The 57,671-nt window shown below is 47.8% G+C and carries 49 protein-coding genes (1 of these 49 only partly in view); 36 read left to right on the top strand and 13 right to left on the bottom strand.

Translation table 11 applies throughout. From position 1 onward, the window contains the following. On the bottom strand, positions 1–1,066 hold the 5' portion of the coding sequence (locus MKR94_RS10605; RefSeq protein ID WP_241646867.1) for an acyltransferase family protein. 2 nt of this gene lie to the left of the window's left edge; the window shows 1,066 of its 1,068 coding nt (coding positions 1–1,066); it begins with the start codon at positions 1,064–1,066; its stop codon straddles the left edge of the window (only 1 of its three bases is visible, at position 1). Between the two features lie 73 nt (positions 1,067–1,139). On the opposite strand from MKR94_RS10605, the gene MKR94_RS10600 reads away from it, so the two are divergent. The 5 genes from MKR94_RS10600 (at position 1,140) to secF (ending at position 6,022) form a co-directional block, all read left to right on the top strand. Further along, a complete protein-coding gene (locus tag MKR94_RS10600) occupies positions 1,140–1,487 on the top strand; it encodes a hypothetical protein (RefSeq protein ID WP_241646866.1) in 348 nt (115 codons plus the stop codon). A gap of 205 nt (positions 1,488–1,692) precedes the next feature. Further along, a complete protein-coding gene (gene tgt / locus MKR94_RS10595; RefSeq protein WP_099822588.1) occupies positions 1,693–2,817 on the top strand; it encodes a tRNA guanosine(34) transglycosylase Tgt in 1,125 nt (374 codons plus the stop codon). A 23-nt stretch (positions 2,818–2,840) separates the two neighbouring features. Beyond that, positions 2,841–3,173: a preprotein translocase subunit YajC gene (gene yajC / locus MKR94_RS10590; RefSeq protein WP_062811989.1), complete on the top strand. Its 333-nt coding sequence runs from the start codon at positions 2,841–2,843 to the stop codon at positions 3,171–3,173. A gap of 25 nt (positions 3,174–3,198) precedes the next feature. Next, the gene (gene secD / locus MKR94_RS10585; protein ID WP_099822587.1) at positions 3,199–5,046 is read left to right on the top strand and encodes a protein translocase subunit SecD; all 1,848 of its coding nucleotides are present in this window, start codon (positions 3,199–3,201) and stop codon (positions 5,044–5,046) included. A gap of 10 nt (positions 5,047–5,056) precedes the next feature. After that, a complete protein-coding gene (gene secF, locus MKR94_RS10580; protein ID WP_241646865.1) occupies positions 5,057–6,022 on the top strand; it encodes a protein translocase subunit SecF in 966 nt (321 codons plus the stop codon). A 63-nt stretch (positions 6,023–6,085) separates the two neighbouring features. Here secF and leuD read toward each other — a convergent pair whose 3' ends face one another. The 4 genes from leuD to leuA are packed head-to-tail and all read right to left on the bottom strand — an operon-like array spanning position 6,086 to position 10,767. Next, the gene (gene leuD / locus MKR94_RS10575) at positions 6,086–6,691 is read right to left on the bottom strand and encodes a 3-isopropylmalate dehydratase small subunit (protein ID WP_099822585.1); all 606 of its coding nucleotides are present in this window, start codon (positions 6,689–6,691) and stop codon (positions 6,086–6,088) included. Between the two features lie 11 nt (positions 6,692–6,702). Then, the gene (gene leuC, locus MKR94_RS10570) at positions 6,703–8,103 is read right to left on the bottom strand and encodes a 3-isopropylmalate dehydratase large subunit (protein ID WP_241646864.1); all 1,401 of its coding nucleotides are present in this window, start codon (positions 8,101–8,103) and stop codon (positions 6,703–6,705) included. 4 nt (positions 8,104–8,107) lie between these two features. Continuing rightward, positions 8,108–9,199, bottom strand: a complete 1,092-nt coding sequence (gene leuB / locus MKR94_RS10565; protein WP_241646863.1) for a 3-isopropylmalate dehydrogenase — start codon at positions 9,197–9,199, stop codon at positions 8,108–8,110. A gap of 2 nt (positions 9,200–9,201) precedes the next feature. Further along, entirely contained in the window at positions 9,202–10,767 is a 1,566-nt protein-coding gene (gene leuA / locus MKR94_RS10560) for a 2-isopropylmalate synthase (RefSeq protein WP_241646862.1), read from the bottom strand. A 759-nt stretch (positions 10,768–11,526) separates the two neighbouring features. Here leuA and ilvI point away from each other — a divergent pair. The 22 genes from ilvI to mutT all read left to right on the top strand — a co-directional run bounded on the left by ilvI (position 11,527) and on the right by mutT (position 36,672). Continuing rightward, on the top strand, positions 11,527–13,251 hold the full coding sequence (gene ilvI, locus MKR94_RS10555; RefSeq protein ID WP_241646861.1) for an acetolactate synthase 3 large subunit: 1,725 nt from the start codon (positions 11,527–11,529) through the stop codon (positions 13,249–13,251). Then, on the top strand, positions 13,251–13,742 hold the full coding sequence (ilvN, locus tag MKR94_RS10550; protein ID WP_241646860.1) for an acetolactate synthase small subunit: 492 nt from the start codon (positions 13,251–13,253) through the stop codon (positions 13,740–13,742). The genes ilvI and ilvN overlap by 1 nt, the downstream gene beginning before the upstream one ends. Before the next feature lie 130 nt (positions 13,743–13,872). Next, on the top strand, positions 13,873–14,886 hold the full coding sequence (gene cra / locus MKR94_RS10545) for a catabolite repressor/activator (RefSeq protein ID WP_241646859.1): 1,014 nt from the start codon (positions 13,873–13,875) through the stop codon (positions 14,884–14,886). Between the two features lie 313 nt (positions 14,887–15,199). Beyond that, positions 15,200–15,658: a division/cell wall cluster transcriptional repressor MraZ gene (gene mraZ, locus MKR94_RS10540; protein ID WP_241646858.1), complete on the top strand. Its 459-nt coding sequence runs from the start codon at positions 15,200–15,202 to the stop codon at positions 15,656–15,658. Continuing rightward, positions 15,658–16,602, top strand: coding sequence for a 16S rRNA (cytosine(1402)-N(4))-methyltransferase RsmH (gene rsmH, locus MKR94_RS10535; protein ID WP_048911503.1), 945 nt, complete (start codon positions 15,658–15,660; stop codon positions 16,600–16,602). Before mraZ ends, rsmH begins: the two co-directional genes overlap by 1 nt. Continuing rightward, positions 16,599–16,919, top strand: a complete 321-nt coding sequence (gene ftsL, locus MKR94_RS10530) for a cell division protein FtsL (RefSeq protein ID WP_241646857.1) — start codon at positions 16,599–16,601, stop codon at positions 16,917–16,919. Before rsmH ends, ftsL begins: the two co-directional genes overlap by 4 nt. A gap of 13 nt (positions 16,920–16,932) precedes the next feature. Continuing rightward, positions 16,933–18,687 (top strand): peptidoglycan glycosyltransferase FtsI, encoded by a 1,755-nt coding sequence (ftsI, locus tag MKR94_RS10525; RefSeq protein WP_241646856.1) that lies wholly within the window; start codon positions 16,933–16,935, stop codon positions 18,685–18,687. After that, positions 18,674–20,161, top strand: a complete 1,488-nt coding sequence (gene murE, locus MKR94_RS10520; protein WP_241646855.1) for a UDP-N-acetylmuramoyl-L-alanyl-D-glutamate--2,6-diaminopimelate ligase — start codon at positions 18,674–18,676, stop codon at positions 20,159–20,161. The genes ftsI and murE overlap by 14 nt, the downstream gene beginning before the upstream one ends. Beyond that, on the top strand, positions 20,158–21,519 hold the full coding sequence (gene murF, locus MKR94_RS10515) for a UDP-N-acetylmuramoyl-tripeptide--D-alanyl-D-alanine ligase (RefSeq protein ID WP_241646854.1): 1,362 nt from the start codon (positions 20,158–20,160) through the stop codon (positions 21,517–21,519). Before murE ends, murF begins: the two co-directional genes overlap by 4 nt. Then, positions 21,513–22,595: a phospho-N-acetylmuramoyl-pentapeptide-transferase gene (gene mraY / locus MKR94_RS10510; protein WP_048911508.1), complete on the top strand. Its 1,083-nt coding sequence runs from the start codon at positions 21,513–21,515 to the stop codon at positions 22,593–22,595. The genes murF and mraY overlap by 7 nt, the downstream gene beginning before the upstream one ends. 2 nt (positions 22,596–22,597) lie before the next feature. Then, complete coding sequence (murD, locus tag MKR94_RS10505; RefSeq protein ID WP_241646853.1) at positions 22,598–23,914, top strand: UDP-N-acetylmuramoyl-L-alanine--D-glutamate ligase; 1,317 nt, start codon at positions 22,598–22,600, stop codon at positions 23,912–23,914. Then, complete coding sequence (gene ftsW / locus MKR94_RS10500; protein ID WP_241646852.1) at positions 23,914–25,140, top strand: cell division protein FtsW; 1,227 nt, start codon at positions 23,914–23,916, stop codon at positions 25,138–25,140. Before murD ends, ftsW begins: the two co-directional genes overlap by 1 nt. Then, positions 25,137–26,198: an undecaprenyldiphospho-muramoylpentapeptide beta-N-acetylglucosaminyltransferase gene (murG, locus tag MKR94_RS10495; RefSeq protein ID WP_241646851.1), complete on the top strand. Its 1,062-nt coding sequence runs from the start codon at positions 25,137–25,139 to the stop codon at positions 26,196–26,198. Before ftsW ends, murG begins: the two co-directional genes overlap by 4 nt. 50 nt (positions 26,199–26,248) lie before the next feature. Beyond that, entirely contained in the window at positions 26,249–27,700 is a 1,452-nt protein-coding gene (murC, locus tag MKR94_RS10490) for a UDP-N-acetylmuramate--L-alanine ligase (protein WP_241646850.1), read from the top strand. Between the two features lie 481 nt (positions 27,701–28,181). Then, positions 28,182–28,328 carry a hypothetical protein gene (locus tag MKR94_RS10485; protein ID WP_241617629.1) on the top strand — a complete coding sequence of 49 codons (147 nt, stop codon included), beginning with the start codon at positions 28,182–28,184 and terminating at the stop codon, positions 28,326–28,328. Between the two features lie 10 nt (positions 28,329–28,338). Continuing rightward, a complete protein-coding gene (ftsQ, locus tag MKR94_RS10480) occupies positions 28,339–29,181 on the top strand; it encodes a cell division protein FtsQ (protein ID WP_241646849.1) in 843 nt (280 codons plus the stop codon). Further along, positions 29,178–30,434, top strand: coding sequence for a cell division protein FtsA (gene ftsA, locus MKR94_RS10475; RefSeq protein WP_048911514.1), 1,257 nt, complete (start codon positions 29,178–29,180; stop codon positions 30,432–30,434). Before ftsQ ends, ftsA begins: the two co-directional genes overlap by 4 nt. A 72-nt stretch (positions 30,435–30,506) precedes the next feature. Beyond that, positions 30,507–31,661, top strand: a complete 1,155-nt coding sequence (gene ftsZ / locus MKR94_RS10470) for a cell division protein FtsZ (RefSeq protein ID WP_048911515.1) — start codon at positions 30,507–30,509, stop codon at positions 31,659–31,661. Between the two features lie 103 nt (positions 31,662–31,764). Continuing rightward, on the top strand, positions 31,765–32,682 hold the full coding sequence (lpxC, locus tag MKR94_RS10465; RefSeq protein WP_099822573.1) for a UDP-3-O-acyl-N-acetylglucosamine deacetylase: 918 nt from the start codon (positions 31,765–31,767) through the stop codon (positions 32,680–32,682). Between the two features lie 252 nt (positions 32,683–32,934). Then, complete coding sequence (secM, locus tag MKR94_RS10460) at positions 32,935–33,432, top strand: secA translation cis-regulator SecM (protein ID WP_241606245.1); 498 nt, start codon at positions 32,935–32,937, stop codon at positions 33,430–33,432. Between the two features lie 60 nt (positions 33,433–33,492). After that, the gene (secA, locus tag MKR94_RS10455) at positions 33,493–36,198 is read left to right on the top strand and encodes a preprotein translocase subunit SecA (protein WP_241585709.1); all 2,706 of its coding nucleotides are present in this window, start codon (positions 33,493–33,495) and stop codon (positions 36,196–36,198) included. 78 nt (positions 36,199–36,276) lie between these two features. Continuing rightward, complete coding sequence (gene mutT, locus MKR94_RS10450) at positions 36,277–36,672, top strand: 8-oxo-dGTP diphosphatase MutT (protein ID WP_241646848.1); 396 nt, start codon at positions 36,277–36,279, stop codon at positions 36,670–36,672. Between the two features lie 17 nt (positions 36,673–36,689). Here mutT and yacG read toward each other — a convergent pair whose 3' ends face one another. The 6 genes from yacG to ppdD form a co-directional block, all read right to left on the bottom strand. Further along, the gene (gene yacG / locus MKR94_RS10445) at positions 36,690–36,890 is read right to left on the bottom strand and encodes a DNA gyrase inhibitor YacG (RefSeq protein ID WP_099822570.1); all 201 of its coding nucleotides are present in this window, start codon (positions 36,888–36,890) and stop codon (positions 36,690–36,692) included. 8 nt (positions 36,891–36,898) lie between these two features. Continuing rightward, a complete protein-coding gene (gene zapD, locus MKR94_RS10440) occupies positions 36,899–37,642 on the bottom strand; it encodes a cell division protein ZapD (RefSeq protein WP_241646847.1) in 744 nt (247 codons plus the stop codon). Continuing rightward, a complete protein-coding gene (gene coaE / locus MKR94_RS10435) occupies positions 37,639–38,256 on the bottom strand; it encodes a dephospho-CoA kinase (RefSeq protein WP_241646846.1) in 618 nt (205 codons plus the stop codon). Before coaE ends, zapD begins: the two co-directional genes overlap by 4 nt. Before the next feature lie 110 nt (positions 38,257–38,366). Further along, entirely contained in the window at positions 38,367–39,566 is a 1,200-nt protein-coding gene (locus MKR94_RS10430) for a type II secretion system F family protein (RefSeq protein WP_241646845.1), read from the bottom strand. Then, positions 39,553–40,950 carry an ATPase, T2SS/T4P/T4SS family gene (locus tag MKR94_RS10425; protein ID WP_241646844.1) on the bottom strand — a complete coding sequence of 466 codons (1,398 nt, stop codon included), beginning with the start codon at positions 40,948–40,950 and terminating at the stop codon, positions 39,553–39,555. The genes MKR94_RS10430 and MKR94_RS10425 overlap by 14 nt, the downstream gene beginning before the upstream one ends. Next, on the bottom strand, positions 40,947–41,387 hold the full coding sequence (gene ppdD, locus MKR94_RS10420) for a prepilin peptidase-dependent pilin (RefSeq protein WP_241646843.1): 441 nt from the start codon (positions 41,385–41,387) through the stop codon (positions 40,947–40,949). The genes MKR94_RS10425 and ppdD overlap by 4 nt, the downstream gene beginning before the upstream one ends. A 235-nt stretch (positions 41,388–41,622) precedes the next feature. Between ppdD and ampD the strand changes: the two genes are divergently transcribed. Together ampD and ampE are read left to right on the top strand one after the other, a co-directional pair. After that, positions 41,623–42,171: a 1,6-anhydro-N-acetylmuramyl-L-alanine amidase AmpD gene (gene ampD / locus MKR94_RS10415; protein ID WP_479681379.1), complete on the top strand. Its 549-nt coding sequence runs from the start codon at positions 41,623–41,625 to the stop codon at positions 42,169–42,171. Positions 42,172–42,195: 24 nt separating this feature from the next. Then, positions 42,196–43,047: a beta-lactamase regulator AmpE gene (gene ampE, locus MKR94_RS10410; RefSeq protein WP_241646842.1), complete on the top strand. Its 852-nt coding sequence runs from the start codon at positions 42,196–42,198 to the stop codon at positions 43,045–43,047. 29 nt (positions 43,048–43,076) lie between these two features. On the opposite strand, the gene MKR94_RS10405 is transcribed toward ampE, so the two are convergent. After that, complete coding sequence (locus MKR94_RS10405; RefSeq protein WP_241646841.1) at positions 43,077–44,429, bottom strand: amino acid permease; 1,353 nt, start codon at positions 44,427–44,429, stop codon at positions 43,077–43,079. A 467-nt stretch (positions 44,430–44,896) separates the two neighbouring features. On the opposite strand from MKR94_RS10405, the gene pdhR reads away from it, so the two are divergent. The 6 genes from pdhR (at position 44,897) to MKR94_RS10375 (ending at position 55,503) form a co-directional block, all read left to right on the top strand. Then, positions 44,897–45,661 carry a pyruvate dehydrogenase complex transcriptional repressor PdhR gene (gene pdhR / locus MKR94_RS10400; RefSeq protein WP_241646889.1) on the top strand — a complete coding sequence of 255 codons (765 nt, stop codon included), beginning with the start codon at positions 44,897–44,899 and terminating at the stop codon, positions 45,659–45,661. Between the two features lie 103 nt (positions 45,662–45,764). After that, the gene (gene aceE, locus MKR94_RS10395) at positions 45,765–48,428 is read left to right on the top strand and encodes a pyruvate dehydrogenase (acetyl-transferring), homodimeric type (RefSeq protein ID WP_241646840.1); all 2,664 of its coding nucleotides are present in this window, start codon (positions 45,765–45,767) and stop codon (positions 48,426–48,428) included. Positions 48,429–48,441: 13 nt separating this feature from the next. Further along, on the top strand, positions 48,442–50,328 hold the full coding sequence (aceF, locus tag MKR94_RS10390; RefSeq protein WP_241646839.1) for a pyruvate dehydrogenase complex dihydrolipoyllysine-residue acetyltransferase: 1,887 nt from the start codon (positions 48,442–48,444) through the stop codon (positions 50,326–50,328). A 220-nt stretch (positions 50,329–50,548) separates the two neighbouring features. Further along, positions 50,549–51,973 (top strand): dihydrolipoyl dehydrogenase, encoded by a 1,425-nt coding sequence (gene lpdA, locus MKR94_RS10385; protein WP_241646838.1) that lies wholly within the window; start codon positions 50,549–50,551, stop codon positions 51,971–51,973. A gap of 462 nt (positions 51,974–52,435) precedes the next feature. Further along, on the top strand, positions 52,436–55,033 hold the full coding sequence (acnB, locus tag MKR94_RS10380; RefSeq protein ID WP_241646837.1) for a bifunctional aconitate hydratase 2/2-methylisocitrate dehydratase: 2,598 nt from the start codon (positions 52,436–52,438) through the stop codon (positions 55,031–55,033). A 110-nt stretch (positions 55,034–55,143) separates the two neighbouring features. Then, positions 55,144–55,503 carry a YacL family protein gene (locus MKR94_RS10375; protein WP_241646836.1) on the top strand — a complete coding sequence of 120 codons (360 nt, stop codon included), beginning with the start codon at positions 55,144–55,146 and terminating at the stop codon, positions 55,501–55,503. Here MKR94_RS10375 and MKR94_RS10370 read toward each other — a convergent pair. Then, entirely contained in the window at positions 55,497–55,856 is a 360-nt protein-coding gene (locus MKR94_RS10370; RefSeq protein WP_241646835.1) for a YacC family pilotin-like protein, read from the bottom strand. The genes MKR94_RS10375 and MKR94_RS10370 overlap by 7 nt on opposite strands. Positions 55,857–55,996: 140 nt before the next feature. Here MKR94_RS10370 and cueO point away from each other — a divergent pair, with 140 nt between their 5' ends. Beyond that, on the top strand, positions 55,997–57,595 hold the full coding sequence (cueO, locus tag MKR94_RS10365; protein ID WP_241646834.1) for a multicopper oxidase CueO: 1,599 nt from the start codon (positions 55,997–55,999) through the stop codon (positions 57,593–57,595). The last annotated feature ends 76 nt before the right edge of the window (positions 57,596–57,671 follow it).

The raw sequence follows: 57,671 nt of genomic DNA, 5'->3' as shown, positions 1-57,671 counted from the left end.
AACCAACAGACATGTTTGTCAGAATCTCAGATTTTCTGTTTGAAAAGTACTTTATTATTTTAGCTATCCTACTTTCTATGAGTAAGTAAATAGCGTAACCAATCAAAAGAGATAGAGAGATTAGTATTAGGCCGTAGACCTCATGGGGTAGTTTCGAAAGTATAGGGATGTGTTTAGATACTGAATTTATTGCACCCATTATCAATCGATGAAAAAGGTAGGTTGAATAAGAAGATATAGCTAAAGTGTATACTAAGCTTTTCTTAACCTTTAAATTCCTAAGTAAATCAAGAGCAAATATGAAAAACACTGGTAGGAATACTAAATTTATAATCTTATTTTTTGCGTAAATATCAATTAAAAGGGAACACAGGAGTATAGCTGCCTTTAAATTCCTATTGATATTAATACCCTTTGTATAAACCGGTTCCATCAAAATACCGATAAGAAAGAAAATAGTAATATTGTTTGAAAAAAAGTAAATTAAGGTATCATGCTTCATTTCCTTCACAAGCCCAACTAGAACCAGAATTAAAATAGAAGAAAAAATTAAAGCTAGTCCGCGCGTTTTATTTAGCGCTAAGCCTACCGTAAAAATTGTGTAAAACAACATCTCAAAACACAAGGTCCAACCTACACCTAGCACTGGTACCAGGGAATCAGATTCTTTTAAGTAGTAAGATGGTAAGAATAACATCGAGTACAGAACATCTTTCATAGCAATCTGCGTAGAAGAAAACCATGATGGATTAACAAAGAAAGCTATGGCAGTGATTGCCGTAGCCAGGTAATACATTGGAACGACTCGTATCAAGCGTTTTTTTAAAAAATCTAAGCTCATACCTCTTCCAAAGTCGTTACCATGCATACTAAACATAAGTATGCCACTTATCATGAAGAATACCTCAACCCCTATGGTTCCTAGTTGATCTGAGTATTCGGCAAAAAAGCTTAAGTTGGGTGTGGATATTTTACTAGCAAAAGAATGGCTATGGCACAGAACTACAAGGAAACAAGCCAATGCTCTTAGGCATGTTATTCCACTAATATCTTTTTTCTGGTTCAAAGGGATACGCCTCTAGGAATGTTCTGATGAAATTGTAAGATATTTTTGTATAATCGATCAATAAAAGTAATTAATGGAAAAGTTTTGTAAAATGGCCTTCCCATCCCCCGCAATAGACTACGTTGAAGCACGACTTACTCCCAATTCACTTATGAATGTCACTCAATCCTCGATCGTCATTCCAACCGATGAGGGATATGCTGTGGCCGAACCGGGCTATAAAGTGAAAAAAGGCAGAACTGTTTTGCTCGACGTGAACGGCAAGCTGATGTTTGCCGAAGTAGGGGATGGAGTTTTCAAAACTAACGATGGCATTATCGAGGGTGATGCTCTTGATGATGCCAAAGTGTTAGGTGTAGTGACATTTATGGTGAAGGAGATAGCGAGAGGGGAAGGTGAGGATTGCCGGCTTGATGGATAGGGAAATCTTTGTGATTGTGGTAGCATCCTTCGCTTAGATTTTAGGTGTGTCAATTTTGTGTCAAACGAGAGACACAAATCGGCACAAAAATGCAAAAATCTGCAAAGGCGATTTAGAGTAGGCTGGCTAAGTCGCGGGATTAACGGGGTTTTTACTTCGTATTTATTTGCATCTAATCAGACTGTTTCTCTGATGGAGAAGTTTTGTGAAATTTGAATATATTAAGCGCGATGGTCGCGCGCGCCGCGGTCGCTTAGTGTTTGATCGCGGAGTCGTTGAAACACCTGCCTTTATGCCCGTTGGCACCTATGGCACCGTAAAAGGGATGACCCCCGAAGAAGTGAAAGAGACCGGCGCACAAATCTTGCTCGGGAACACTTTCCACCTCTGGTTACGCCCAGGTCAAGAGATCATGAAATTGCATGGCGATTTGCATGATTTTATGCAGTGGCAAGGCCCTATCTTAACCGACTCTGGTGGATTCCAAGTATTCAGCTTGGGAGACATCCGTAAAATTACCGAAAAAGGTGTTCATTTCCGGAATCCTATCAACGGTGATCCCATTTTCCTCGATCCTGAAAAATCGATGGAGATCCAACATGATCTCGGCTCGGACATCGTAATGATTTTCGACGAATGTACGCCTTACCCGGCGGATTGGGATTATGCCAAACGTTCGATGGAGATGTCCTTACGCTGGGCGCAGCGTAGCCGTGACCGCTTTGATGAGCTAGGCAATAAGAATGCGCTATTCGGTATTGTACAGGGTGGTGTTTACGAAGATTTACGTGATATCTCCGTTAAAGGACTGGTAGAGATTGGTTTTGATGGGTACGCTGTCGGCGGCCTGGCAGTTGGGGAACCTAAAGCCGATATGCATCGTATTCTTGAGCATGTCTGCCCGCAGTTACCTGAAGAGAAACCTCGCTATTTAATGGGGGTGGGGAAACCCGAAGATTTAGTGGAAGGCGTCCGTCGTGGCATCGATATGTTCGATTGTGTGATGCCGACACGAAACGCGCGTAACGGGCACTTATTTGTGACCGACGGTGTAGTAAAAATCCGTAATGCTAAGCATAAAAGTGATACCTCACCGTTAGACGCTGAATGTGATTGTTACACCTGTAAGCACTACACTCGTGCCTACCTGTATCATTTAGACCGTTGTAATGAGATCTTAGGCGCGCGGCTCAATACCATCCATAACTTACGCTATTATCAGCGTTTAATGGCAGGATTACGCCAAGCGATTGAAGACGATCGGTTAGAAGAATTCGTTGCTGACTTTTATACGAAGATTGGCAAAGAAGTGCCAGCTTTACCATTTTGATTTTAATTAATGAGGGATAGTTTATGAGCTTTTTCATTTCTGATGCCGCGGCAGCGGCTGGCGCACCAGCACAAAATAGCAGCTTTTCTATGGTCATCATGTTGGTCGTGTTCGGCCTGATCTTTTTCTTTATGATTTTGCGTCCACAGCAAAAACGTGCAAAAGAGCATAAGAAACTGATGGAATCTATCGCGAAAGGGGATGAAGTGATGACCACTTCAGGTTTCGTCGGTCGTGTAACTAAAATCTCTGAAACGGGTTATGTTGCCATCGCGCTGAATGAAACCAATGAAGTCGTTGTCAAGCGTGATTTCGTCGCTGCCGTTCTGCCTAAAGGCACAATGAAAGCATTATAATTGAACTCTTCCTTAGGGAACTGCCGTGCTAAATCGTTATCCTTTATGGAAGTACATCATGCTGATCGTCGTGTTACTGGTCGGCCTGTTGTATGCACTTCCAAACCTCTATGGTGAGGATCCGGCTGTTCAAATCACTGGTGAGCGGGGCGCCGCTGCCAGTGAGCAGACAATGGATCAGATCCAGACAGTACTTAAACAACAACATATCGATACCCGCTCTATCGCATTAGAAAATGGCGCAATCATGGCGCGTTTCGCTAATACCGATATTCAGTTGCGTGCGCGTGAAGCACTGGTTAACGCGTTAGGCAACAATTACGTGGTGGCGTTAAACCTTGCTCCTGCGACCCCGCGTTGGTTAGCCGCACTTTCGGCCGAGCCGATGAAACTTGGTTTAGACCTGCGTGGTGGTGTGCACTTCTTAATGGAAGTGGACATGGACACGGCTTTAGGCAAGCTACAAGAGCAAAATGCTGAAACGCTACGGGGAGACCTGCGTACCGCGAAACTCGGTTATACCTCTGTCGGTAAAATCGATAATTACGGTATTCAGATCCAGTTCCCTAATGCCCAAGCACGTGATGCGGCCGTAAGCTACTTAAGCCCGCGCCATCGTGACCTGGTGATTAGAAGCCGTGGCAGTAACCAACTTACCGCGGCCATGACCGATGCGCGCTTAAGCGAAGCCCGTGAATACGCAGTACAGCAAAACATCACTATTCTCCGTAATCGTGTTAACCAATTAGGCGTTTCTGAGCCACTGGTTCAGCGTCAAGGTTCGGACCGTATTGTGGTCGAATTACCGGGAATTCAAGATACCGCACGGGCTAAAGAGATTCTGGGCGCAACCGCGACACTGGAATTCCGCTTAGTGAATACTACGGTCGATCCCGCTGCGATTGCCGCAGGACGCGTCCCAGGGGATTCCGAAGTGAAGAGCATGCGTGATGGACAACCTGTTGTTCTTTACAAGCGTGTTGTCTTAACCGGCGATCACATTACCGACTCGACCTCGACGATGGATGAGTATAACCAGCCACAAGTTAACATCTCGCTAGATAGTGCGGGGGGTAACACGATGTCTGATTTTACTCGGAATAATATCGGCAAACCTATGGCGACATTGTTTGTTGAATATAAAGACAGCGGTAAAAAAGATGCCAACGGTCGTGCGATTTTAGCGAAACAAGAAGAAGTCATTAACGTGGCGAACATTCAATCTCGTCTTGCTAATAGCTTCCGTATCACTGGCATTAACAATCCAAATGAAGCGCATCAGCTCTCTCTGCTATTACGCGCTGGCGCACTAATCGCGCCGATTCAGATTGTTGAAGAACGCACCATTGGTCCAACCATGGGGCAACAGAATATCCAACAAGGCTTGCATGCATGCTTGTGGGGTGTCGCGGTGTCGATTCTGTTTATGCTGGTGTTCTATAAGAAATTCGGTGTCATTGCGACCACAGCGTTGATTGCAAACTTAATCTTAATCATCGGGATCATGTCTCTGTTGCCGGGTGCGACCTTGACTATGCCGGGTATTGCCGGGATTGTCTTGACCCTAGCCGTAGCGGTTGATGCCAACGTATTGATTAACGAACGGATTAAGGAAGAGCTACGTAACGGGCGGACAGTACAACAGGCGATTCACGAAGGTTATCGTGGCGCGTTCTCCAGTATTGTCGATGCTAACGTGACAACGCTTATTACGGCTATCATTCTCTATGCTGTGGGTACTGGCTCTATTAAAGGGTTTGCGATTACGACAGCGATTGGGGTGGCAACCTCCATGTTTACGGCGATTGTAGGAACACGAGCGATTGTGAACCTGCTTTACGGCGGTAAACGTATCAACAAGCTGTCGATCTAAGGAGCCTGTTGTGGCACAAGAATATAGTATTGAACAACTCAACTATGGCCGTAAGGTGCATGATTTCATGCGCTGGGACAAGTTAGCTTTTACCCTGTCAGCGCTACTGTTGATTGCTTCTGCCATCATTATTGGTGTGCGTGGCTTTAACTGGGGACTGGATTTTACCGGCGGGACGGTGATTGAGATTACGCTAGAAAAACCCGGTGAATTGGATGTAATGCGTTCAGCTTTACAACATGCCGGCTTCAGCGATCCTCAAGTCCAAAATTTCGGTAGCAGCCGTGAAGTGATGGTGCGCTTATCCCCGCATGATGGCAATGCAGGACAAGAGCTGGGAACCAAAGTTGTTAGCGAGATCAACCAAGCGACCCAGCAGACCGCAGTGGTTAAACGTATTGAATTCGTTGGACCGAGCGTTGGTAGCGACCTGGCACAGGCCGGCGCACTCGCACTGCTGGCTGCCTTGATCTGTATCTTGATCTATGTGGGCTTTCGTTTTGAATGGCGTCTTGCACTGGGGGCAGTATTAGCCTTGGCGCACGACGTTGTCATTACGATGGGTGTGTTATCACTGTTCCATATTGAGGTCGATTTAACGATCATCGCGTCCCTGATGTCAGTGATCGGTTACTCGTTAAACGATAGCATCGTTGTTTCTGACCGGATCCGTGAAAACTTCCGTAAGATCCGTCGTGGCTCGCCTTACGATATCGTCAATATTTCTCTGACTCAGACATTGAGCCGGACATTGATGACCTCGGCGACCACCTTGGTGGTGGTGTTGATGCTGTTTATCTTCGGTGGTGAGCTGTTACGTGGCTTCTCACTGACGATGTTAATTGGTGTCGCCATCGGTACTATCTCTTCTATCTACGTCGCGTCAGCATTGGCGTTGAAACTCGGTATGAAGCGCGAACATATGTTAGTGCAGAAAGTCGAGAAAGAAGGGGCAGACCAGCCACGCATTCAATAGAAATCGCGGCAATAAAAAAGGGACATGATAATGTCCCTTTTTTTATGCTAAACGCTAAATGAATTATTGCAGAAAGGCAGGCTGCTTCGCTTCGTAATCCCCTATCGATGCTTCATGCTGCAGCGTAAGGCCAATACTGTCTAAGCCGTTTAACATGCAGTGACGACGGAAACTGTCCAGTTCGAAAGTATAAACTTTATCGCCTGCCTGAATCGTCATCGCTTCTAAATCAACAGTAAAATTAATGCCAGGATGTTGCTCAACAAGTTGGAACAGCTCGTCAATCTGTGCTTCGCTTAATTTGACCAAGAGCAGTTGGTTATTGAAGCTATTGCTATAGAAAATATCAGCGAAAGAGGGCGCTATCACCACACGAAAACCGAAGTCGGTTAAGGCCCACGGTGCATGCTCACGCGACGAGCCACAGCCGAAGTTTTCACGGGTCAGTAAAATACTGGTGCCCTGATACAGAGGCTTATTTAGGACGAAATCTGGATTAGGAATTTTGCCCGCATCATCGATAAAGCGCCAATCATTAAACAGATGCTGACCAAAACCTGTACGGGTAACTTTCTGTAGAAACTGTTTTGGAATGATCGCATCCGTATCGACATTGGCCGCATCTAAAGGCGCAACCAGTCCGGTATGTTGAGTAAATTTAATTGCCATGATGCAGATCCTCAGTTCAAGGTACGGATGTCAGTGAAGCGACCGGTAACGGCGGCTGCGGCCGCCATGGCGGGACTGACTAAGTGAGTCCGTCCACCACGTCCTTGACGCCCTTCAAAGTTACGGTTACTGGTTGATGCACAACGTTCTCCTGCATTCAGGCGGTCGTTGTTCATGGCTAAGCACATTGAACAGCCCGGTAAACGCCATTCAAATCCCGCTTCTAGAAAGATTTTATCTAAGCCTTCTTCTTCAGCCTGTGCTTTAACCGGTCCAGAGCCTGGGACCACCATAGCAACGATACCCGGTGCCACTTTACGCCCTTTGGCAATCGCTGCCGCGGCGCGTAAGTCTTCAATTCGCGAGTTAGTGCAAGAACCGATAAAGACTTTGTCGATTGCGACATCCGTTAAGCGGATACCTCCTTCAAGGCCCATATAGGCTAACGCTTTCTCCGCTGAAGCGCGTTCGACCGGGTCACTGAACTCTTCTGGACGTGGGATAGGCTGATCAACAGCGATAACTTGCCCTGGGTTGGTTCCCCAAGTGACTTGTGGCGCGATATCTGCCGCATCCAAGGTAACGACAGCGTCAAACTCGGCGTTATCATCAGATTTTAAGGTTTTCCAGTAAGCAACGGCTTCATCCCATTGCTCGCCTTTCGGCGCAAACTGACGGCCTTTTAAGTATTCAAAGGTTGTCTCATCCGGCGCGACCAAGCCCGCTTTAGCCCCTAACTCAATGGCCATATTACACAGCGTCATACGACCTTCCATGCTTAGCGCTTCGATCGCTGCACCACAGAATTCGACAACATAACCGGTGCCTCCGGCGCTGCCGGTTTTGCCGATAATGGCGAGTACGATATCTTTCGCTGAGATACCGCCAATGGCAGAACCCGTGACCTCGATCTTCATCGTTTTTGCCCGACCTTGTTTTAAGGTTTGGGTCGCCATCACGTGCTCAACTTCTGATGTACCAATACCGAATGCTAAGGCACCAAAGGCTCCGTGGGTGGCGGTATGCGAGTCACCGCAGACAATGGTCATCCCCGGTAAGGTAATCCCTTGTTCTGGACCGATAACGTGAACGATACCTTGGAAGGGGTGATTTAAGTCGTACAGACTGACTCCAAACTCGGCACAGTTCTTGATCAGCTCTTGCATCTGGATACGTGCCATCTCACCGGACGCGTTAATATCCCGTGTCTCTGTCGAGACGTTATGGTCCATCGTCGCGAAAGTTTTTGATGGCTGACGCAATTGACGGCCGTGGGCGCGTAGCCCGTCAAAGGCTTGTGGTGAGGTCACTTCGTGAACTAAGTGACGGTCAATGTACAGGATAGGCGTCTCTTGTGGCGCCTCGTAAACGACATGTGCATCAAATAACTTCTGGTATAATGTTTTGCTCATTTTATTATTTTTCCTCGGCAATATACCGGGCAATGATATTACCCATCTCATCAGTACTAACTGCTTGACCGTCACCGGCTAAGTCATGAGTACGGTGTCCCGCAGCCAGCGCCTTACTGATTGCGTTTTCGATCGCTTCCGCCGCGTCACCTTGTTGTAAGCTATAACGCAGTAACAAGGCTAGTGATAAAATTTGTGCAATTGGGTTAGCGATATTTTTTCCGGCGATATCGGGAGCCGATCCGCCTGCGGGTTCGTATAGTCCGAATCCTTCTTCATTCAGACTGGCAGAAGGCAGCATGCCCATCGAACCGGTAATCATTGCACACTCATCAGACAGAATATCGCCGAATAAGTTGGAACATAACAGTACGTCGAATTGAGAAGGATCCTTGATCAGCTGCATCGTGGCGTTATCGATATAGATGTGTGATAACTCGACGTCTGGATACTCTTTTGCAATTTCAGTGACCGTTTCACGCCATAAAATCGACGATTGCAGTACGTTCGCTTTATCGACGGAGGTGACTTTATGGCGACGTTTACCCGCTGACTCGAACGCTAAGCGAGCGATACGCTCGATCTCATAGCGGTGATAAATTTCGGTATCGAAAGCGCGCAGCTGATCGCCACTGCCTTCACGGCCTTTCGGTTGACCGAAGTAGATACCACCTGTTAATTCACGGACACATAAAATATCAAATCCCCGTGCGGCAATATCGCTGCGCAGAGGGCAATAAGCCTCTAATCCTTTATACAGGGCTGCAGGGCGCAAGTTACTGAACAGTTTAAAGTGTTTACGTAAAGGAAGCAGGGCGCCACGTTCAGGTTGATCGCTGGGCGGTAAGTGTTCCCATTTAGGCCCTCCGACAGAACCAAACAGAATGGCATCTGCTTGTTCGCAGCCTGCTACCGTGGCAGCAGGAAGCGGAGAACCATGGTTATCGATGGCAATACCGCCGACATCAAAATGCTGAGTGTTGATCTGAAAGCCAAAACGCTGGCTGACCGCAGCCAAGACTTTTTCAGCCTGGGCCATCACTTCTGGACCGATTCCATCACCGGGTAAAACCGCAACATTATACTGAGTCGACATAATTACACTGTTTCCTTAATTTCAGTCTGAGACTTACGCTTTAATTCTTGCTCGACCTGACGTGCACGCCAAATCGTGTTTAATGCATTCACCATCGCCTTCGCGGAAGACTCCACGATATCGGTAGCTAAGCCAATGCCATGGAATTTACGGTCGTTATATTTCACGACGATGTCCACTTGGCCCAGTGCATTCTCCCCTTGGCCTTTGGCGGTTAATTTATAATTGACTAACTCGATCTCTAATCCCGAGATGCGGTTGATTGCTTGGTAAACTGCATCAACAGGACCGTTACCGGTGGCAGCTTCTTCTTTGATTTCAGCGCCTACCGCTAATTTTACTGATGCGGTCGCCGTGATACTTGCCCCAGACTGTACCGTGAAGTCATGCAGTACGAAGTGATCGCTCTCATCGGCTTGATTATTAATGAAAGCTAACGCCTCCAAATCGTAATCGAATACTTGGCCTTTCTTATCGGCTAATTTTAAGAATGCCTCATATAGGGTATCTAAATTGTAATCTTGTTCTTGATAACCCATTTCAGCCATACGGTGTTTTACTGCCGCGCGGCCAGAACGTGAGGTCAGGTTCAATTGAACTTGGTGTAAGCCGATCGATTCTGGCGTTAAGATTTCGTAGTTTTCACGGTTTTTCAACACGCCATCTTGGTGAATCCCTGAGGAGTGAGCAAAGGCGTTGCTACCCACCACGGCTTTATTCGCAGGGATAGGCATATTACAAATCTGGCTAACAATCTGGCTGGTACGGTAAATTTCTTGGTGATTAATGCCGGTATGGACGTTCATCATGGCATGGCGCGTTTTAATCGCCATAATCACTTCTTCTAAAGCACAGTTACCTGCGCGTTCGCCTAAGCCATTTAAGGTCCCTTCAACCTGACGCGCGCCAGCCGTCACGGCGGCCATTGCGTTGCCGACGGCCATACCTAAGTCATCGTGAGTGTGAACAGATAAGATGGCCTTATCGATGTTCGGGACACGTTGGATTAATGAAGAGATGATGTTGGCGTATTCGTGCGGCAGGGTATAGCCGACGGTATCAGGAATATTAATGGTGCGGGCACCGGCATTGATGGCGGCTTCTACGACACGACATAAATCGTCAATTGGGGTACGGCCACCATCTTCACAGGAAAACTCGACATCATCAGTATAGTTGCGTGCACGGCGAATCATGTATTCCGCACGCTCAATTACCTCTGGCAGGGTCGAGCGCAATTTGGTTTCAATGTGCATCGGGGAGGTGGCTAAAAAGGTGTGAATACGAAAAGCATCAGCCACTTTTAAGGATTCGTATGCCGCGTCGATATCTTTTTCGACACAACGGGCTAAGGCGCAAACTCGGCTATTTTTGATGGTACGGGCAATGGTTTGGACCGATTCGAAGTCACCGGGAGAGGAGACAGGGAAACCCACTTCCATTACGTCGATTTTCATCCGCTCTAAAGCCAGCGCGATCTGTAACTTATCTTTAACGCTTAAACTCGCCTGTAATGCTTGCTCACCGTCGCGTAATGTTGTGTCGAAGATAATGACTTGCTGGCTCATAATTTGCTTCCTTAAATTCTTATATTTGATGGCCTTAGCGCATAAAAAAACCCGCGCTGTTCGGCGCGGGTTTTTCAGTTCTTTCAGGCTTTAATCTTTATTCGTTTTCGCCCACAGAACAACCGCGCTGATATTTAGCGAGGAGGAGGAGTTCTGTGAGTGCAGTGAAACGAATCATTATTAAAGCCTATAGAATCTGTGTGTCCTTATATTGGTACGTGAATTGGCGGGGCATGTCAACGAAAAATTAACTAGGTCGCGAATAGGCGAGTCACCGTTAAGCTAGCGGAATATTAATCTTTCATTGGGATTTTTAACTTTATGATTTATATATATTAATCCCATATAAATGATTTTATGATAGATGATTGTTCTGCATTAATGTTCATGTGTGGGGATTTAGTTTGCTGTAATAATCTTATGCGATATAGCTGACTTAACTTAATTGAAGATGTCTCTGCTGAAATATTTTCTTTATTTTTCGCTGACTGGCGTGTATCAAACTCTATCTGATTAATTGTTTAGTTTTTTTATTAGGTCGATAACGAAAATTCTAGAATAATTCTCTATTCATTTCGCGGGTAAATTTTTTTCATTTATTTTCCCTGCCGGGAATTTAAGCGGTATGTTAACGTAAGAAAGCTTCCACTCAGTAAAAAATAAAATGATCGACCCTTCTGGGGAGTGGAGCTGGCAAGCGTAGATTTTCTTATCACTGTGACAGTAATCAGTTGTATGAGTGTGAAGCCGGAGGCAGTAATGCAGATGTTGTCAGGAGCAGAAATGGTCATTCAGTCACTGATTGATCAAGGCGTAAAACAGGTGTTCGGTTATCCCGGTGGAGCGGTACTGGATATTTATGATGCGATCCAAACAGTGGGTGGCGTCGACCATATATTAGTGCGTCATGAGCAAGCTGCAGTGCATATGGCTGACGCCGTGGCGCGTGCAACAGGCGAAGCTGGGGTGGTGCTCGTTACATCTGGCCCTGGCGCAACCAATGCTATTACCGGAATTGCGACGGCCTATATGGACTCGATTCCGATGGTTGTCCTCTCCGGACAAGTCGCGTCCTCCTTAATCGGCAGCGATGCGTTTCAAGAGTGCGACATGATTGGTATTTCGAGACCGATCGTTAAACACAGCTTCCTGGTCAAACGTACCGAAGATATTCCTGAGATGATCAAGAAAGCGTTCTGGTTAGCCTCAACCGGGCGTCCGGGACCGGTAGTCATCGATCTCCCTAAAGATATCCTGAATCCTGCGGTGAAACTCCCCTATCACTGGCCAGAAAGCGTAAGCCTACGCTCTTACAATCCTACGGTGCAAGGGCACAAAGGGCAGATTAAACGTGCGCTAAACACGCTGCTGGCGGCAAAGCAGGCCGTGATTTATGCCGGTGGCGGGGTGATTACCGCTCATGCAGAATCGGCGTTAAAAACGCTGGCCGAAACATTGCAATTACCGGTTACCACGACACTAATGGGATTAGGCTGTTTCCCTGGAACACATCCACAAAGTGTCGGCATGTTGGGAATGCATGGGACCTATGAGGCAAATATGACCATGCACAATGCAGACGTCATCTTTGCGGTAGGTGTGCGTTTCGATGACCGGACGACCAATAATATTGCCAAGTATTGTCCGGATGCCACGGTGATCCATATCGATATCGATCCAGCATCGATTTCGAAAACCGTTAATGCGGATGTTCCTGTTGTCGGCGATGCCCGTCAAGTACTGGAACAGATGGTCGAATTACTCGATAAAACACCGCCTCCTTCTGCCACACTGAGTGCTGAATGGTGGGCGAAGATCGATCAGTGGCGTGCACGTAATTGTCTCGCTTACTCCACGGAAGGCGAAAAAATCAAACCACAAGCGGCTATTCGTACCTTATGGAAGTTAACCAAAGGGCAAGCCTACGTCGCGTCGGATGTGGGTCAACACCAGATGTTTACCGCATTACATTATCCGTTCGACCACTCACGGCGTTGGATCAATTCCGGCGGTCTTGGCACGATGGGCTTTGGCCTACCCGCGGCATTGGGCGTGAAGTTATGCTTACCCGATGAGACGGTCGTTTGTGTGACGGGAGATGGCAGTATTCAGATGAATATCCAGGAGTTGTCTACCGCGTTACAGTATGAATTACCTATTTTAGTCCTGAACCTGAATAACCGTTACTTGGGTATGGTTAAGCAGTGGCAGGATATGATCTACTCCGGGCGTCACTCACACTCTTACATGAAATCTTTACCGAACTTCGTCAAAATTGCCGAAGCATATGGTCATGTAGGGATTGCGATTAACTCTCCGGATGAGCTGGAAGCTAAGCTGCAACAGGCATTGGACTTGGTAGCAAAAGGTCGTTTGGTGTTTGTTGATGTGATGGTGGATGGGAGTGAGCACGTATACCCGATGTTGGTTCGCGGCGCTGGAATGAACGAGATGTGGTTAAGCAAGACGGAAAGGAGCGAATAATGCGCCGGATATTGTCAGTGTTACTTGAAAATGAGTCTGGGGCGTTATCGAGAGTGGTCGGCCTCTTCTCTCAACGCGGCTATAACATCGAAAGCTTAGCCGTGGCACCTACCGAAGATCCAACGCTATCGCGCATTACGATCCAAACCATCGGCGATGAGAAAGTGTTGGAACAGATCGAGAAGCAACTCCATAAACTGGTTGATGTATTACGGGTCAACGAGCTGGGTCAGTCAGCGTTCGTCGAGCGTGAAGTTATGCTGGTCAAAATTATCGCGGAAGAGGCTGCGCGTGAAGAGATCAAACGTTGTGCCGATATTTTTCGTGGCCAAATTGTCGATGTGAGCCCGCGTTTCTATACCGTACAGCTAGTAGGGAGTGCAGAAAAACTGGATGCATTCTTAACGGCGGTACGCGCGGTGACCGAGATTGCAGAAGTGGTCCGTTCGGGCGTTATCGGTATTTCACGCGGTGATAAAACCCTCAATTAATCCTCGTTAAGGGAAAGACTGATAAGGTCTTTCCCTGTCACACCTGTTGCCTGCTACCAACTGGATAAGGTATATAGTCTTAGGGCCTTAATACGAGTTTCCTAAGTAGGTAGTGAAGAGCGAGGGCAGGGTGAAACTAGACGAAATTGCACGATTGGCGGGGGTTTCTAGAACTACCGCGAGTTACGTTATCAATGGTAAGGCTAAACAGCATCGCGTCAGCGATAAGACCGTTGAAAAAGTCATGGCGGTTGTGCGGGAGCATAACTATCATCCCAATGCGGTGGCTGCTGGCCTGCGAGCAGGAAAAACACGTTCTATCGGGCTGGTCATTCCTGATCTTGAAAACACCAGTTATACGCGTATTGCGAAGCATCTTGAACGCCACGCACGTCATCAAGGCTACCAATTGCTTATCGCCTGCTCGGAGGATCAACCGGACAACGAAATGCGCTGTATAGAACATCTTTTACAACGCAAGATCGATGCTCTTATTGTTTCAACATCTCTCCCTGCCCAGCATCCCTTTTATCAACGTTGTGCTGAACGCCAATTACCCGTGATTGCGTTAGACCGACCTTTAGATCAGCGGTTATTTAGTAGCGTGGTTGGCGCAGATCGCGAAGATGCCTTTGCCTTAGCCCAAGCACAACGTCAGCAATCGATTGATAATATTCTTTTCTTTGGCGCGCTCCCTGAGTTATCGGTGAGTTTTTTACGGGAGCAGGGTTTCCGAGAGGCGTGGAGCGAGGACGCTCGCCAACCGCAATTCTTGTACAGTGATAGCTTTGACCGTCAACGTGCAGCACAACAATTTACCGCCTATCTGCAACAACATCGCTTACCCGCCGCGATCTTCACCACATCGTTTGCGTTACTCCAAGGCGTTATGGATGCCTGCCTATCGACACTTGGCGAGCTTCCCTCGACTCTCTCAATCGCTACCTTCGGTGATCATGAGCTTTTAGACTTTCTTGCTTGTCCTGTGCTATCTGCAGGTCAGCGTCATCAAGATATTGCTGAGTGCGTACTAGCATTAGTCTTAAAAACCCTTGAACTGAATGAGGATCGAGAATTAGGGATTACCACCATTTCTCGGCATCTGCATGCTCGGGGAGCATTGGTCCGTACGACGCATTCATAGTGAACCCCAGTACAAGGGTTAAAATTATTGTATAATCATCGGCTGAAGTGGCTGAGATCCTAGTTTTTACAAAGTATCTCTTCAAATATGGATTATTCCGTATCGTTGATATGTCTTGCGCTATAAATCATTGAGTTAGCTGAATCCCTGCCTAGAAATACGATTTTTCACTATAAAAAAAGCCAGAGATAACAGGAAATATTCCGTGGCAACAGTCAAAGCCGCTTGACAAGCTTTTCCTCCGCTCCGTAAACTCGCTTTGTGGGAAAATGTGGGGCAAAGTGGTGTTTTTTTCCAAATATAAGGGCTTATCATGTTCCGTGGGGCCAACCCTGTAAATATAGACAGTAAAGGACGCTTTGCGATGCCCGTGCGCTATCGTGAACAACTCTATGCACTGTCTGAAGGGAACATGGTCTGCACGATTGATATTCATCAACCTTGTTTACTGCTTTATCCCTTACCGGAATGGGAACGGATTGAGCGTAAATTAGCGAATCTCTCTTCGATGAATCCAGCCGAACGACGTATACAGCGATTACTGCTGGGGCATGCGACAGAAGGGCAGCTTGATGCTGCGGGACGGTTGCTATTAACCGCTCCCTTACGCACTCACGCCACATTAACCAAACACATTATGTTGGTCGGCCAATACAATAAATTTGAGCTTTGGGACGAACAGACTTGGTATGACCAAGTCAAGCAAGACATTGAGGCTGAGCAACATGCTCAGGGTGTATTATCTGAGCGTTTGCAGGACTTATCGTTATAATGACGTCTGACAATTTTAAACATACTACCGTACTGCTCGACGATGCCGTCAGCGGGTTAAACATTCAGCCAGAAGGTATCTATATTGATGGTACCTTTGGTCGCGGAGGACACTCCCGACTCATCCTTTCTCAACTGGGTGAAAAGGGGCGTTTGATCGCTATCGATCGTGATCCACAAGCCATCGCGGCAGCCGAGCAAATCGACGACCCACGCTTCTCAATTATTCACGGCCCTTTCTCGCAGTTGGGTGACTACGTAGAGTCTTTAGGGCTGGTGGGAAAAATCGATGGGATTTTGCTCGATCTTGGTGTCTCATCCCCACAACTTGATGACGCTGAACGTGGATTTTCCTTTATGCGTGATGGACCATTGGACATGCGAATGGACCCTTCACAGGGGGAGTCTGCGGCACAATGGTTGATGCGTGCCGCCGAAGAAGATATTGCTTTTGTTATCAAAACCTATGGTGAAGAAAAATTCGGGAAACGTATTGCGCGCGCTATCGTCGAGCGTAATCGCTTAGCACCGATGACGCGGACCAAAGAGTTAGCCGAGGTCATTGCCGCGGCGATGCCGGTTAAAGACAAGCATAAGCACCCTGCGACCCGAAGTTTTCAAGCGATACGTATCTGGATTAATAGCGAGTTAGAAGAGATCGAGCGAGCCTTAGCTTCTTCTATCAAAGCGCTAGCCCCAAAAGGGCGACTGTCGATTATCAGTTTCCACTCTCTTGAAGACCGTTTAGTGAAGCGCTTTATGCGTACCCATAGCCGCGGCGTACAAGTGCCAGCAGGGGTACCCATGACTGAGGCGCAAATACAGGCGCTGGGGGGAAGGGAACTTCGCTCGCTCGGTAAATCGGTACCAGGCCCGGCAGAAGTGGCCGAGAACCCTCGTGCACGTAGCTCGGTTTTACGCATCGCAGAAAGGAGTGAAGCGTGATCAATAATGAGCGTCATAGCTTACCCGCCGTTATCGGCGGGGATCTATTACGGCATGGAAAACTCCCCATTATCCTTCTTATCTCCGTGTTAGTGACTTCCATTATGGTGGTGATTACTACTCAAAAAACACGGCTACTGACGGCACAACGCGAACAGATGGTGTTAGAGAAAGACTCGCTAGATATCGAATGGCGAAATTTGATCCTTGAAGAAAATGCCTTAGGGGATCACAGCCGTGTCGAGCGTTTAGCCGTCGAAAAACTGCATATGCAGCACGTGGACCCTTCTCAGGAACATATAGTGGTTCAACCATAGGGATAGAAAACTGATGGCCGGCGCAAAGAAAACGCTGAAAACAAAAAAGCAAGAAATCAAAGCCAACTTCATTCGTTGGCGTTTTGCATTGTTATGCGGCGGAATTCTGCTGGCGTTGGTCGGCCTACTTTCTCGTGTCGCATGGCTGCAAGTGGTGAAACCTGAGCGCTTGGTGAAAGAGGGCGATATGCGCTCGTTACGCGTGCAATCTGTTCCGAGTTCACGCGGCATGATCAGCGATCGTAATGGCCGACCGCTCGCGGTGAGCGTTCCAGTCAGCGCGATATGGGCCGATCCAAAAGAGGTGAATGCCCACGGTGGTATTGGTTACGATAATCGCTGGAAAGCGTTGGCTGACGCCCTGTCGCTGTCTCTTGATCAACTCTCCTCACGGATAAATGCCAACCCCAAAGGCCGCTTTGTGTATCTTGCCCGACAAGTGAACCCAGCGGTTAGTAGCTATATTCAGAAATTGAAGTTACCGGGGATTAACTTACGTGAGGAGTCCCGCCGCTACTATCCAGCAGGGCAGGTGGCTGCGCATTTGATTGGCTTTACCAATATTGATGGTCAAGGGATCGAAGGCGTCGAAAAAAGCTTTGATAAATGGCTAACGGGAACACCTGGCGCACGTATTGTGCGTAAAGATCGTCAAGGTCGGGTGATTGAAGATATTTCGTCGACCGATAGCCGTGTGGCGCATAACCTGACCCTAAGTATTGATGAGCGGCTACAGGCGCAAGTCTATCGCGAGCTGAATAATGCCGTAGCGTTTAACAAAGCGGAATCAGGAACGGCTGTTCTCGTCGACGTAAACACGGGGGAAGTGCTCGCAATGGCAAACAGCCCAGCCTACAACCCAAATAATCTCAGTAATACCCCGCGTGAAACCATCCGTAACCGTGCGATTACCGATATTTTCGAGCCAGGATCAACTGTAAAACCGATGGTAGTGATGACAGCCCTCAAGCGGGGAGTGGTGCATCCTAGCAGTGTATTAAATACCGTACCCTATCGGATTAATGGCCATGAAATCAAAGATGTCGCTCGTTATAATGAATTAACCTTGACGGGTGTGCTACAGAAGTCGAGTAACGTTGGGGTATCCCGTTTGGCCTTGGCCATGCCATCTTCTGCACTGGTCGAAACCTATTCCCACTTCGGATTAGGGCAGCCGACCAATCTTGGATTAGTGGGCGAAAGTAAAGGTATTTATCCGCATAAACAGCGCTGGTCTGATATCGAACGTGCGACGTTCTCCTTTGGCTATGGATTGATGGTGACGCCGCTACAACTGGCTCGCGTCTATGCCACTATCGGCAGTTATGGTATTGCTCGCCCGCTATCGATCACCAAAGTTTCCCCCCCCGTTGCCGGAACACGTGTCTTTGATGAGGCGACCGTTAAGACGGTGGTTCATATGATGGAAAGTGTGGCACTCCCCGGGGGCGGGGGCGTCAAAGCAGCCATTAAAGGCTATCGGATTGCGATTAAGACTGGTACCGCCAAAAAGGTTGGCCCAGATGGCCATTATGTGAACAAGTATATTGCGTATACCGCCGGGGTTGCTCCAGCCAGCCGCCCTCGATTTGCCTTAGTCGTGGTCATTAACGATCCACAAGGTGGAAAATATTACGGCGGGGCTGTCTCGGCACCGGTATTCGGCGCCATCATGGGCGGGGTATTACGTACAATGAATGTTGAGCCAGATGCCCTGGCAACAGAAAATAAAGAACTGACCAGCGAGGGATCAAGTGACCGATCGTAACCTACAAGAGGTGTTAGCACCTTGGGTACCTAACGCTCCTGCACTAATGCTCAAGGCGATGACGCTTGATAGTCGTAATGTTAAGGCTAGCGATCTTTTTATCGCTGTCGTCGGTCACAATGTGGATGGACGAAAATATATTTCCCAAGCGATTGCTCAAGGCGCTGCAGCGGTGGTCGCCGATGCACAAGATGTTGCGAAAGATGGCGAAATCCGTGAAGTCGAAGGGGTTCTGGTCATCTATCTCGCCCAATTATCGGAACGCTTATCTGCGCTAGCGGGAAGGTTTTATTGTCGACCAGTCGACGCTATGAGAATTGTTGGCGTGACGGGAACGAATGGTAAAACCACAATTACGCAGCTGCTGACACAGTGGGTGACCTTACTGGGTGAATCCAGCGCGGTAATGGGAACTGTCGGAAATGGCCTGTATGGGCAGCTGGTCGAGAGCGAAAATACTACTGGCTCGGCGATCGATATACAGAGAACGCTCGCAGAGTTTTCCGCGCAGCATGTCAGCTTAACCGCGATGGAGATTTCATCTCATGGCTTAGTGCAGCATCGGGTCGCGGCGCTCCCTTTCTCCGCGGCAATCTTCACTAATCTAAGTCGTGATCACCTTGATTACCACGGCGATATGGAAAGCTACGCAGCCGCGAAATTATCGCTCTTTACGGAGCATCAGGTTGGCGTCAGCATTATTAATGCTGATGATGAGATAGGCCAGCAATGGCTAACTCAGCTGACGGATGCGGTTGCCGTGAGTGCGCGTGGACTTAGCCTATCTCAACGCCATGGTCTGTGGCTAACGGCTACGGCAATCACCTATCATGAAGAGGGGGTAGCGATTCAATTCGACTCCGCATGGGGCTCAGGCGAATGTGTCAGCGCGTTAATCGGCGAATTCAATGTCAGTAATGTATTATTAGCCTTGGCTACCCTGTTGGCGTTGGGATATCCCTTAGCGCAATTAGTCGGCACGGCATCTCGACTGTCACCCGTCTGCGGGCGGATGGAAGTCTTTAAACAGCCTGGACATGCTGTTGCCGTGGTGGATTATGCCCATACCCCCGATGCCCTGCAAAAGGCCTTAGAAGCGGCGCGCCGGCACTGCCAAGGCCAACTCTGGTGCATCTTCGGTTGCGGCGGAGACCGAGACCGAGGAAAACGTCCGCTGATGGGGGCGATAGCCGAAGAATTCGCCGACCGGGTCGTGATCACCGATGATAATCCACGCAGCGAAAATCCTGCCGCGATAACTCAAGACATTCTGTCTGGATTAATAGATGCAAGCCATGCACAAGTGATTGCCGGCCGCGCTCAGGCTATCGCCAACGTCTTTCAACAGGCTACAGAACAAGACATCGTATTGATTGCTGGAAAAGGCCATGAAGATTATCAGATTATTGGTCATCAGCGACTTGATTATTCAGACCGTGCGACGGTCGCAACTTTATTAGGAACGATGGCATGATCCCAGTAACGAGTAAACAACTCGCGCTGATCACTGCAGGTGAGCAAGTGGGTAGAGACGTTACGCTGAGTCATATCACTACCGATACGCGTGAGATTGTCGAAGGTAGCTTATTCGTGGCATTAATCGGTGAACGATTTGATGCACACCAGTTTGCGGAGCAAGCCATCAACGCGGGGGCCAGTGCGCTTCTGGTAAGCCGTCGATTAGATATTGCTGCTACGCAAATCGTGGTAGAGGATACACGAATTGCCTTCGGTAAAATCGGTGGCTGGGTACGTGAAAACGTCCCAGCGAGAGTCGTTGGTCTGACCGGCTCATCCGGGAAAACGTCGGTGAAAGAGATGACTGCTGCGATCTTGAAACAGTGTGGCGAAACGCTCTACACCGCAGGAAATCTTAACAATGATTTCGGTGTGCCGATGACCCTTTTACGGCTCACACCGGAGCATCGCTTTGCGGTGATCGAGATGGGGGCAAATCATCAAGGTGAAATTGCCTACACCACGCATTTAGTGAAGCCAGAGGTAGCGCTAGTCAATAACCTAGCCGCCGCACACTTAGAAGGTTTCGGGTCAATAGCAGGTGTAGCGAAAGCCAAAGGTGAAATCTTCCAAGGCTTACCGCCGCAAGGTATTGCGATTCTCAATGCAGAGAGTAATGACCGCGATAATTGGCAACCCGTATTGGCGGATAAACGCGTTCTCACCTTTTCTTCTGCAGAGCAGGGGAGGGATGATTATTACGTCACCGATGTCAACTTCACGGTAGAGGGTACCCGCTTTTGTTTACATACGCCTCAGGGCGCTTGTCAGGTACTTCTGCCGCTCCCTGGGCAGCACAATATTGCTAACGCACTCGCTGCTGCAGCACTGTCGCAATCCGTCGGCGCATCGTTGGACGCAATCAAACAGGGCCTTGCGACATTAACCGCTGTGCCTGGCCGACTCTATCCGATCCAATTATCGCAATCGGTACTGTTACTCGATGACTCCTATAACGCAAACGTGGGATCGATGACTGCAGCAGCGCAGGTGTTGGCCTCGATGCCGGGCTACCGGATCATGATTGCGGGAGATATGGGAGAACTAGGGAGTGATACCGAGTCTTGCCACCGTCAAGTCGGTAAAGCACTGCATGACGCTGGCGTCGATAAAGTGTTGACCGTGGGGCAATATAGCCAGTGGATCGCGCAAGAGAGCCAAGTTGGAGAAATCTTCGCCAGCAAGTTGGCGCTAACAGAGCGGGCGCGTGAATTAATTCAGGAACATCAGGTTGTGACGCTATTAGTGAAAGGATCACGCAGTGCTGCAATGGAAGAAATCGTTATGTCATTACAGGAGAAAGACGCATGTTAGTTTGGCTAGCCGAGCATCTGGCTAAATTTTATTCAGGATTTAACGTCTTCTCGTATTTGACGTTTCGCGCCATTGTCAGTTTATTAACGGCTTTATTTATCTCATTATGGATGGGGCCACGGCTCATTGCTTGGCTGCAGAAATTACAGATCGGCCAAGTCGTTCGCAACGATGGACCTGAGTCACACTTCAGTAAGCGTGGGACGCCGACCATGGGGGGGATAATGATCCTGACCTCCATTACCATTTCGGTACTGTTATGGGCTTACCCTTCTAACCCCTACGTATGGTGTGTGCTAGTGGTACTCATTGGCTACGGCATCGTGGGCTTTGTCGATGATTATCGTAAAGTTGTCCGTAAAGATACCAAAGGCCTGATCGCCCGTTGGAAGTATTTCTGGCAATCCGTGATTGCGCTAGGGGTGGCTTTTGCCCTTTATGCAATTGGCAAAGATACGCCCGCGACACAATTAGTGGTTCCTTTCTTCAAAGATATTATGCCGCAGTTAGGTCTGCTCTATCTATTCCTGACCTACTTTGTGATCGTTGGCACCAGTAATGCCGTCAATCTGACCGATGGACTGGACGGCTTAGCGATTATGCCAACGGTATTTGTCGCAGCCGGATTTGGGCTAGTCGCTTGGGCAACGGGTAACGTGAACTTTGCGGACTATCTGCATATCCCTTATCTGCGCCATGCGGGCGAGTTAGTGATTGTCTGTACGGCGATTGTCGGCGCGGGACTTGGCTTCTTATGGTTCAACACTTACCCAGCGCAAGTGTTTATGGGTGATGTCGGGTCGTTGGCGCTCGGTGGCGCATTAGGCACCATTGCCGTTTTACTGCGTCAAGAGTTCTTACTGGTCATTATGGGCGGTGTATTTGTGGTCGAAACGCTGTCAGTGATTTTACAGGTAGGCTCGTTCAAATTACGTGGGCAGCGTATCTTCCGCATGGCACCTATCCACCACCATTACGAGTTAAAAGGCTGGCCAGAGCCGCGCGTCATTGTGCGTTTCTGGATCATTTCATTAATGTTAGTGTTGATCGGTCTCGCCACCCTGAAGGTACGTTAATTATGGCAGATTACCAAGGTAGAAAGATTGTTATCGTCGGCTTAGGCATTACTGGCCTGTCTTGTGTTGAGTTTTTCTTGGCGCGCGGCGTAGTGCCCAAGGTGATCGATTCGCGTAACAATCCTCCTGGTATCGATAAACTGCCTGAAAAGGTTGAGCGCTGGGTAGGCGACATAAATAAAGAGTGGTTAGTCGAGGCTGATCTCATCGTACTCAGTCCCGGCATAGCGCTATCACATCCCGCTATTAGCGACGCTGCGGCAGAAGGGATCGAGATAGTGGGGGACATCGAATTATTCTGTCGCGAAGCGCAGGCTCCTATCGTGGCGATCACCGGCTCGAATGGAAAAAGCACAGTCACTAGCTTAGTAGGTGAAATGTCCCGTGCGGCAGGATGGCAAACCGCAGTCGGCGGAAATATTGGTCTTCCCGCTCTGTCCTTGTTGAATCCTCAGGTTCAGCTCTATGTCCTTGAGTTATCCAGTTTTCAATTGGAGACCACTCAAAGTCTTAAAGCCAGCGCAGCCACTATTTTAAATGTGACAGAGGACCATATGGATCGTTATCCACTTGGTTTTCAACAATATCGTGCGGCGAAGCTGCGCATTTACGAGCAGGCTAAGCACTGTATCGTCAATGTTGACGATGCGATGACGATGCCGGTCCGTGGTGTCGATCGTCGTTGTATCAGCTTCGGTGTAACTTTTGGCGACTACCACCTTAATCAGCAACAGGGTCAGACTTGGTTGCGTGCCAAGGGCGAGAAAGTCCTCAATAGCGATGAAATGCACCTTACTGGCCAGCATAACCTCACTAACGCGTTAGCCGCGTTAGCGCTGGCGGAAGCCGTTGGCGTACCGCGTGCGAGCTGTTTGAAAGCCTTAACGACCTTTACGGGATTGCCGCATCGCTACCAGTTGGTCCATCGAAATGCGGGTGTTGAGTGGATCAACGACTCTAAAGCGACCAACGTTGGTAGTACCGAAGCGGCTCTTAAGGGCCTCCAGTGCCAAGGCACGTTATGGTTACTCCTTGGGGGAGATGGTAAGTCTGCCGACTTTTCACCTTTGGAGCGGTTAATACAAGGTAACAATATAAAGGTTTACTGTTTTGGCCGAGATGCGGAATTGTTGTACGCGCTACGTCCTGAAGTTTCTGTCCACGTCGACACGCTCGAGGATGCTATGCATGCGATCAGTCAGCAGGTGCAAAAAGGCGATGTTGTGTTACTTTCACCCGCCTGCGCCAGTCTCGATCAATTTAAAAACTATGAACAGCGTGGCGAACGATTTGCGGCGCTAGCGAAGGAGTTGGGCTAATGCATATCCCGGGTCTGAGGCTCTTAGGGCGCGGTGTTGCTGCGCTTTCAGAACGGATACAAGATTGGGTAATGGGATCACGGGAGAGTGATACTTCTTCTGTGGTGCTGTATGACCGGACGTTATTATGGCTAACCTTTGGGTTAGCGATCATCGGTTTTGTGATGGTAACCTCGGCATCTGTTCCGGTCGGGCAGCGGATGAACGATGACCCGTTCTATTTCGCTAAACGCGATGCTTTCTATCTGGGTCTGGGTTTCGCCATTTCACTGATTACTTTACGTTTGCCCATGTCGTTCTGGCAGAAATACAGCAATGTAATGCTGCTCCTTTCTGTTGTCATGTTGTTAGTGGTCTTAGTGGTGGGAAGCTCGGTAAACGGTGCTTCGCGGTGGATTGCATTAGGGCCATTACGTATTCAGCCTGCAGAATTCTCTAAACTCTCGCTCTTTTGTTACCTCGCCAGTTATTTGGTCAGAAAAGTGGACGAAGTACGAAGCAACCTATGGGGCTTTTTAAAACCTATGGGGGTAATGATCATTCTCGCAGTACTGCTCTTGGCACAGCCCGATTTAGGGACGGTAATCGTATTGTTCGTGACAACCTTGGCAATGTTATTTCTGGCTGGCGCTAAGCTGTGGCAATTTTTGGCGATTATCGGCTGTGGATTGTTCTCAGTTGTTTTGCTAATCATGGTTGAGCCATACCGGATGCGACGCGTCACTTCTTTCTGGAACCCTTGGGCCGATCCTTTTGGAAGCGGTTACCAGTTAACGCAATCTCTAATGGCATTTGGCCGCGGTGAGTTTTGGGGACAAGGGCTTGGTAATTCTGTACAAAAATTAGAATATCTACCTGAGGCGCATACCGACTTTATCTTTGCGATCATCGGTGAAGAACTTGGCTATTTTGGTGTGGTTCTCGCGCTATTGATGGTATTCTTTGTGGCATTTCGTGCGATGTCGATAGGACGTAGGGCGCTAGAACTCGATCAGCGTTTCGCTGGCTTTTTAGCCTGTGCAATTGGTGTTTGGTTCAGTTTCCAAGCCTTAGTTAACGTTGGTGCGGCTGCGGGTATGCTACCGACCAAAGGTCTGACCTTACCGCTTATCAGCTACGGTGGATCGAGCTTAATTATTATGTCCACAGCGATAGTCCTGTTGCTACGTATAGATTTTGAAACGCGCTTAGCGAAAGCCCATGCGGTAACCCGAGGTAATCGATGAGTAGTAAAAAACTGATGGTCATGGCGGGCGGAACGGGAGGACATGTTTTCCCAGGCTTAGCAGTAGCCCATCAATTAATGGAAGAAGGGTGGGAAGTCCGTTGGCTCGGCACCGCTGATAGGATGGAAGCTGATTTAGTGCCAAAGCATGGCATTCCGATCGATTTCATCAAAATTAATGGATTACGTGGTAAAGGTGTTAAAGCGCTTTTACAAGCCCCTTGGCGTATCTTCTCAGCCTGGCGTCAAGCGAGAAAAATTATCAAACAGTGGCAGCCTGATATTGTGTTAGGGATGGGCGGCTATGTTTCCGGTCCCGGCGGGTTAGCCGCGTGGAGTTGTGGTGTACCTGTTGTCCTGCACGAACAAAATGGGATAGCGGGCCTTACAAACCAATGGCTGTCTAAAATTGCTCGCAAGGTTATGCAAGCCTTCGCTGGGGCGTTCCCCAATGCGGAAGTGGTGGGTAACCCGGTGCGTAAAGATGTTTTGGCTCTGCCCGCACCGGATCTCCGATTCGAAGAAAGGGAAGGGCCACTCAGAGTGCTAGTGATGGGCGGGAGCCAAGGCGCGCGAATCCTGAATCAGCAACTGCCTGAAGTCGCGCAAGCGCTAGGGGAAAAAGTGACGATTTGGCACCAGACTGGTAAGGGTAACCAAGCAGAGGTTGAACAAGATTATCGTCAGCGCGGCGTCGGTCATCATAACATTACAGAATTTATCGATGATGTGGCTGAGGCCTATGCTTGGGCGGATGTGGTGGTGTGCCGTTCCGGTGCGCTAACGGTCAGCGAAATTGCGTCAGCGGGGGTCGCGGCAATCTTTGTGCCTTTCCCGCATAAAGACCGTCAACAGTATTGGAATGCGTTATCGCTTAAGAAAGCGGGGGCGGCTGTCATTTTAGAACAGCCGCAGTTTACCGCTCAAGCGGTAATAGAGTGCTTGCAACAGTGGGACCGTGAAACGCTACTGGGTTACGCCGAAAACGCACAGAAGACAGCTGTTCCGAACTCAACCCAGCGTGTCGCACAAGCCATTAAAGATATCGTTGCTCATTAATTTAGGGGTGAAGTTTTCATCCCTCGTAAGGTATAGGTAAGAAGTTATTCATGAATACTCAACAATTAGCAAAGTTACGCTCTATCGTGCCGGAAATGAGACGTGTAAAACACATCCATTTCGTGGGTATTGGTGGCGCAGGTATGGGCGGTATTGCTGAAGTGTTGGCCAATGAAGGGTATCAAATTAGTGGTTCTGATTTGGCACCTAACGCGGTAACGAAACACCTGACAGGCCTTGGCGCGACGATCTACTTCAACCATAGCCCTGAAAATATTCAAGGGGTCAGTGTGGTTGTGGTGTCTAGCGCGATTGCTGAAGATAACCCAGAGTTAGTGGCGGCAAGAGATTCCCGTATTCCGGTTATTCGTCGTGCGGAGATGCTTGCGGAATTAATGCGTTTTCGTCATGGGATCGCGATTGCTGGGACACACGGTAAAACGACAACGACCGCTATGGTTTCCAGTATTTACGCTGAGGGAGGATTGGATCCCACGTTTGTAAACGGTGGCTTAGTGAAAGCAGCCGGAACGCATGCGCGTCTAGGAAGTAGTCGCTATTTGATTGCCGAGGCGGATGAGAGCGATGCCTCCTTCTTGCATCTCCAACCGATGGTCGCGATAGTAACGAATATTGAAGCCGACCATATGGATACTTACCAAGGTGACTTCGAAAATTTAAAACAGACCTTTATTAACTTCTTACACAATCTGCCTTTCTATGGCCGTGCTGTGTTATGTGTTGATGATGAGGTGATCCGTGAATTACTGCCTGATGTCGGCCGTCAAGTGACGACTTATGGCTTCAGTGATGATGCAGATGTTCGTCTGGCAGACTATCAGCAGCAAGGTGCGACAGGGCGTTTTACCGTCTATCGTCAGGATAAGCCTGAGATGGTCGTGATGTTAAATGCCCCGGGACGCCATAATGCCCTTAACGCCGCTGCCGCCATTGCTGTGGCCACGGAAGAGGGAATTGAGGACTGCGATATCTTAGCCGCCTTGGAGAGCTTCCAAGGCACTGGGCGTCGCTTCGATGTGTTGGGCGATTACGCCACCGATAAGGTCAGCGATATCAGTGGTAGCGCTATGCTGGTGGATGATTATGGACACCATCCAACAGAAGTGGATGCGACAATCAAAGCTGCACGAGCTGGCTGGCCAGATAAGAAATTAGTGATGGTGTTTCAACCCCATCGTTACACGCGAACTCGCGACTTATTTGATGATTTTGCCAATGTCCTCTCGAATGTTGATGTATTGTTGATGCTGGATGTTTATTCTGCCGGCGAGTCGCCGATTGCTGGAGCGGATAGTCGAGCGCTGTGCCGTTCAGTTCGCTCTCGCGGAAAAGTCGATCCAATTTTGGTGACGGATCAAGACGCGTTACTGGAATTCTTGGCACCGACCCTAAGCGGTAATGATCTTGTGCTCTTACAAGGTGCTGGTACTGTGGGGCGTATTGCCCGTCAGTTGGCGGAAAACTGGGAAGTGCCCGCCTAACAGTCTAAGGGCTAATAGGATCGAACATTTAGGAGGCCTTATCTGACGTTTTGCGGCCTCCTTGAACGCATTACACGACCTTCAATGATGAGTTGTCATGCTGGAATCGATACCGAGTACAGTATGACCCTATGCTTAGTTGATCGGGGTTCAGGTCTTTATTGATTAATGCCATTGATGAAGAAAGCGACAACTTATTGGCTAATGATTACGTGATTCATCGTGTTTGACAGCGGAAAAATGATTAATCAATACTTGGTGGTTTTTTAGACGGAAATGAAGCTTAGTTGCAATAATTAGTGACAAAATATTGCCATCAATACAGATTCAGACTATTAATAAATTTTATGATTATAATGCAAAATATCTTGCTGATGAGAAACGATATTTTTCCTTCACAGCAGATTGTTGGTGAAGTGTACAATTAGCGTCATTATTCATGGTCAGACTGACCAGCCCTAGGCTGCCAAGGAAGGTAAATATGACTACTCAGCGCGATAGCAAAGGTCAATTTCAGCTGGATGAAGGGAAAACCGTACTTATTTTAAACGAGTACAACTTAATCCCATTGGCAGCTAAGCAAGCAGAAAATCAGATCACGCTGCTTGTCCAACAGATTCTGGAGTAAACAGACTGATATGTCTCAGGCTGCACTGAATACGAAAAATAAAGAAACGCAAAAACGTTTACGCTCTGGTCGGAGTAATGGCACTCGTCTATTTGGCGTGGTTTTTCTTCTGATGGTTGTCGGTACCATCGTGTTTGGTGGGATAGCGGTCGTAAATTGGATGGATGATGTCTCGCGGTTACCGCTTTCGAAGCTCGTTGTGACTGGAGAGAAACGCTATACCTCGAATGATGATGTACGCCAAGCGATACTCTCATTGGGGCCGCCAGGAACCTTTATGTCGCAAAATGTCGACATTATTCAGCAACAACTTGAAAGGTTACCTTGGATTAAACAAGTGAGTGTACGGAAACAATGGCCAGACGAATTAAAGATTCATCTGGTTGAATATGTCCCCGTAGCAAGGTGGAATGAGCAGCATGTCGTCGATGCGTCAGGGGTATCATTTACACTACCTTTCCATCAAGGCGCGCCGAAACAAGATATGCCCTTACTTTACGGCCCCGAAGGAAGTGAAAAAGAGGTGATGGCGGCTTTCTACCAAATGGCAGCAAAATTGCATACGGTACACTTAACCTTGAAAGCCACTGCGATGACCGCGCGTCACTCTTGGCAGCTTATTACAAGTGATGGTATGAGAATTGAGTTAGGAAGAGGGGAGGATGATAAACGTTTACAGCGTTTTATTACTCTTTATCCAGAACTTGTTAAACAGGCACAAGCGGATAATAAAACTATCAGCTATGTCGATCTTCGTTACGATTCGGGCGCCGCAGTTGGATGGGGCCCCGCACCCGTAGACACGCAAACAGGTAATCAGCAACAAAATCAGGCACAGGCTAAACAACAATGATCAAGGCAACGGACAGAAAACTGGTAGTAGGACTAGAGATTGGCACCGCCAAGGTTGCTGCCCTGGTAGGGGAAATTCTGCCTGATGGTATGGTCAATATTATTGGGGTTGGTAGCTGTCCTTCTCGTGGAATGGATAAGGGCGGTGTTAATGATCTTGAGTCAGTTGTAAAATGCGTTCAACGCGCAATTGACCAAGCTGAGTTGATGGCAGATTGCCAGATCTCATCTGTTTACCTTTCATTATCCGGCAAACATATTAGTTGCCAGAACGAAATCGGGATGGTTCCGATTTCGGAAGAAGAAGTAACACAGGATGATGTGGAGAACGTTGTCCATACCGCGAAGTCGGTACGGGTTCGAGACGAACATCGCATACTGCACGTTATTCCGCAAGAATATGCTATCGATTACCAAGAAGGGATTAAGAACCCTGTCGGTTTATCTGGGGTGAGGATGCATGCTAAAGTGCACCTCATTACTTGCCATAACGATATGGCAAAAAATATTGTTAAAGCGGTTGAGCGCTGTGGGCTGAAAGTAGACCAACTGATCTTCGCGGGTTTGGCTTCAAGTTATGCCGTGCTCACTGAAGATGAACGCGAGCTTGGTGTCTGTGTCGTCGATATTGGCGGTGGCACTATGGATATGGCGGTCTATACTGGCGGTGCGTTACGTCATACTAAAGTGATACCTTATGCAGGGAACGTGGTCACCAGCGATATTGCTTACGCTTTTGGTACGCCACCAACCGATGCCGAAGCCATTAAAGTTCGTCACGGTTGCGCTTTGGGATCTATCGTCGGTAAAGATGAAAATGTAGAAGTCCCGAGTGTTGGGGGAAGACCGCCTCGTAGCTTACAACGCCAGACGTTAGCCGAAGTGATTGAGCCGCGTTATACGGAATTACTGAATCTGGTCAACGACGAGATTCTAGAGTTACAAGAACAATTACGCCAGCAAGGGGTTAAGCACCATTTAGCGGCGGGAATCGTACTGACTGGCGGTGCAGCGCAAATCGAAGGTTTGGCCGCGTGTGCACAGCGGGTGTTCCATACACAAGTAAGAATTGGCCAGCCTTTAAACATCACTGGATTAACGGACTATGCGCAAGAAGCGTATTACTCCACGGTGGTGGGCCTCTTACACTATGGTAAAGAATCCCATTTGGGAGACGAAGCTGAGTCGTCAAAACACTCACCTGTTAGTACGTGGTTTAAAAAATTTAACAGTTGGTTAAAAAAAGAGTTTTAATTTTGATTAAAGAGGATCATCCTAAGCCTACTGAGTGATCCTCTGGCAACAGGCACATAACGGAGAGTAATCATGTTTGAACCTATGGAATTAACCAACGATGCGGTGATTAAAGTCATCGGCGTTGGGGGTGGCGGTGGTAATGCTGTCGAACACATGGTACGCGAGCGTATCGAAGGTGTTGAGTTCTTCGCAGTGAACACGGATGCGCAAGCATTACGTAAAACAGCAGTCGGCCAAACAATCCAAATTGGTAATAACATTACTAAAGGATTAGGGGCGGGCGCGAACCCAGAAGTTGGACGTAATTCAGCGGAAGAAGACCGAGAGGCCTTACGTGCCGCACTGGATGGCGCTGATATGGTATTTATCGCAGCCGGTATGGGCGGCGGTACAGGTACAGGTGCAGCACCTGTTGTCGCGGAAGTGGCAAAAGACCTGGGTATCTTAACGGTTGCCGTGGTCACTAAGCCCTTTAACTTTGAAGGCAAAAAGCGTATGGCTTTTGCTGAGCAAGGTATCGCTGAACTCTCCAAGCATGTTGATTCTCTAATCACCATTCCAAACGATAAGCTACTCAAGGTCTTGGGCCGTGGCATCTCCCTTCTTGACGCTTTTGGTGCTGCCAACGACGTACTGAAAGGTGCGGTACAGGGTATTGCCGAGCTGATTACTCGTCCAGGCCTGATGAACGTCGACTTTGCTGACGTGCGTACTGTCATGTCCGAAATGGGCTACGCCATGATGGGATCCGGGATTGCTTGCGGTGAAGACCGTGCTGAAGAAGCTGCCGAAATGGCGATTTCTAGCCCACTGTTAGAAGATATCGATCTTTCTGGTGCGCGTGGCGTCTTGGTCAACATTACTGCTGGTTTCGATCTGCGTTTAGATGAGTTTGAAACGGTCGGTAACACCATCCGTGCATTTGCTTCAGATAACGCAACAGTGGTAATTGGTACGTCTCTTGACCCTGAAATGAACGATGAGCTGCGTGTAACAGTTGTTGCTACGGGTATTGGCATGGACAAACGTCCTGAAATTACGCTAGTGACCAACAAGAATACCTCTCAGCCAGTGGTCGATCATCGCTATCAGCAACATGGGTTGACGCCGTTACCTCAAGAGAATAAACCTGCAGCGAAAGTGGTTAACGAACCAAGTTCACAGCCGAATAAAGAGCCGGATTATCTCGATATTCCTGCGTTCTTACGCAAGCAAGCAGATTAAGATATTACTGAAAATTGTCGGCAATCGCTTTTTGTGCTAAAGTGTACGTCCGTTTATGGGTTATATTTCCGTCTGGAAACAGTAATTTTGCGAGATTGATACGATGATCAAACAAAGGACATTAAAACGTATTGTTCAGGCCACTGGTGTCGGTTTACATACCGGCAAGAAAGTGACGTTGAACCTGCGGCCTGCACCAGCAAATACTGGGGTCATCTATCGCCGCACTGACTTAAATCCACCGGTTGATTTCCCGGCAGATGCTAAATTTGTGCGCGACACGATGCTAAGTACTTGCCTTATCAACGACCAAGGTATCCGTATCTCTACGGTCGAGCACCTTAACTCAGCGCTTGCTGGATTAGGGATTGATAACATCATTGTCGAAGTCGATGCGCCTGAGATTCCTATCATGGATGGCAGCGCAGCGCCTTTCGTCTATCTTCTGTTAGACGCTGGGGTTGAAGAGCTCAATAGCGCGAAGAAATTCTTGCGCGTTAAGCAAACAGTACGCGTTGAAGATGGCGACAAGTGGGCCGAAGTGAAGCCTTACAATGGTTTTTCTCTGGACTTTACTATCGACTTTAAGCATCCAGCGATTGACGCAAGTTCTCAGAACTATCGCTTAAATTTCTCGACAGAAGCGTTTATCCGTCAGATCAGTCGCGCACGGACCTTTGGGTTTATGCGTGATATCGAACAATTACAGTCTCGTGGCCTGTGCCTGGGTGGAAGTCTTGACTGTGCGATTGGATTAGACGACTTCCGTGTCCTGAACGAAGAAGGTTTACGTTTTGATGACGAGTTTGTTCGTCATAAAATGTTAGACGCAATCGGCGACTTGTTTATGTGTGGTCACAATATGATTGGTGCATTCTCCGCATACAAATCGGGTCACGGCTTAAACAATCAACTGCTGCAAGCGGTCTTAGCTAATCAGGAAGCTTACGAATGGGCGACCTTTGAAAATGAAGCTGAGATCCCTCAGGCATTTAGACTGAAAAACTTCGTTCTCGCGTAATATCATTATTACGGCGTTAGCCGTAATAATAGACGGGCCATGCTGATTACTCTCCGTTCAGCTGGCTCGTTTTTTTTTGTATGAAATCTATGCGGTTGATGGCTTTTTCAGTGACGCAACGTAATCAATAGTGTGGCATGGGGCGATTGATGCTACTATCAACGTTATTCGGTAGGCAGGACAATCAGGAAAGACTTCACCTATCCTCTATAACGATAATAGATGCTATTTTTCAATATTAATGGATGAATTGTGATTGGTTTGATTTCGCGCTGGGGACAACTAGGTAGACGCTATCTATGGCCGCATCTCTTATTAGGGATAGTCGCGGCAGGTCTAGGGTTGCCTTTCACCAACGGTCTGTTAACCAATACTAACGATACAGCGTTATCCAATAAGCTTTCTATTTCTCCCCAAGCACGTATCTACCACCTTATACGTTTGCACGAACGCGTATTACGTCCACCCTACGTACAAAATTTTTGGCATCAACAAACGCTACGCACGGTTATTCGTCACCTCTCTTTCTCGTTACCCAGAACTCAGAGTCGAGAGCCTGCTTATTCACAGTTGACAGTTAAAAGCCTCGTTGCTCTCTATTCTTTAATCACCCTTTTGACGTCGGCTGCGGCATTAAAAGCTCGCCGTCTTATTCGTCAGCGGCCAGTGATTCGAACACCTATTGTGTTTTCAACCGGCCGCTGGGTTGCTCAAGTTCAAGGGATACGGGCCGGGCCGCTTCACGATTAACTATAACTATTATGTCGTCACAACTCGTGAATTTGTTGTCTATAAAGAGAATTTATAATCATGGTAATGAAGTTATTAACAAAGATTTTTGGTAGCAGTAATGACCGTACCTTGCGCCGTATGCGTAAGGTGGTTGATGTCATCAATAAGATGGAACCGGACTACGTCGCGCTCAGTGATGAGCAACTGAAGGCGAAAACCGGTGAGTTTCGTCAGCGTTTGGAAAAAGGTGAAAGTCTTGAAAGCCTTATTCCAGAAGCTTTTGCTACCGTACGTGAAGCCAGTAAGCGTGTGTTTAATATGCGCCATTTTGATGTGCAATTATTAGGTGGTATGGTGCTGAACGAGCGCTGCATCGCAGAAATGCGTACTGGTGAGGGTAAAACCTTAACGGCAACACTCCCCGCGTATCTTAATGCGTTAAGTGGTAAAGGCGTTCACGTTGTAACCGTAAACGACTACCTTGCACAACGTGATGCCGAAAATAACCGCCCATTGTTTGAGTTTTTAGGCTTAACCATCGGTATCAACTTACCCGGTATGCAAGCCCCTGCTAAGCGTGAAGCTTATGCCGCAGATATCACCTACGGTACTAATAACGAATATGGATTCGACTACTTACGCGATAACATGGCGTTCAGCCCTGAAGAGCGTGTTCAGCGTAAACTGCATTATGCATTAGTCGATGAAGTTGACTCCATTCTGATCGATGAAGCGCGTACGCCGTTAATTATTTCAGGGCCTGCAGAAGACAGTTCTGAACTCTATATTCAAGTCAATAAAATCATCCCGCATTTGGTTCGCCAAGATAAAGAAGACTCCGACACTTTCCAAGGTGAAGGTGACTTCTCGGTGGATGAAAAAGCGCGTCAGGTACATTTAACCGAACGCGGTTTAGTAAAAATTGAGCAGTTACTGGTGGCACAGAATATTATGGAAGAAGGTGAGTCACTTTACTCACCGACTAATATTATGCTGATGCACCATGTCACGGCAGCCTTACGTGCGCATGCACTGTTCACACGCGATGTTGATTACATCGTTAAAGACGGTGAAGTGATCATCGTCGATGAACATACAGGGCGTACCATGCAAGGCCGTCGCTGGTCCGAGGGTCTGCACCAAGCGGTTGAAGCGAAAGAAGGCGTTGAAATTCAGAACGAGAACCAAACGCTGGCTTCCATCACTTTCCAGAACTACTTCCGTATCTACGAAAAGCTTGCGGGGATGACCGGTACTGCCGATACTGAAGCTTTCGAATTCAGCAGTATTTATAAGTTAGATACCATTGTCGTACCGACTAACCGTCCAATGGTACGTAAAGATAATGCTGACTTGGTCTATATGACCGAGAAAGAAAAAATTGATGCAATTATCGAAGATATTAAAGACTGTACTTCTCGCGGACAACCCGTGTTGGTCGGTACTATCTCGATTGAAAAATCCGAGGTGGTTGCGGATGCGCTAGCTCGCGCGGGTATCAAACACAGCGTACTGAATGCTAAGTTCCACGCCAGTGAAGCGGATATCATTGCGCAGGCTGGACAGCCCGGTGCCGTCACCATTGCGACTAACATGGCCGGACGTGGTACGGACATTATGTTAGGCGGAAGCTGGCACGCCGAAGTTGAAGCGTTGACCGAGCCGACTGAGGCAGAGATTGCAGCGATTAAAGAAGCATGGCAAGTGCGCCACGATGCGGTACTTGAAGCCGGTGGTCTACATATTATCGGTACAGAGCGCCATGAATCACGTCGTATTGATAACCAACTTCGTGGTCGTGCCGGCCGTCAGGGTGACAAAGGGTCGTCACGCTTCTATCTTTCAATGGAAGATGCCTTGATGCGTATTTTCGCCTCAGACCGCGTGTCAGGCATGATGCGTAAACTGGGGATGAAACCTGGTGAAGCGATCGAGCACCCATGGGTGACCAAAGCGATTGCCAATGCGCAGCGTAAAGTTGAGAGCCGTAACTTCGATATCCGTAAGCAATTACTCGAATACGATGACGTGGCAAATGATCAACGTAAAGCCATCTACTCGCAGCGTAATGAGTTACTGGACGTGTCGGACGTGAGCGAAACTATTAACAGTATTCGTGAAGATGTCTTGACCTCGACTATTAGTCAATTTATCCCGCCGCAATCTCTTGAAGAGATGTGGGATGTGGCCGGTTTAGAAGAGCGCTTACGTACAGATTTCGAGCTTCATCTTCCGCTTACTGAGTGGTTGGATAAAGAGCCAGAATTACACGAAGAAGTTTTACGTGAACGTATTTTGCAGCACTCGCTGCAACAGTATGCCGATAAAGAAGCCGCGGTGGGTGTAGATACTATGCGCAGCTTTGAAAAAGGAATCATGCTGCAGACGCTGGATACACTATGGAAAGAGCACCTTGCTGCGATGGATTACTTACGTCAGGGTATCCATTTACGGGGTTACGCTCAGAAAGATCCAAAGCAAGAGTATAAGCGTGAATCCTTCTCAATGTTCGCCAGTATGCTTGAAGGGCTGAAATATGAAGTTGTCAGCACCTTAAGTAAAGTCCAAGTTCGTATGCCTGAAGAGGTTGAGGCCATGGAGCAGCAGTTCCGTGACGAAGCTGAGCGTTTAGCGGAACAGCAACAGCTTAGCCATGTCGATGACGATACTGCGGCAGCAAATGAAATGGCTAACCAAGCAGCGGAACGTAAAGTCGGTCGTAACGATTTATGCCCATGCGGTTCCGGAAAAAAATATAAACAGTGCCATGGACGTTTAGCATAACTCGTTCTGGTAAGTAGCTGATATCAGGAAAGGTCCATGGAAACATGGGCCTTTTTACTGTCTAGTGGGGCATCAATAATGACAAATTTACAGGTTGCAGTCGGTATTATTCGTAACGCTGAGAAAGAGATCTTTCTGACTCAACGCGCATCGACCTCTCATATGGCAAATAAGTGGGAGTTCCCAGGGGGGAAAATCGAAGCGGGCGAGACAGCGTTGGAAGGCTTAACTCGCGAATTGATGGAAGAAACGGGGATCACTGTTACCGAGGCTCAGCCTATTGGCACGGCAAGTCACGCTTATCAGGAGGTTAGCGTTACACTGCATTTCTTCTTGGTGGAGCAGTGGCAAGGCGACCCTTGGGGGAAAGAAGGGCAACCGCAACGTTGGGTCCCGCAAGCTGACTTACAGGCTAATGAGTTCCCGCCAGCGAATGGTGAGATGGTTGAACGCTTAGTAAAAGGCGAGCTGTAGTCGCCAATCTTGTCGCGTTATTCCGGGTCTTTTTCGCTCCATGCCTCATGGTCAAAGTGCGTGGGTTGACCTGGAATAGATTTCTCCTCTGCTGCCCATTCGCCAAGGTCAATCATTTGGCAACGTTTAGAGCAGAAGGGGCGCCAAGCGCTCAACTCATCCCAAATGACCTCTTTTTGGCATTGTGGGCAGTTAACAGTAGTGGGTTCGGGTTGCATAAGGCCTCTTAGCAGCAAGCGAGTCGGAACAATAAATTTTCTGGGACTCTACCATCGTTTTCCAATGGAAAAAAGCGAATTGAAAATCGCGCTTTGTGACCCGAAACTTGTGGGTAAATTTCATCTTCGCTCGCTAATTGGATCCGAATAAGATCTTTATCTTCCGCCGAATTTTGGTAAAAACCTTGGTGAGTTTCGGCATCGATAAACCGTCCACTCTGTCTGATTAAATGGAGAATGGCCTGTAAACTGAGGTGTAATACCGCCAAACCTGAATACCATTGATCGAGCTGAGCTTGACGCTTTTCCAAAGGTAGATGTAGCCAGAGATGTAAGGTCGGCGTGTCAAAGTTACAATAGCCGCCAGGGATCGACAGGCGTTGACGTAATTGGCCGATAAAACGGTCTTCTTTAAACGTCGTACCAAACTTGGGCGCGGTATTAATAGCATGGCTATGAGCGCTAAGTTCACTTATCAATTGATTGACGGCTTGTACGTCGATATCCGGTACTGCTAGCCATTGGTGTAGTTTCCCTTGCTGCTTTTCTAACTCTTTTAGCAAGTCGGCGCGTAACTCACTACGCTCGAAAATATCAAGAAGCTCTGTCAGAGTACGTAAAAAAAGCAAGCAAGCCTCTGGTGAGTCGGCATTGTTCGAGGCTGTCAGTTGCTGCAGTAAATATTCAACGCGCAACCAGCTCCGCATTTTTTCGTTGAGTGGGTATTCGAAGATGATGGGTGACTGGGTCATTGATTGCGCCCCTTATATTCTGATGCTAATCGGTTGTAGGTCAAAATAAGCTGAGAAACTTTCTCGGCTAAAGCGCTTTTCGACAAGTTATTATCGATGACATCATCGGCGATGACTAACCGCTGTTGCCGTGTGGCTTGGGCGTGAATGATAGCCAAAGCCTGGGAGCGAGGAATACTGTCGCGCTCACAGACTCGCTTAATTTGTTTCTCTTCATCGCTGTCCACCACAATCACTCGCTGGGCAAGATGCTGTAACTGGTTTTCAACTAAAAGCGGCACTACCCAGAGGCACCATTGTCCGGAACATTGCGCGATTTTTTGCTGGGTTCTTTGTTGGATTAGTGGGTGTAATAAGTTATTCAGCCATTGTTTATGCTCAGGGGTGGAGAAAATAATCTTACGTAATTTTTTTCGGTCGAGTTGCCCGTTATCCAACAGAATGTGCTGACCAAAGTAGTCTGTCATCGCCGCTAAGGCGGGTTGGCCGGGTTCAACGACCTCCCGAGCGATCAGGTCTGCGTCGATAATCTCTATGTGACTCGCCGCAAAGAGTTCGGCAACTGTTGATTTACCACTCGCAATGCCACCAGTAAGCGCCACGATATAAGTCATAGTGTTAACCCAACCTCACTCTTTAGTATCGCTTTTGCGCACTATTCTCAGTCATGGAGTCAGTATGAAGCGGATAGGCTGGGGTGTAAACCTTGTCAATTACGGAATCGTTAACCTAATGCCTCTCCCAAATAGAATATGGGTAAGTACAAGGCGATGACCACAGCACCCACCAGCCCTCCGCTGACTGCAAGCATCAAAGGTTCAATGCGTTGGGTAAGACGTCGACTAAGGGTTGAGGCTTGATTGGAATACCAAATAGCTAATTGAGAAAAGGCATTATCAAGCTGTCCGGTTTCTTCAGCTGATCGAATAAGGAGTAAGGGTAATGAAGGATAGTGATCGTCATAGGCCAGCGCTTGCGACAGTTTTTCTCCAGTATGGAGTCGTTGGTAAACCGTTTCAATACTTTGTTTCCACAAAGGTGAGGTGAAAATACTGGCGACAAGTTGTAGCCCATTCAGCAGAGTGAGCCCTGATTGTTGCGTGCTGGCAAGGGTTGAGAAGAGTAATGAGAGCTGCCTACTCCGCCAGACTTCTCCCACAAGTGGTGTAGTAAGTAACAGTCGGTGGCGCATCAGTTTCCACCTTGGATAACGCCGTTCGCCATAATGGAGAATAGGCAGTATTAGTGCGGTGAGTACGCAGAGCAAGGGCAATATGGCATTGATAGACTGTGAGGTGCTAATCAATAATTGCGTAAGGTAGGGCAGGGGGGCATTTAACGATTGATACATCAATGCAAATTCTGGCAGCACAAAAGCGAGCAGCCCAGCAGTAGTGATCACTAAAAAAAACAGGGTGATGCAAGGGTAGCGTAATGCAGCAACGAGTTCCTCTCGCATAGCCTTTCGCTGCTCTAAAAGCTTTACCACCTGTAAGCAACTATTGGGCAAATGGCCGGTAAGTTCTCCAGCGCTGATGAGTGCCGAAAGCGTAGGGGGGAAAATTTGCGGCCATTGGTTGAGCGCTACCGAGAGCTTTTCCCCAGCGGAAATTTTTTTCAGTAATAACTCAATAACGATTCGCCAAGGTAGCGAAGGCTGGTTACTCATCAATAAATTGAGGCTTACCGATAAGGTGAGTCCCGCATTGAGCATAGATTCCAATTGTTGAAAAAAGAGGATGAGCGTGTTGAGTTGCCAGCTCTGCATTAAGCGATGGTGTTTCAGCGTAAAATGGTAAGCAATAATACCCTCGGCCATCAATTGTTGCTCGCCTTGCTCTCGATGAGTACAGAGTTGATAACCGGAACAATTGTCTCCCTTAAACGAGATACCTTGCCACGAATAGAGTCTAAGCGGCTTCATTATCCGTTCCTACTACACGGAGCAGTTCTTGATAAGTGGTGATCCCTTTCATCACCGCGTACAGACCAGCCTTAAACAGAGTGTCTAGGTTGCTTTCTCGTAACCGTGCACGAATATTTTGCGTGGAGTTCTTTTTGATGATGGCTTCTTTGATCGCTGAATCGACAGGGAGTAATTCAAAGAGGGCATGACGGCCAATATAGCCATAAAGGCAATATTGGCAGCCTACCGCCAGCCAATGTTGATGCGAGGGTAACGCTAAGTGTGCAGGTAAGGGATCGGGGGACGAGCGTCGACACTGCTGACATAAATGTCTTACGAGGCGTTGAGCAACAATAAGTTTTACTGCGCTGGCAGTGAGGTATTCGGCAACGCCCATTTGTGTTAAGCGGCTCAGCGTGTCGAGGGTAGAGTTAGTGTGTAATGTGCTGAGGACTAAATGGCCGGTTTGCGCTGCTTTGATCGCAATATCCGCTGTTTGGTTATCTCTAATTTCACCAATCATCAAGATATCAGGATCTTGACGGAGTAATGCGCGTAGGATCGTGGGAAAATCGAGACCGGCTTTAAGGTTAATTTGGGTTTGATTAACCCCCGGAATAACCAATTCAATCGGATCTTCTACACTGCAGAGGTTACGTTCCGCCCTATTCAGGGAGTTGAGGGCGCTATACAGCGTAGCGGTTTTACCACTGCCAGTTGGGCCTGTAACAATAATCAATCCTTGGGGAGCCGCTAATGCCGTCTTAAAAATAGCTAACTGCGCAGGGGGCATACCAAGATTTTCCAGTTGTAGATCCCCCCTAAATGTTTCGAGCAGTCGTAAAACGACTTTTTCGCCAAATTTGGTGGGGAGGGTCGCGAGGCGGAAAGAATAGTTTATCTCCTGGTCTATGAGGCTGAGTTGACCATCTTGCGGGCGGCGATTTTCGGCAATATCGACACCGGCGAGTAATTTAAATCGGCTACTGATGGCAGTGGTTTCGATGGACGTGAGTTCACCGTAAACATATAAAACGCCGTCTACTCTTAGACGAATTTTTGCGCCTTGGGCATGAGGGTCAATATGAATATCAGAGGCCTTTTGTTGTACCGCATGGCGAAGGATAGTTTGGCAGTAGTCTATAGTCGTCGGGTTATCCTCCCCTTTATATTCGGTCTGTAAAGGGTGTGGTATTGTGGCAGGTTGCTGAAAGGTTAGGAATTCTTCTCTAGACACTGATTTGATGGCGATTTTTTTCTGGCAGGTAAAGGTGAGTTGATTTATATCCTCCGGCGAGGGGGGAGACATGACGACTAAGCACAGTGACTCTTTATCTTCATACAGGATAAGTGCCGGATGGTTTTCGCAAAATACTTTAAGCTGTGTGGTTCCTGTACTCATGGTTTATTCCCCACATCGTCATAGCGAAGCTGACGTTCACAGTTATCCTGTAAGGTCTGATTGGCCGCAGTACACCGGCGCTGCCAACTTAACGCTCCGATTTCTGGTTGTAGCGTAGGGATAAGTTCGGCAGTAAGCCCAGTTAAGGTGTTGGCTCCCTGCGCACGTATAACGCCGTTATTGACAGTTAATTCGGTGGTGTAGCGAGTCGTCCGGGGAAGGGGGATGCCTTCTTGGCCACTGTGGCAAGTGCTAAGCTCTCCCTTTTCAAGTGCGCAGAGCTCTACCGCGGTTTTATAGGGCTGTAAGACTTGGAGTAGATCGGTCAGCGCGGCTTTTTGCAGATACCCTTGATAAGCCGGGATACCTAAGGAGCTTAAAATAGCGATGATCGCGATAACGATCATTAATTCGATCAGTGTAAATCCTTGTTCCATAATATCCTTCCTTCGCAGTAAAAATGCCTTTTTAAAGCGGAATCACGTGGTTAGGAAGGATGTATGATCAGTCTAGGATTTAGCTGCACAATATTTATATTCTTTCTCAGGCAGTTTCTTAAAGCTTGTGAAGTATCGCGGAATACCTATGGTAATCTTGAATAAAGTCTGGCTTATTGTCGGACACCCTCGTTTAATCACAAGGACCGCTTAGATAAGTGGTAATGACACTGATATGTTGACGATAAAAGATCATTGGTTGACCGATGCGCGCCGAGTCCCTTCGACGCATTACAATGAACGTCCTGAAGGGGAGGTACCGCGTTTACTAGTGGTACATAATATTAGCTTACCTCCTGGTGAGTTCGGTGGCCCCTATATTGATCAACTCTTTACCGGAACATTGTGCGCCCAAGAACATCCTTATTTTGCTCAGATTGCAGACTTGCGTGTCGCGGCGCATTGCCTCATTCGCCGAGAAGGTGAGATAGTGCAATACGTCCCTTTCGATAAGCGGGCCTGGCATGCTGGCCAGTCGAGTTACCAAGGCATTGAAAACTGTAATGATTTTTCTATCGGGATAGAGCTTGAAGGAACTGACGAACTCCCTTATACCGAGCAGCAATACCAGGCTTTATCCGCCATTACTCTATCGCTTATTAAGGCTTATGCTTTAGCGGAAGAAAATATTACTGGGCACAGTGATATCGCGCCAGGTCGTAAAACAGATCCAGGCCCCTCTTTCGATTGGGATTATTATCATTCACTTATTGCAGCACACTGATCATCTAGGGAGTAGAGTTAAGTCATGACGTTATTTACGCTATTACTCGTTCTCATTTGCGAGCGGTTATTCAAGTGGGGGGGGCATTGGCAGCTTGAACATCGACTTGTTCCCCTGTTTCGTAAGCAACATCACTTTTCGCTTACTCGTACAGTAGGATTAGTGGTGCTTATGATGCTGATTTTTACCTTAATTCTTCATGCTATCGAAGGACTTCTATTCGGTGTTGTATCGCTGGTGGTGTGGATCCTCATCGGTGTTCTTTGTATTGGTGCAGGTCAAAGTCGCCAGCATTACCGTGACTACTTACATTCTGCGAACCAGAAGGATGTGACCGGCCACCAAGCAATGGCGGAAGAGTTGAGTGTGATACACCCAATGTCCAATAACATTAGCGATAAGCTCTATCTGCGTGAACTACAAAATGCACTGTTATGGATTAATTACCGCTTCTATCTAGCCCCTTTGTTTTGGTTTGTGGTCGGGGCGCACTATGGGCCAGTCTTCTTATTGGGTTATGCTTTTCTTCGCGCGTGGCAGGGATGGTTGGCTAAGCAAAATCGTCAGTATCGTGAACAGTCTGGGGTCGATATCTTATTATTCTGGATTGATTGGATCCCGGTCAGAATTGTTGGCTTAGCTTATGCATTCTTGGGGCATGGTGAAAAAGCATTACCTGCGTGGTGGCGTTGTATGACCGACTTCAGGCATAAGCCCTATCATGTATTATCGGTGATAGCGCAATTCTCATTGGAATGTGATTCGTGTCAGGATAAGGTTGAAATGCCACGGATTGCGGTAGCGCTAGCAAAAAGGATTACTTTAGTTATTGTTCTCATTACCGCAGTCCTAACACTAGCAGGCGTTATTTTGTAAAAAAAGGGGGATAACATCCCCCTTAGTTTTTAGCGTGCGGTTTTATTTTTGACTAAGTAGCCAATCCCTAAAATAGCCACCCAGACGGGGATGAGCCATACAGAAATAGCCATTCCCGGAATGGTCAGCATGATGCCCAAAATGGCAATCATAAATAGCAGGCAAACCCAGTTACCGAGTGGATAAAATAGCGCAGGAAAATGTGGCGTGACGCCTTGTTTGATCTTGGCTTTACGAAAACGCATATGCGCCATACTGATCATTGCCCAGTTGATGACCAGTGCCGAAACAACTAACGCCATGAGTAAGCCAAAGGCCTCACCTGGCATAAGATAGTTGAGCAAGACAACCAAGGCCGTCGCCAGTGCTGAAAAGCCTAACGCAACATAGGGTACACCACGCTTATCGACATTCAGTAACGCTTTAGGACCATTACCTTGTTTTGCTAAGCCATATAACATACGGCTATTTGAATACACACAGCTGTTATAGACGGATAACGCGGCGGTGAGTATGACGACGTTTAATGTATTCGCGACTAATTTATCCCCTAACTCATGGAAAATCAGTACGAAGGGGCTAGTCCCCTCAATGACTTTCGTCCAAGGATAAAGTGACAGGAGTATCGCAAGAGATCCCATATAGAAGATCAAGATACGATAGATGACTTGGTTGGTCGCTTTAGGAATACTTTGTTGCGGGTCTGCGGCTTCTGCAGCGGTAATACCGACTAGTTCTAATCCACCAAACGAAAACATGATGATGACCATTGCCGTAATCAAGCCGCCAGCACCGTGTGGGAAGAAACCGCCTTGTGCCCAAATGTTGGTGACTGAGGCTTGAGGGCCGCCATGCCCACTGAAGAGTAACCAAGCGCCGAAAGCGATCATTCCGATGACTGCTGTAACTTTAATAATCGAGAACCAGAATTCCAGTTCACCGTAAATCTTCACGTTGGCAAGATTGATAGCATTGATCAGCACAAAAAATACTGCAGCGGAAACCCATGTAGGGATTCCTGGCCACCAGTATTGAATATAAAGACCCACAGCGGAAAGCTCAGCCATTGCGACTAAGACATACAGTACCCAATAGTTCCAGCCCGATGCAAAGCCGGCGAAACTTCCCCAATATTTGTATGCGAAGTGGCTAAAGGAACCGGCTACTGGCTCTTCAACAATCATTTCACCTAACTGACGCATGATCATAAAGGCGATAAAACCGCCGATGGCATATCCCAACAGTACAGAAGGGCCCGCCATTTTAATGGTCTGTGCTAAGCCCAAAAAGAGTCCAGTTCCGACGGCTCCTCCTAGGGCGATTAACTGAATATGCCTATTTTTCAGCCCCCGTTTTAACGAACCTGTTTGTTGCTCGCTCATAAATTCCTCTCGCGTAGTATTCTCGACCTTTATTTCAGGCTGTAAGGAGAATGTGACAGACTGTGTCATTTATTTTACGGGGTTATAGCAGTGAATTACTATGCTGAATGTGAGGAAATATCAGATATTTGTGAGACAGTTTTGAATAATTAGCAGATTACAGGGTTACAATATGCTTCATTTTGGGTACTTAATATGGATAATATCGTGCCACAAGGTTAATTTATGGTGGGTTATTTTATCGAATCTTCATCAGCTGATATTTGATAAGGAGGCGGGAGGAGGAGAACAATGATTTTTTCCCATGGGTAACCTGAAGCATCTGGCAAAATTAGCGAAGAAATTTTTGATCTAAAGCCTACTTTGGTGAACGCAATATAGACAGTAGGTAAATGTTTTGTTAGCTTAGCCCATCTTGTGGAAAATTGGTATGACCAATTTAAAGAGCAGCAATGACTACGAGTATGATGGCTTACAGTAAAATCAGGCAGCCCAAGCTTTCTGACGTAATAGAGCAACAGCTAGAGTCCCTCATTATGGAAGGGACACTCCGGCCTGGTGAGAAACTTCCACCAGAACGCGAACTTGCTCGACAATTCGATGTCTCTCGTCCTTCGGTACGAGAGGCTATTTTGCGTTTGGAAGCAAAGGGATTACTGCACCGTCGCCATGGAGGAGGCACCTACGTTCAAGATTGCCTTTGGCAGAGCGTTAGCGATCCCTTAATAGGCTTATTGGCACAGCACGGCGAGTCCCAGTTCGATTTACTCGAAATGCGCCATGCCTTGGAAGGTATTGCAGCGTATTATGCAGCACTGCGTGGGACGGAAGACGACCTATTAAGAATCAACCGCTATCACTTGGCGATCCAAAAGGCGCAAGATAGCGGTGATTTAGATGCGGAAGCCGATGCGGTAATCGATTATCAAATTACCGTCACTGAAGCGGCGCATAATGTGGTTCTGCTGCATTTAGTCCGAGCAATGGGGCCAATACTCAAGCAAAATGTGCGTTCAAACTTTGAATTACTTTACTCCCGCCGCGATATGCTGGCGAAAGTAAGTGCGCATCGTGCAAGGATTTATGAAGCAATTATTGCACGACAGCCAGAAAAAGCCCGTGAAGAATCTAACTCGCACTTGGCTTTTCTTGAAGAGATTTTATTGGAGAGAAACCGGGAGCTATCCCGCCGTGAGCGTTCATTACGGCGCTTGCAGCAACGAAAAGATTGAGTCATCTAGTTATAAAGAGCGGAGATCGGCATCATGATACGTCATGACCTTTACTCAGCAACGTTATCAATTTCAATGTACAGACACAGATAAGGAATACCCCATGTCAGACCGTCTACATAATGACGTGGATCCGATTGAAACTCGCGACTGGCTACAGGCGATTGAATCGGTCATCCGTGAAGAAGGTGTTGAACGCGCGCAATATTTGATTGATCAAGTATTGAATGCGGCTCGCAATGGTGGTGTAAACGTAGCTTCTGGTTCCGCAATCAAAGACTACATTAACACTATCCCAACGGAAGAAGAGCCTACCTATCCAGGAAATACGAGTTTAGAACGCCGTATCCGTTCAGCGATTCGCTGGAATGCGATCATGACCGTACTACGCGCGTCTAAGAAAGATTTGGAATTGGGTGGACACATGGCCTCATTCCAATCCTCCGCCACCATTTATGAAGTCTGCTTCAACCACTTCTTCCGTGCGCGTACCGAAAAAGATGGCGGTGACTTAGTTTACTTCCAAGGACACATCTCTCCGGGTGTCTATGCTCGCGCCTTCCTTGAAGGTCGTCTGACCGAAGAGCAAATGAACAATTTCCGTCAAGAAGTTGACGGTAAAGGTCTTTCTTCCTACCCGCACCCTAAATTAATGCCTGATTTCTGGCAGTTCCCAACGGTATCAATGGGGCTGGGACCGCTAGGCGCGATCTATCAAGCTAAGTTCTTAAAATATCTTGAACACCGTGGCTTAAAAGAGACTTCGGCGCAAACCGTATATGCCTTCTTAGGTGATGGCGAGATGGATGAACCTGAATCTAAAGGTGCAATCACCATCGCGACTCGCGAAAAGTTAGATAACTTAGTCTTTGTGATTAACTGTAACTTGCAGCGTCTCGATGGGCCGGTTACAGGTAACGGTAAGATCATCAATGAATTAGAAGGGATCTTCGGCGGCGCAGGCTGGGAAGTGATCAAGGTGATCTGGGGCGGTCGTTGGGATGAACTGCTGCGTAAAGATACTAGCGGTAAGTTGATCCAATTGATGAACGAAACCGTCGATGGCGATTACCAAACCTTTAAATCTCGTGATGGCGCATATGTGCGCGAGCACTTCTTCGGTCGTTATCCAGAAACCGCTGCACTAGTAAAAGATATGTCGGATGAAGAGATCTGGTCTTTAAACCGTGGTGGCCACGATCCGAAGAAAATTTATGCAGCCTTCAAGAAAGCGCAAGATACCAAAGATAAACCTGTTGTGATCCTTGCTCATACCGTAAAAGGTTATGGGATGGGTGAAACAGCTGAAGGTAAAAACATTGCTCACCAAGTGAAGAAAATGAACATGGAAGGGGTGCGTTACATTCGTGACCGCTTTAATGTTCCTGTCACCGATGAGAACTTGGAAAATCTTCCTTACGTTACGTTCTCTGAAGACTCTGAAGAGTATAAATATCTGCATAAACAGCGTGAAAATTTAGGCGGTTACCTGCCAACACGCCAAGCAGAGTTTACTGAAGCGCTGGAGATGCCAGCCTTAAGCGAATTCCAATCCTTGTTGGAAGAGCAGAATAAAGAGATTTCAACCACAATCGCCTTCGTTCGTGCGTTAAACGTGATGTTGAAAAATAAATCGATCAAAGAACGTCTTGTGCCGATTCTTGCAGATGAAGCACGTACTTTTGGTATGGAAGGTCTCTTCCGTCAGATTGGTATCTACAGCCCGAATGGTCAGCAATATACACCGCAAGACCGTGAGCAAGTAGCGTACTACAAAGAAGACGAAAAAGGACAGATCCTGCAAGAGGGTATCAACGAGTTGGGTGCGGGCGCATCGTGGTTAGCTGCAGCGACCTCTTATAGCACTAACAACTTACCGATGATTCCGTTCTATATTTACTACTCAATGTTTGGCTTCCAACGTATCGGCGATCTATGCTGGGCAGCGGGTGACCAACAGGCACGTGGTTTCTTAATCGGCGGAACATCAGGTCGTACGACGTTGAACGGCGAAGGTTTACAGCATGAAGATGGCCATAGCCATATTCAATCGCTGACAATTCCTAACTGTATCTCTTATGATCCCGCTTATGCTTATGAAGTCGCAGTCATTATGCAAGACGGCTTAGAGCGTATGTATGGCCAATCACAAGAGAACGTATATTACTACATCACGACCCTGAACGAAAACTACCATATGCCAGCTATGCCAGAAGGTGCTGAAGAAGGTATCCGTAAAGGTATCTACAAGCTCGATACGCTGGAAGGAAATAAAGGCAAAGTGCAGTTACTGGGTTCAGGCGCAATCCTTCGCCATGTGCGTGAAGCGGCGAAAATCTTGTCTGAAGACTATGGCGTCGGTTCTGATGTGTATAGCGTGACTTCCTTCACCGAGTTGGCGCGTGACGGTCAAGATTGTGAGCGTTGGAATATGTTACACCCAGCGGACGAGCCTCGCGTACCGTACATCTCTCAAGTTCTGAGTGATGCGCCAGCGGTTGCATCAACCGATTACATGAAGCTATTTGCTGAACAAGTACGTACCTATGTACCTGCCAGCGACTATCGCGTATTGGGTACCGATGGCTTTGGTCGTTCGGATAGCCGTGAAAACTTACGTCATCACTTCGAAGTTGATGCATCCTACGTCGTCGTCGCTGCACTGGGTGAACTAGCAAAACGTGGTGAAGTTGACAAACAAGTGGTTGTTGACGCGATTAAGAAATTCAATATTGACGCAGACAAAGTCAATCCACGTCTGGCGTAAGAGGTAAAAGTAGATGTCAATTGAGATCAAAGTTCCGGATATCGGTTCAGACGAAGTTGAAGTCACCGAGATCTTGGTTAAGGTCGGAGACAAGGTTGAAGTCGAACAGTCTCTGCTTACTGTTGAAGGCGATAAAGCCTCAATGGAAGTGCCTTCACCTCAAGCAGGCGTGGTGAAAGCGATTAGCGTTGCGACTGGCGATAAAGTCGAGACGGGATCACTGATCATGATCTTCGAAGAGGAAGAAAATGCAGCAGCTGCCCCAGAGGCTGCTCAACCTGCCGCAGAAAAAGCTCCTGCGGCGGCGGCTTCTGCTTCGGCAAAAGACGTGATGGTGCCGGATATCGGTGGTGATGAAGTGGAGGTCACCGAGATCTTGGTCAAAGTCGGCGATACCGTTGAACTTGAACAGTCGCTACTTACCGTTGAAGGCGATAAAGCGTCAATGGAAGTGCCTGCGCCTTTTGCTGGAAAAGTAAAAGAGATCAAAGTGAATACCGGCGATAAAGTGAATACCGGTTCATTGATTATGACGTTTGAGGTCATGGGAGAAGCGGCAGCATCTGCTAGCGCCCCTTCTGCGCAAGAAGAGCCTGCGCCAGCGGCGGCGGCCAAAGCTTCTGCCAACCAAGTCGTTAATGTGCCTGATATCGGTGGCGACGAAGTCGAAGTCACGGAAATTCTCGTGAAAGTGGGTGACAAAGTCTCACTGGAACAGTCATTGATTACCGTTGAAGGCGATAAAGCCTCAATGGAAGTTCCTGCACCTTTCGCCGGTACGGTTACTGAGATCCAGGTTGCTGTAGGCGATAAAATCAGTACTGGTTCTGCCATCATGATCTTCAGCAGCGATGCGCCAGTCGCTGAAAAAGCGCCTGCACCTGCGTCAGAGAAACCGGCTGCACCAGCGCCAGCGAAGGCCGCTCCCGCGGCTGCATCTTCCGCTGCCCCGACGGCGAAGGATGAGTTTGCAGAAAATAGCGCTTATGTGCATGCGACGCCGGTTATTCGCCGTCTTGCGCGCGAATTTGGTGTGAACTTAGCTAAAGTGAAAGCAACAGGCCGCAAAGGGCGTATCGTTAAAGAAGACGTCCAAGCATATATTAAAGAGGCATTGAAACATGCCGACGCGGCTCCTGCGGCGGCGAGTGGCCTTCCAGGAATGCTACCTTGGCCGAAAGTCGATTTCAGTAAGTTTGGTGAAGTTGAAGAAGTCGAGCTCGGTCGCATTCAGAAAATCTCCGGTGCTAACCTCAGCCGTAACTGGATGGTCATTCCACACGTGACTCACTTCGATGAGTCCGATATTACTGAACTGGAAGCCTTCCGTAAGCAACAGAATGTTGAAGCCGATAAACAAAAACTGGACGTTAAAATTACGCCAGTTGTGTTTATTATGAAAGCGGTGGCTAAGGCGCTGGAAGCTTACCCTCGTTTCAATAGTTCTTTATCAGAGGATGCACAGCGCTTAACGTTGAAGAAATACATCAACATTGGTGTTGCGGTCGATACGCCAAACGGGCTAGTCGTACCGGTATTCCGTGATGTGAATAAGAAAGGAATCATCGAACTTTCTCGTGAACTGATGGAAATCTCCAAGAAGGCTCGTGCAGGTAAACTGACTGCCTCCGATATGCAAGGCGGTTGCTTCACGATTTCAAGCTTAGGCGGTTTGGGAACGACCTCGTTCACGCCAATCGTTAACGCCCCTGAGGTTGCGATATTAGGTGTATCTAAGTCGTCGATGAAACCTGTTTGGAATGGTAAAGAGTTTGCGCCACGTCTGATGTTGCCACTCTCACTCTCGTTTGACCACCGAGTGATTGATGGCGCAGAAGGTGCACGTTTTATCTCCTACCTGGGTCAGTTACTGGGCGATATTCGTCGTCTCGTTATGTAATATCCTGAGGTCGGCATTTGCCGGCCTCAATCTTATTTGGGATTCGGACAGGGTTTCCTTGAGAAATAATGCGCTAATCCCCAAAACAACTCACCTTTACGCAATCTCGTTTGCACAATTTTAACAATTATGTAAACTCTTGCATTACATAGGTTCCGGGAAAATAGGTGTATAAATGGTGATTGCACTATTACCCCGGAGAATCGAATAAGAGGTCATGATGAGTACAGAGATTAAAGCCCAAGTTGTGGTACTTGGAGCCGGTCCTGCAGGTTATTCTGCAGCATTTCGCTGCGCCGATTTAGGCTTAGAAACCGTACTGGTTGAGCGTTACAGCACTCTAGGTGGAGTCTGTTTGAATGTCGGTTGTATTCCATCTAAAGCATTATTACATGTCGCAAAAGTGATCGAAGAAGCGAAAGCATTGGAAGCACACGGTATCGTTTTCGGTAAACCTGAAACTGATATCGACAAAGTTCGCGCGTGGAAAGATAAAGTCATCGGTCAATTAACCGGCGGTCTTGCGGGGATGGCTAAAGGCCGTAAAGTCACCGTGGTCAATGGACTGGGTAAATTTACCGGTGCGAATACGCTGGCGGTTGAAGGCGAAAACGGAACCACCACCGTTAACTTTGATAATGCGATCATTGCAGCGGGTTCTCGCCCCATTACTTTACCTTTTATCCCACACGATGATCCGCGTGTTTGGGACTCAACGGACGCACTTGCTCTGACTACCGTACCTGAGCGCCTATTAGTTATGGGAGGTGGGATCATCGGTCTTGAGATGGGGACTGTTTACCATGCTCTAGGCTCATCGATTGACGTGGTCGAGATGTTCGACCAAGTGATTCCTGCCGCGGATAAAGATGTCGTCAAAGTCTTCACTAAGCGTATCAGTAAGCAATTTAATCTAATGCTTGAAACGAAAGTGACCGCAGTTGAAGCGAAGGAAGACGGTATCTATGTGACGATGGAAGGTCAAAAAGCGCCTTCTGAACCTCAACGTTACGATGCAGTGTTAGTGGCAATTGGTCGTGTGCCAAATGGTAAAAACCTTGATGCTGAGAAAGCAGGGGTGAACGTTGATGAACGTGGCTTTATTCGTGTTGATAAGCAACTGCGTACCAACGTACCGAATATCTACGCCATTGGTGATATTGTCGGCCAACCGATGCTGGCTCATAAAGGCGTACATGAAGGCCATGTTGCCGCTGAAGTTATCGCAGGTAAAAAACATTACTTCGATCCGAAAGTGATCCCATCTATTGCCTACACTGAGCCAGAAGTTGCTTGGGTCGGTTTAACCGAGAAAGAAGCTAAAGAACAAGGGATCAGTTACGAAACTGCGACATTCCCTTGGGCAGCGTCAGGCCGTGCAATTGCTTCAGATTGTGCAGAGGGTATGACGAAGCTGATCTTTGATAAAGAGACACACCGTGTAATCGGTGGTGCTATCGTTGGTAGCAACGGTGGTGAACTGTTAGGCGAAATTGGTCTAGCGATTGAGATGGGTTGTGATGCAGAAGACATCGCGTTGACCATCCATGCTCACCCAACGTTACACGAGTCAATCGGTCTGGCAGCAGAAATCTTTGAAGGAAGCATTACCGATCTCCCCAATCCTAAAGCGAAGAAAAAGTAAGCGTTAGTTAACGAAGCTTTGCTACAAACCGCGATAACCATCGCGGTTTTTTTTTACTTAAGCGATTGAGCGAGCAGGGGGAAGCTTAATCAAAATGCTCGACAGCGTTCGAAAATAGGCGTTAAGTAAGATAAAGTTTTCAGCTTATCGATGTTAGAAACATGATTAACGCCATGAGATAAACCTAGTATGACTGTTATTGTTAAAGGCTACATTGAGGAATTCGCGTCAACAGCTCGGTAGTATGATTCGCTAACACCTTGGTATAAAGGGTTATTTTTATCATGGCACTGCGTTTAATTTAGTAGTGATTATGTTGTGTTTTTGTAAACAGATTAACAAAGAATAAAAATACTGCTATTCTCAGTGGGCTAAACCGACCATCAAAAACCTATAAAAAGATGATAATTTATCGGTAGTAGAGGGTTGAAAAGCTATAACAATGTGAGCGAGGAGAACGTCGTGCTAGAAGAATACCGTGAGCACGTTGCTGAACGTGCTGCCCAAGGGATTGTACCTAAGCCTTTAGATGCGACCCAAATGGCTGGCCTAGTAGAATTACTCAAAAACCCACCTCAAGGTGAAGAAGAGTTTCTGGTCGACTTATTAGTGAATCGAGTTCCGCCGGGTGTTGATGAAGCCGCCTATGTGAAAGCTGGTTTTCTGGCAGCTGTAGCAAAAGGCGAAACGGCATCGCCATTAGTTTCTCGTGAAAAAGCGACGGAACTGTTAGGAACGATGCAAGGTGGCTATAACATCCATCCGTTAATCGAGCTGTTGGAAGATGACTCTCTGGCCCCTCTTGCCGCCAAAGCCTTATCCCATACCCTGCTAATGTTTGACAATTTCTACGACGTTGAGGAAAAGGCGAAAGCAGGTAATGCGTACGCCGAGCAGATCCTCAAATCGTGGGCGGAAGCTGAATGGTTTAAAGCGCGCCCTCAATTAGCAGAAAAAATTACCGTAACCGTCTTTAAAGTGACGGGCGAAACGAATACGGATGACCTGTCACCCGCTCCAGATGCTTGGTCCCGCCCTGATATTCCTCTACATGCTTTGGCGATGCTGAAAAACGAACGTGAAGGGATAGTGCCGGATGAGCCGGGGAATGTCGGTCCAATAAAACAAATTGAGCAACTCGCCACCCAAGGCTACCCTCTTGCTTATGTTGGGGATGTAGTGGGAACCGGTTCGTCTCGTAAATCTGCGACAAACTCCGTCCTATGGTTTATGGGTGACGACATCCCCTATGTACCGAACAAGAAGGGCGGGGGGGTAGTATTAGGGAGTAAAATCGCGCCAATTTTCTTCAATACTATGGAAGATGCGGGCGCATTGCCGATCGAGGTCGATGTTAGCGACCTGAATATGGGCGATGTGATTGATATCTACCCTTACAAGGGCGAAATTTGTCGCCACGACACGGACGATGTCCTCGTTCGTTTCGAACTGAAAACAGAAGTATTATTGGACGAAGTCCGTGCTGGTGGGCGTATTCCATTGATCATTGGCCGAGGACTGACGACCAAAGCTCGCGAGTCGCTCGATTTACCGGTGAGTGACGTGTTCCGTAGTGCCAAACCCGTAGAGACCAGTGCTCGAGGCTACTCTTTAGCCCAAAAAATGGTCGGTCGTGCGTGCGGCGTTGACGGCATTCGTCCAGGAGAATATTGCGAGCCGAAAATGACCTCGGTAGGTTCTCAAGATACCACTGGACCGATGACGCGTGATGAGCTTAAAGACCTCGCGTGTTTGGGCTTCTCCGCCGACCTCGTGATGCAATCATTCTGCCATACTGCAGCTTATCCTAAGCCTGTCGATGTACAGACTCACCATACGCTGCCAGACTTCATCATGAACCGTGGCGGAGTCTCACTACGTCCAGGCGATGGGATTATCCATAGCTGGTTAAACCGTATGCTGTTACCGGACACAGTCGGGACGGGGGGTGACTCACATACTCGTTTCCCTATCGGTATTTCGTTCCCTGCGGGATCTGGCCTTGTCGCCTTTGCGGCCGCAACAGGTGTGATGCCTCTCGATATGCCGGAGTCGGTGCTAGTACGCTTTAAAGGTGAACGCCAACCAGGTATTACGTTACGTGATTTGGTACATGCCATTCCACTTTATGCGATTAAGCAGGGCTTACTTACCGTTGAGAAGAAGGGTAAGAAGAACGTTTTCTCTGGACGTATCTTAGAAATCGAAGGGTTACCTGATTTAAAAGTTGAGCAAGCTTTTGAACTTTCGGATGCTTCAGCTGAGCGTTCGGCTGCTGGCTGTACGATCAAGTTAGACCAAGCACCGATCATTGAGTACTTAAACTCGAACGTCGTACTGCTCAAGTGGATGATCGCAGAGGGTTATGGCGATCGCCGTACGATCGAACGTCGTATCCAAAACATGGAAAAATGGCTGGCTGATCCACAATTGATGGAAGGTGATGCTGACGCTGAGTATGCGGCAATCATTGAGATTGACCTGTCTGAGATCAAAGAACCGATTCTTTGTGCACCGAACGATCCTGATGATGCACGCTCGCTTTCTGATGTTCAGGGGGAGAAGATAGATGAAGTCTTTATCGGCTCTTGTATGACTAACATTGGCCACTTCCGTGCGGCAGGTAAATTGCTGGATAAGTTTAAAGGACAACTGCCAACTCGTCTGTGGGTCGCGCCTCCAACCAAAATGGATGCGGCACAACTTACAGAAGAGGGCTACTACAGCATCTTTGGTAAGAGCGGAGCGCGAGTTGAGATCCCAGGTTGTTCTCTCTGTATGGGGAACCAAGCACGCGTCGCGGAAGGCGCTACTGTCGTGTCGACATCGACCCGTAACTTCCCTAACCGTCTAGGTCAAGGGGCTAATGTATTCTTAGCTTCGGCTGAGCTTGCTGCGGTATCGGCATTATTGGGTAAATTACCCACGGCAGATGAGTACCAAGCGTATATGAATGAAGTGGATAAGAGTGCCGATGATACTTATCGTTATCTCAACTTTGACCGCCTCAACCAATATACATCGAAAGCGGACGAAGTTATTTTTCAAAGCGCGGTGTAATTAATTCCCGGCTATGAAATAATAATCCAACCGAAAAGGGGAGCCATTGGCTCCCCTTTTTATCGTTGTAGGGATCGCATTCCCCAGTCCAGACGAAGAGAGAAATCATTATGGATTATCAGTTTGTTAAAGATATAGAGGGGGGCGTCCGTGTGCAGATGTCGATGGATCATGAAGTTATCGGGCAATGGTTTAACGAAGAAGTCAATGCCGATCCGGCACTTCTTGATACGGTGATAACGGCCGCAACGCAGATCAAAGGCACAGAACAACAGTGGCAACATGTAGGGCGTGAATACACAATTGGATTGAGTGACGATGAAGTCATGATCCAAGCAAACTTATTGGCGATAAGTGTCGACGAACTGGATGAAGGAATGAGTTACTACGACCAAGAATCCCTCGCGTTTTGCGGTTTCGAGGATTTCTTTGCGTTAGTTGACGCCTATCGCCAATTTAGTGGTCAGTGATATTGTTTATTCACAAAAGCTAATAGCCCTAAGGTTTTCTCCGCTAACAGATGGCATTTTTGTTTGCTATCAACCCGGATACCGCGTAGGTCCTCGTAGCTACTTTCACCACGCTGTTGCATATTGAAGCTATTATAATTACTCAAATTCCAGCCATTGTTGCGCGCAAAATAGATGAGTGCATTACGGATTTGTGGGTCGGGTAAGTCTTGATAGCCGCAGTCGTTTTTAAGATAGATAAAGACGGCGGTAAGATCGGCCATATCGTCCGCTTGCGAATCATCTAAGGCATAGCAATTACTCGATAGCAGTAGAAATAGTGGGATAAAGAGTATTTTGACTAAGGTTTTCATGAAAATTCTCATCACTGCAAGTATCAATCAACGTTAGCACAGAATAGGGAAGAAAGACGACAGGTTTACGCAGAGAACGCTTGACCTTCCCATAAGGGGATAGCGTACCGTCAGAGGTTAAATTATTAGAGGGGATCCGTATGCAACGTCGAGATTTTATTAAGCTTAGTTCTTTATTGCTTGGTGCAGGTGCACTGCCGGCATGGAGCCGAGAGGCCCTATTAGGACAGCGACCACTTCTTTCCACCCCGACGTTAGTTGAAGCCGACTTGCATCAGCGTATCGATTTAACCGCGATGGCTGGTACTAGCACATGGAATAATCATTCGGTGTCGACTTGGGGTTACAATGGAAGCTATTTAGGGCCGACGATTAAACTACGACGCAACCAGCCCGTTTCCCTCCGTGTGCATAATCACCTTCCAGTTGATACAACGGTTCACTGGCATGGACTCGTGGTGGGTGGTGAGGTTGATGGCGGGCCACAAGAGGTGATCCGTGCGGGAGCACAGCGAGAGGTCACCTTCACGCCAGACCAACCTGCAGCAACCTGCTGGTACCACCCTCATCCGCATATGACCTCGGGTTTTCAGGTGGCTAAAGGACTTGCCGGTATGTTGGTCATAGAAGATGAACATATCAAAACATTACGCATTCCTTCGCAATGGGGCGTTGACGACATTCCCTTAGTATTTCAAGACAAAAAATTGACGGATACGGGCACAGATATCGATTACCAGCTTGATATTATGCATGCTGCGGTAGGGTGGTTTGGCGACATGATGTTGACGAATGGCAGCCAATATCCGCAAGTTGCATTACCGAACGGCTGGGTGCGTTTACGACTACTCAATGGTTGTAATGCTCGCTCGATGAATTTGGCTCTTAGCCATGACCGCCCCTTTTATGTTATTGCCAGTGATGGGGGGTTATTGGCTGAGCCGGTTAAGGTTGAGCAACTCGCGATGTTACCTGGTGAGCGTTTTGAGGTGATGATAGAGTTAACCGATACTAAGCCGTTCGACCTTGTGACGCTACCTGTCATGCAAATGGGGATGACCCTTCCTCCTTTCGATCAACCTTTACCTCTATTAAAAATTCTTCCTCTACGCATTGGTGGCGCGGCAGAATTACCCGATCATCTCGCCACGTTACCTTCATTGCCCAGTACTGATGGGCTGACCCGTCGTCACATCGGGCTGTCGATGGATAAACAGCTGGACACCCTCGGGATGCAGCAATTGATGAAGCGCTACGGTCATCAAGCCATGGCGGGAATGCCGATGCATTCTTCTATGGATATGGCGGATAATAACCACAGTGCCTCTCAACAACATGGCCACGCCATGTCAACGATGCCAGGTATGTCGAAAGCAGTAAAAGGCTACGATTTCCATCAGGGGAATAAGATCAATGGTAAAGCTTACCAAATTGGCGATATTGCTTGGCAAAGCCCCCAGGGTCAGCATGAGATTTGGGAAATTAGTGGCGAAGGTGACATGATGTTACATCCTTTCCATATCCACGGTACGCAGTACCGGATTCTGAGTGAGAATGATCAGCCTGTTGCGGCGCATCGCCAAGGTTTGAAAGACACTGTGCGTGTTGAGGGCGGAGTGAGTCAAGTTCTGGTCTCATTCCCCCACCTAGCCGATAAACAGGCCCCGTACATGGCTCACTGTCATCTATTAGAACACGAAGATACCGGTATGATGATGAGTTTCACTGTCGGTAAGTAAGCTGCCTTAAGCACCACACAGGGTTTTTATCTCGATTAAATTCCCTGTTATACTGCACCCCCTGAATTTAAGCTGT

This window comes from Rosenbergiella metrosideri (assembly GCF_022602565.1).
Taxonomy (GTDB): Bacteria; Pseudomonadota; Gammaproteobacteria; order Enterobacterales; family Enterobacteriaceae; genus Rosenbergiella; species Rosenbergiella metrosideri.
Note: the sequence above shows the minus strand (reverse complement) of the source record. Positions and strands in the feature narration are given on the sequence as shown.

Coding starts and splice junctions, on each gene's coding strand:
- MKR94_RS10600 (WP_241646866.1), top strand. CDS start 1,140: ATGGAAAAGTTTTGTAAAATGGCCTTCCCATCCCCCGCAATAGACTAC.
- yajC (WP_062811989.1), top strand. CDS start 2,841: ATGAGCTTTTTCATTTCTGATGCCGCGGCAGCGGCTGGCGCACCAGCA.
- leuD (WP_099822585.1), bottom strand. CDS start 6,691: ATGGCAATTAAATTTACTCAACATACCGGACTGGTTGCGCCTTTAGAT.
- leuC (WP_241646864.1), bottom strand. CDS start 8,103: ATGAGCAAAACATTATACCAGAAGTTATTTGATGCACATGTCGTTTAC.
- leuB (WP_241646863.1), bottom strand. CDS start 9,199: ATGTCGACTCAGTATAATGTTGCGGTTTTACCCGGTGATGGAATCGGT.
- leuA (WP_241646862.1), bottom strand. CDS start 10,767: ATGAGCCAGCAAGTCATTATCTTCGACACAACATTACGCGACGGTGAG.
- ilvI (WP_241646861.1), top strand. CDS start 11,527: ATGCAGATGTTGTCAGGAGCAGAAATGGTCATTCAGTCACTGATTGAT.
- ilvN (WP_241646860.1), top strand. CDS start 13,251: ATGCGCCGGATATTGTCAGTGTTACTTGAAAATGAGTCTGGGGCGTTA.
- mraZ (WP_241646858.1), top strand. CDS start 15,200: ATGTTCCGTGGGGCCAACCCTGTAAATATAGACAGTAAAGGACGCTTT.
- rsmH (WP_048911503.1), top strand. CDS start 15,658: ATGACGTCTGACAATTTTAAACATACTACCGTACTGCTCGACGATGCC.
- ftsI (WP_241646856.1), top strand. CDS start 16,933: ATGGCCGGCGCAAAGAAAACGCTGAAAACAAAAAAGCAAGAAATCAAA.
- murF (WP_241646854.1), top strand. CDS start 20,158: ATGATCCCAGTAACGAGTAAACAACTCGCGCTGATCACTGCAGGTGAG.
- mraY (WP_048911508.1), top strand. CDS start 21,513: ATGTTAGTTTGGCTAGCCGAGCATCTGGCTAAATTTTATTCAGGATTT.
- murD (WP_241646853.1), top strand. CDS start 22,598: ATGGCAGATTACCAAGGTAGAAAGATTGTTATCGTCGGCTTAGGCATT.
- ftsW (WP_241646852.1), top strand. CDS start 23,914: ATGCATATCCCGGGTCTGAGGCTCTTAGGGCGCGGTGTTGCTGCGCTT.
- murG (WP_241646851.1), top strand. CDS start 25,137: ATGAGTAGTAAAAAACTGATGGTCATGGCGGGCGGAACGGGAGGACAT.
- murC (WP_241646850.1), top strand. CDS start 26,249: ATGAATACTCAACAATTAGCAAAGTTACGCTCTATCGTGCCGGAAATG.
- MKR94_RS10485 (WP_241617629.1), top strand. CDS start 28,182: ATGACTACTCAGCGCGATAGCAAAGGTCAATTTCAGCTGGATGAAGGG.
- ftsQ (WP_241646849.1), top strand. CDS start 28,339: ATGTCTCAGGCTGCACTGAATACGAAAAATAAAGAAACGCAAAAACGT.
- ftsA (WP_048911514.1), top strand. CDS start 29,178: ATGATCAAGGCAACGGACAGAAAACTGGTAGTAGGACTAGAGATTGGC.
- ftsZ (WP_048911515.1), top strand. CDS start 30,507: ATGTTTGAACCTATGGAATTAACCAACGATGCGGTGATTAAAGTCATC.
- lpxC (WP_099822573.1), top strand. CDS start 31,765: ATGATCAAACAAAGGACATTAAAACGTATTGTTCAGGCCACTGGTGTC.
- secA (WP_241585709.1), top strand. CDS start 33,493: ATGGTAATGAAGTTATTAACAAAGATTTTTGGTAGCAGTAATGACCGT.
- mutT (WP_241646848.1), top strand. CDS start 36,277: ATGACAAATTTACAGGTTGCAGTCGGTATTATTCGTAACGCTGAGAAA.
- yacG (WP_099822570.1), bottom strand. CDS start 36,890: ATGCAACCCGAACCCACTACTGTTAACTGCCCACAATGCCAAAAAGAG.
- zapD (WP_241646847.1), bottom strand. CDS start 37,642: ATGACCCAGTCACCCATCATCTTCGAATACCCACTCAACGAAAAAATG.
- coaE (WP_241646846.1), bottom strand. CDS start 38,256: ATGACTTATATCGTGGCGCTTACTGGTGGCATTGCGAGTGGTAAATCA.
- MKR94_RS10430 (WP_241646845.1), bottom strand. CDS start 39,566: ATGAAGCCGCTTAGACTCTATTCGTGGCAAGGTATCTCGTTTAAGGGA.
- MKR94_RS10425 (WP_241646844.1), bottom strand. CDS start 40,950: ATGAGTACAGGAACCACACAGCTTAAAGTATTTTGCGAAAACCATCCG.
- ppdD (WP_241646843.1), bottom strand. CDS start 41,387: ATGGAACAAGGATTTACACTGATCGAATTAATGATCGTTATCGCGATC.
- ampD (WP_479681379.1), top strand. CDS start 41,623: ATGTTGACGATAAAAGATCATTGGTTGACCGATGCGCGCCGAGTCCCT.
- ampE (WP_241646842.1), top strand. CDS start 42,196: ATGACGTTATTTACGCTATTACTCGTTCTCATTTGCGAGCGGTTATTC.
- MKR94_RS10405 (WP_241646841.1), bottom strand. CDS start 44,429: ATGAGCGAGCAACAAACAGGTTCGTTAAAACGGGGGCTGAAAAATAGG.
- pdhR (WP_241646889.1), top strand. CDS start 44,897: ATGGCTTACAGTAAAATCAGGCAGCCCAAGCTTTCTGACGTAATAGAG.
- aceE (WP_241646840.1), top strand. CDS start 45,765: ATGTCAGACCGTCTACATAATGACGTGGATCCGATTGAAACTCGCGAC.
- aceF (WP_241646839.1), top strand. CDS start 48,442: ATGTCAATTGAGATCAAAGTTCCGGATATCGGTTCAGACGAAGTTGAA.
- lpdA (WP_241646838.1), top strand. CDS start 50,549: ATGAGTACAGAGATTAAAGCCCAAGTTGTGGTACTTGGAGCCGGTCCT.
- MKR94_RS10375 (WP_241646836.1), top strand. CDS start 55,144: ATGGATTATCAGTTTGTTAAAGATATAGAGGGGGGCGTCCGTGTGCAG.
- MKR94_RS10370 (WP_241646835.1), bottom strand. CDS start 55,856: ATGAAAACCTTAGTCAAAATACTCTTTATCCCACTATTTCTACTGCTA.
- cueO (WP_241646834.1), top strand. CDS start 55,997: ATGCAACGTCGAGATTTTATTAAGCTTAGTTCTTTATTGCTTGGTGCA.